Source organism: Streptomyces sp. NPDC104367 (genome assembly GCF_055583825.1).
In genome coordinates, this window is the sequence record NZ_JBVJND010000037.1 from 1 (window position 1) to 57,671 (window position 57,671).

The 57,671-nt window shown below is 72.2% G+C and carries 33 protein-coding genes and 1 pseudogene (1 of these 34 running past the window's edge); 18 read left to right on the forward strand and 16 right to left on the reverse strand.

The genetic code is table 11. The features are described from left to right. Window positions 1-49: 49 nt before the first annotated feature. From ACZ619_RS38320 to ACZ619_RS38330, 3 genes are all read right to left on the reverse strand, one after another. Window positions 50-2,443, reverse strand: a complete 2,394-nt coding sequence (locus tag ACZ619_RS38320) for an AfsR/SARP family transcriptional regulator (RefSeq protein ID WP_469609316.1) — start codon at window positions 2,441-2,443, stop codon at window positions 50-52. A gap of 136 nt (window positions 2,444-2,579) precedes the next feature. Next, window positions 2,580-3,890 (reverse strand): glycosyltransferase, encoded by a 1,311-nt coding sequence (locus ACZ619_RS38325; protein WP_469609319.1) that lies wholly within the window; start codon window positions 3,888-3,890, stop codon window positions 2,580-2,582. Window positions 3,891-4,088: 198 nt separating this feature from the next. Next, window positions 4,089-5,720 carry an MFS transporter gene (locus tag ACZ619_RS38330; protein ID WP_469609321.1) on the reverse strand — a complete coding sequence of 544 codons (1,632 nt, stop codon included), beginning with the start codon at window positions 5,718-5,720 and terminating at the stop codon, window positions 4,089-4,091. Between the two features lie 120 nt (window positions 5,721-5,840). Here ACZ619_RS38330 and ACZ619_RS38335 point away from each other — a divergent pair, with 120 nt between their 5' ends. After that, entirely contained in the window at window positions 5,841-6,170 is a 330-nt protein-coding gene (locus ACZ619_RS38335) for a transcriptional regulator (RefSeq protein ID WP_469609323.1), read from the forward strand. A 158-nt stretch (window positions 6,171-6,328) separates the two neighbouring features. On the opposite strand, the gene ACZ619_RS38340 is transcribed toward ACZ619_RS38335, so the two are convergent. The 5 genes from ACZ619_RS38340 to ACZ619_RS38360 form a co-directional block, all read right to left on the reverse strand. After that, complete coding sequence (locus ACZ619_RS38340; RefSeq protein ID WP_469609325.1) at window positions 6,329-7,597, reverse strand: cytochrome P450 family protein; 1,269 nt, start codon at window positions 7,595-7,597, stop codon at window positions 6,329-6,331. A 42-nt stretch (window positions 7,598-7,639) separates the two neighbouring features. Further along, entirely contained in the window at window positions 7,640-8,935 is a 1,296-nt protein-coding gene (locus ACZ619_RS38345; protein ID WP_469609328.1) for an MFS transporter, read from the reverse strand. Beyond that, window positions 8,935-12,303: a non-ribosomal peptide synthetase gene (locus ACZ619_RS38350; protein WP_469609331.1), complete on the reverse strand. Its 3,369-nt coding sequence runs from the start codon at window positions 12,301-12,303 to the stop codon at window positions 8,935-8,937. The genes ACZ619_RS38345 and ACZ619_RS38350 overlap by 1 nt, the downstream gene beginning before the upstream one ends. 66 nt (window positions 12,304-12,369) lie before the next feature. After that, window positions 12,370-14,139, reverse strand: a complete 1,770-nt coding sequence (locus ACZ619_RS38355; RefSeq protein ID WP_469609334.1) for an acyl-CoA dehydrogenase family protein — start codon at window positions 14,137-14,139, stop codon at window positions 12,370-12,372. A 31-nt stretch (window positions 14,140-14,170) separates the two neighbouring features. Then, window positions 14,171-20,140 carry a type I polyketide synthase gene (locus ACZ619_RS38360; RefSeq protein ID WP_469609336.1) on the reverse strand — a complete coding sequence of 1,990 codons (5,970 nt, stop codon included), beginning with the start codon at window positions 20,138-20,140 and terminating at the stop codon, window positions 14,171-14,173. Window positions 20,141-20,721: 581 nt separating this feature from the next. Between ACZ619_RS38360 and ACZ619_RS38365 the strand changes: the two genes are divergently transcribed. The 3 genes from ACZ619_RS38365 (at window position 20,722) to ACZ619_RS38375 (ending at window position 30,276) form a co-directional block, all read left to right on the forward strand. After that, window positions 20,722-22,443, forward strand: coding sequence for an asparagine synthetase B family protein (locus tag ACZ619_RS38365; protein WP_469609339.1), 1,722 nt, complete (start codon window positions 20,722-20,724; stop codon window positions 22,441-22,443). 431 nt (window positions 22,444-22,874) lie between these two features. Then, on the forward strand, window positions 22,875-28,985 hold the full coding sequence (locus ACZ619_RS38370; protein WP_469609342.1) for an amino acid adenylation domain-containing protein: 6,111 nt from the start codon (window positions 22,875-22,877) through the stop codon (window positions 28,983-28,985). A 139-nt stretch (window positions 28,986-29,124) separates the two neighbouring features. Then, a complete protein-coding gene (locus ACZ619_RS38375; protein WP_469609344.1) occupies window positions 29,125-30,276 on the forward strand; it encodes an LLM class flavin-dependent oxidoreductase in 1,152 nt (383 codons plus the stop codon). Window positions 30,277-30,343: 67 nt separating this feature from the next. Here the strand turns inward: ACZ619_RS38375 and ACZ619_RS38380 are convergent, their stop codons facing one another. Next, window positions 30,344-31,210 (reverse strand): LysR family transcriptional regulator, encoded by an 867-nt coding sequence (locus ACZ619_RS38380; protein WP_469609346.1) that lies wholly within the window; start codon window positions 31,208-31,210, stop codon window positions 30,344-30,346. 72 nt (window positions 31,211-31,282) lie between these two features. Between ACZ619_RS38380 and ACZ619_RS38385 the strand changes: the two genes are divergently transcribed. Further along, window positions 31,283-31,879, forward strand: coding sequence for a short chain dehydrogenase (locus ACZ619_RS38385; RefSeq protein ID WP_469609443.1), 597 nt, complete (start codon window positions 31,283-31,285; stop codon window positions 31,877-31,879). A gap of 189 nt (window positions 31,880-32,068) precedes the next feature. Next, window positions 32,069-32,530: a VOC family protein gene (locus ACZ619_RS38390; protein ID WP_469609349.1), complete on the forward strand. Its 462-nt coding sequence runs from the start codon at window positions 32,069-32,071 to the stop codon at window positions 32,528-32,530. 28 nt (window positions 32,531-32,558) lie between these two features. On the opposite strand, the gene ACZ619_RS38395 is transcribed toward ACZ619_RS38390, so the two are convergent. From ACZ619_RS38395 to ACZ619_RS38425, 7 genes and pseudogenes are all read right to left on the reverse strand, one after another. Further along, window positions 32,559-33,212, reverse strand: coding sequence for a hypothetical protein (locus ACZ619_RS38395; RefSeq protein ID WP_469609351.1), 654 nt, complete (start codon window positions 33,210-33,212; stop codon window positions 32,559-32,561). After that, window positions 33,209-33,523, reverse strand: coding sequence for a hypothetical protein (locus ACZ619_RS38400; RefSeq protein ID WP_469609353.1), 315 nt, complete (start codon window positions 33,521-33,523; stop codon window positions 33,209-33,211). Before ACZ619_RS38400 ends, ACZ619_RS38395 begins: the two co-directional genes overlap by 4 nt. Beyond that, window positions 33,520-36,939, reverse strand: a complete 3,420-nt coding sequence (locus ACZ619_RS38405) for a CHAT domain-containing protein (protein ID WP_469609355.1) — start codon at window positions 36,937-36,939, stop codon at window positions 33,520-33,522. Before ACZ619_RS38405 ends, ACZ619_RS38400 begins: the two co-directional genes overlap by 4 nt. 372 nt (window positions 36,940-37,311) lie before the next feature. Beyond that, on the reverse strand, window positions 37,312-38,031 hold the full coding sequence (locus ACZ619_RS38410; RefSeq protein ID WP_469609357.1) for a phosphotransferase: 720 nt from the start codon (window positions 38,029-38,031) through the stop codon (window positions 37,312-37,314). Between the two features lie 222 nt (window positions 38,032-38,253). Beyond that, window positions 38,254-38,532, reverse strand: a pseudogene (locus ACZ619_RS38415) (class I SAM-dependent methyltransferase); the annotation flags it as partial. A gap of 33 nt (window positions 38,533-38,565) precedes the next feature. Next, window positions 38,566-39,783, reverse strand: coding sequence for an MFS transporter (locus ACZ619_RS38420; RefSeq protein ID WP_469609359.1), 1,218 nt, complete (start codon window positions 39,781-39,783; stop codon window positions 38,566-38,568). 375 nt (window positions 39,784-40,158) lie between these two features. After that, a complete protein-coding gene (locus tag ACZ619_RS38425; protein WP_469609361.1) occupies window positions 40,159-42,093 on the reverse strand; it encodes a BglG family transcription antiterminator in 1,935 nt (644 codons plus the stop codon). Window positions 42,094-42,340: 247 nt separating this feature from the next. On the opposite strand from ACZ619_RS38425, the gene ACZ619_RS38430 reads away from it, so the two are divergent. From ACZ619_RS38430 to ACZ619_RS38485, 12 genes are all read left to right on the forward strand, one after another. Next, window positions 42,341-42,670 (forward strand): PTS sugar transporter subunit IIB, encoded by a 330-nt coding sequence (locus tag ACZ619_RS38430; protein ID WP_469609363.1) that lies wholly within the window; start codon window positions 42,341-42,343, stop codon window positions 42,668-42,670. Then, the gene (locus tag ACZ619_RS38435) at window positions 42,667-43,914 is read left to right on the forward strand and encodes a PTS sugar transporter subunit IIC (RefSeq protein WP_469609365.1); all 1,248 of its coding nucleotides are present in this window, start codon (window positions 42,667-42,669) and stop codon (window positions 43,912-43,914) included. Before ACZ619_RS38430 ends, ACZ619_RS38435 begins: the two co-directional genes overlap by 4 nt. Window positions 43,915-43,951: 37 nt before the next feature. Then, on the forward strand, window positions 43,952-44,350 hold the full coding sequence (locus tag ACZ619_RS38440; protein WP_469609367.1) for a PTS sugar transporter subunit IIA: 399 nt from the start codon (window positions 43,952-43,954) through the stop codon (window positions 44,348-44,350). Beyond that, complete coding sequence (locus tag ACZ619_RS38445; RefSeq protein WP_469609370.1) at window positions 44,347-45,780, forward strand: glycoside hydrolase family 1 protein; 1,434 nt, start codon at window positions 44,347-44,349, stop codon at window positions 45,778-45,780. Before ACZ619_RS38440 ends, ACZ619_RS38445 begins: the two co-directional genes overlap by 4 nt. A gap of 81 nt (window positions 45,781-45,861) precedes the next feature. Beyond that, on the forward strand, window positions 45,862-46,131 hold the full coding sequence (locus ACZ619_RS38450) for an HPr family phosphocarrier protein (protein WP_469609373.1): 270 nt from the start codon (window positions 45,862-45,864) through the stop codon (window positions 46,129-46,131). A 2-nt stretch (window positions 46,132-46,133) separates the two neighbouring features. Continuing rightward, on the forward strand, window positions 46,134-47,825 hold the full coding sequence (ptsP, locus tag ACZ619_RS38455) for a phosphoenolpyruvate--protein phosphotransferase (protein ID WP_469609376.1): 1,692 nt from the start codon (window positions 46,134-46,136) through the stop codon (window positions 47,823-47,825). A gap of 454 nt (window positions 47,826-48,279) precedes the next feature. Further along, window positions 48,280-48,480 carry a hypothetical protein gene (locus ACZ619_RS38460; RefSeq protein ID WP_469609378.1) on the forward strand — a complete coding sequence of 67 codons (201 nt, stop codon included), beginning with the start codon at window positions 48,280-48,282 and terminating at the stop codon, window positions 48,478-48,480. Between the two features lie 1,569 nt (window positions 48,481-50,049). Continuing rightward, complete coding sequence (locus ACZ619_RS38465; RefSeq protein ID WP_469609381.1) at window positions 50,050-52,029, forward strand: AfsR/SARP family transcriptional regulator; 1,980 nt, start codon at window positions 50,050-50,052, stop codon at window positions 52,027-52,029. A 131-nt stretch (window positions 52,030-52,160) separates the two neighbouring features. Further along, on the forward strand, window positions 52,161-53,396 hold the full coding sequence (kynU, locus tag ACZ619_RS38470) for a kynureninase (protein WP_469609384.1): 1,236 nt from the start codon (window positions 52,161-52,163) through the stop codon (window positions 53,394-53,396). Between the two features lie 934 nt (window positions 53,397-54,330). Further along, window positions 54,331-55,866 carry a tryptophan halogenase family protein gene (locus ACZ619_RS38475; RefSeq protein ID WP_469609446.1) on the forward strand — a complete coding sequence of 512 codons (1,536 nt, stop codon included), beginning with the start codon at window positions 54,331-54,333 and terminating at the stop codon, window positions 55,864-55,866. A 40-nt stretch (window positions 55,867-55,906) separates the two neighbouring features. Then, complete coding sequence (locus ACZ619_RS38480; protein ID WP_469609386.1) at window positions 55,907-56,437, forward strand: flavin reductase family protein; 531 nt, start codon at window positions 55,907-55,909, stop codon at window positions 56,435-56,437. Next, window positions 56,425-57,671, forward strand: the 5' portion of a protein-coding gene (locus tag ACZ619_RS38485) for a cation:proton antiporter (protein ID WP_469609389.1). It continues 250 nt past the right edge of the window; the window shows 1,247 of its 1,497 coding nt (coding positions 1-1,247); it begins with the start codon at window positions 56,425-56,427; the stop codon falls past the right edge of the window. The genes ACZ619_RS38480 and ACZ619_RS38485 overlap by 13 nt, the downstream gene beginning before the upstream one ends.

Sequence of the window (57,671 nt, forward strand, 5' to 3'; positions counted from 1 at the left end):
TCGGCGGGGTAATGCTTCATCCCCACAGGGACTCCGTTCTCCTGGACCATCAAGATCCAAGTCTCTCCGGTGTCCAAACTCCAGGGTCAGGGCCCTGGCGTTGGAAGGTGGCGGGAGCGTAGGCAGGGGGCAGTGGACGAAGTGTGCCTGGCTTGTGACCGGCGGCCGTACCCGACGGCGGCCGGTCCTGCGCCGGTGCCTCGGCCGCCCGGACGGGTCCGAGGTCGTGCAGGGCGTCCCACGCCCCCGGCCGGGCGCGGAGGGCCTCGGCGGGATCAGCGGCCTCCCGGAACAGGGGGAGGGCACGTCGACGGCAGTGAACCGGCGTCGCGCGGGTGAGCACATCGCGGACCTCGCCCGCACAGGCCCGCCCCCAGGCCGTCGCCCCCTGCGCATCGGCCTCGCCGCCGCGTCGGCCCGGCGCCTGGCAGAGACCGAGCCCGCACGGCGCCGCCCCGTCGCCGCCGTCGCCTTCGTTGACGTCGGCCGCGACCCGGCCGAGCAGCCGGCGCAGGCTCGCGCGGCGCTCGTCCTCGCTGTCGGTGGCCCGGACCAGCTCGGCGGCGTACGCGCGCAGCAGGTCGTGGCAGGTGTAGCGGCCCGGTGCGGGCTCGGTGACGAGGTGCGCGTCGGCCAGCTCCGCGAGCAGGGCCCGCGCGCCGGAGGCCGACTCGCCCGCGAGGGCGGCCCCGGCGTCCACGGTCAGCTCCGGCCCGGGATGCAGGGAGAGCAGCCGGAACATACGGGCCGCGGAGGCACCGAGCGCGTCGTACGACCACGAGAACACCGCTCGTACGTCGACCGCGGGATCGGTGTCACGGAACGCCTCCAGGCCGCCGTGCGCGGCCCGCAGCTGTTCGGCGAGCGTCGCCAGCGGGAACGCCGGCCGGTCGGCGGCGCGGGCGGCCACCACGGCGAGGGCGACGGGCAGCCGCGCGGTGAACCGGACGATCTCCTCCGTCGCCACGGGTTCGGCGGCCACCCGGGCGGCGCCGATCCGCAGGGCCAGCGCCGAGCGGGCCTCGGCGCTGGAGAGCGGTCCCAGGACGACCGGGTGGGCGCCGTCGGCGGAGGCCAGACCGCCGAGCCGGCTGCGGCTGGTGACGAGCACCAGACAGCCGGGCGTGCCGGGCAGCAGCGGACGGACCTGGGCGGCGTCACGGGCGTTGTCGAGCAGGACGAGCAGTCTCCGGCCCGCCGACAGGCTGCGGTACAGGGCGGCCTGGGCGTCCAGGCCCGCCGGTATGCGGGCGGCCGGTACGCCGAGGGTGTCCAGGAAACCCCGCAGGACGTCCTGCGGCGGCGCGGGCCGCGCGCCGGGGTCGAAGCCCCGCAGGTCGGCGTAGAGCTGCCCGTCCGGGAAGCGGTCGGCCGTCTCGTGCGCGAAACGCACGGCGAGGGCGGTCTTGCCGACGCCCGCCGGGCCGGTGACGGTGCTGATCACGACCGTGGGCGTGGTGTCACCGCCCCCGGTGGCCCCGTCGTCGAGCAGGGCCCGCAGGCGGTCCAGCTGCGGGGCCCGGCCGACGAAGACCGGCAGGGAGGGCGGCAGTTGGGCCGGTACGACGGAGGGGAAGGCCGCGGTCCCGGGGTGACCGGCCGCCGGCTCCGGTCCGGTCGGCGTGCTCCATGAGATGTCCCCGGGGCCCGGACCGGTCTCCGGCCCGACCGGGGCGCTCCACGTGAAGCCCTCCGCAGCCGGTCCGGGGTCCGCCCGCAGCCGCGCGGCGGTCAGCTCGGGCCCCGGATCGGCGCCGAGTTCGTCCGCGAGCCGGGCGGCCGCCGAACGGAACACGTCCAGCGCCTCGGCCCGGCGGCCGGTGGCGGTGAGCACGAGGACGAGCAGTGCCTGGAGTCCCTCGTCCAGCGGGTGCCGAGCCGCGCTCTCGGACAGGGCGGGCCGTACGCGGTCCGCGTGCCCCCGGCGCAGGGCCACCTCGGCCGCCTCGCGCACCACGGCGTCGTACTCCCGGTCCAGCTCGGTGAAGACGGGATGCGCGGGCGCCTCGGCAGGGCATCCGGCGGCCCGGCCGCGACGCAGGGCCAGCGCGTCGGCGTACGGCCCGACGGCCTGCCGTACGTCGCCCTGCTCCCGGGCCCGCGCCACGAGCCGGCGGAACAGGAGCAGGTCCACGGAGTCGGGCGGTGCCAGGATCCGGTAACCGCCACCGCCGCGCAGCAGCAGACTGCCCTCGGCCCGCTGCGGCAGCCCGGGCTCCAGCAGCCGCCGCAGCTCGCCCACATGACGGTGCACCATGTTGACCGCGTGGGCGGGAGGCCGGTCCGCCCACAGCGCGTCCACGATGTCCGGCAAGGGAACCGGCGAGCCCGCCCTGGCCAGCAGCAGGGCGAGCAGGGTGCGGCGCAGCGGCGGCCCCGGTTCCACCTCGGCCCCGTCCCGCCAGACCCGTAACTCCCCGAGCACCGCGAACCGTACCGGCATCGATGTCACCGCCCCGTCCACACCCAGCCCCCTCCTGCCGGATCCTCATGCTAGGCAGCGCAGGGGCGGCACTCACGGGGGCGGACATTCCGGGCGTGGTGAGGGCGGACCGGGCGGGACGGGCCCCGGGGAGCGGCTACGGGGCGGTCGCGGCCACCTCCGCGACCAGCTGCGCGACGGCCTCCAGCGCGTCATGGCGCTCGAACCCGGCCCGCAGGGCCTCGGCCCGCTCGCGGTACCCGGGCTCGGCCAGCACGGTCAGCACGGCGCCGCGGATCTCCCTCGGCGAGGGATCCCCGGTGCGCAGATCGACCCCGGCCCCGCTCCACCGGACGCGGGCCGCCACTTCCGGTTTGTCCTCCCCGTCGCCGCCGACGACGAGCGGTACCCCGTTCCGCAGCGCCTCGTGCACACCGCCGTACCCGCCGTTGGTGACCAGCACGGAGGTGTGGGGCAGCAGCATGTCGAAGGGGACGTACCCGCTGACGCGTGTGTTCGGCGGGACGGCCCCGGCGGCCTCGATCACGGCCGGGCCGTCCGCGCGCCCCGTCGCGGCCACCACGAGGACGTCCTCGCCGGCCAGGGCGTCGACGGCCGGTCGCACCAGCCTGCCGAGATCACGGTTGGCGAACGACCCCTGGGTGACCACGACGACCGGCCGATCCGCGTGCTCCACCTCCGCCCACCAGTCCGGAAGCGGCCGCGGCGGGCGCGGCGCGGCGGGCAGCGGACCCGCGAATCGGAACGACGGCGGCAGGTCGCCGCGCGGATACTCGAACTCCGGGACGGTCAGCTGGAGATAGTGGTCCGGCGCGGTGACCAGGCAGTCGAGCACGAACCCGGGCAACGTGGTGCCGCTCTGTCCGAAGCTCTCCTCGACATGCCGCTGGGCGCCGGAGAGGACCTCCCTGACCCGGTCGTTCATGTCCCGGTGCCGCTTCTTCGCGTCCTGCCCGGCCAGCGGCGGCAGCGCGAGCCCGATGGGCGGCGCGTCCTCGCTCAGCAGGGTCGGCATGGTGATGCCGAGGGCGATGGTGAGCGGGCGGCGGCCGGGGGGAGCGGACAGGCTGAGGGCGGTGGCCCCCAGGAACAGCGGATCGCTGATGACCACGGATGCCGGGAACCGATGGTCCAGCAGGGTTCGCAGCGCACGGTACTGGGCGGGTGTCTGGTCGCCGAAGACGTGCTTCAGGTCGTACTCCAACTGCGCCGGACCCGGCGGGAAGGCGGCCCGGTCGGGGAAGTACAGGTCCAGCCGCCGGCCGTCGAAGTCCGCGGCGGGCGGCAGCGGCACATGGAGGGCACCGGCGTCCCTGACGTCGTCGGCGAACCGGCTCCCGGTCAGTACGACGACCTCGTGCCCGCGCCGCACCAGGTCCGACGCGACGGTGAGGACGGGTTGGAGATGGCCGTGGAACGGCGATGCGGCGGCGACGATCAGTGTCACGGACGGCTCCCTGCGGTCGGTGGGCGATGCCGCGGAGCGTAGGGACCCCTTGTGCAGAAGAAGTGCGGCATCGCCTGCACCCGCGACAGGCCCGCGCGGTCCCTGATCCGGGGCGTCCGCCGGTGGCTGCTCCCGGCCGTCCTCGTGGGCCGTGCCCGCAGGCGGGAACAGCCCGGCGAGGTGTCCTTCGTCCTCCGGTCAGGCCGCCGTCCGTGACCGGCGCGCGGTGGGCGGTGTGTGCCGGTCACGGCCGGCGTGCAGCAGGCCGCCGATGACCGCGAGGAGGACGAGGCAGACGACGGTGAGTGCCCACAGGACGGTGTGGAACGCGGACGTGTAGGCGTGGGTCAGGAAGTCGGTGAAGTCGGCGCGCACGGACGGGTCGACGGCGGCGGCCGGGTCGGTGAGGTCGCCGCCGGCCAGCGCGTTCGCCACGGTCGCCGGAGTTCCGGCGCCGGGGAACGCGCCGATGCCCGCGTGGAGGCGGGACGCCAGCGTGGTGGTGAGCAGCGATCCGTAGGCGGCGACGGCGATCGCCTCGCTGCCCAGCCGGAGGGTGTTGAGGAAACCGGCCGCCATCCCGGCCTTCTCCGGCGCGACGGCGTCCAGCGCCTGGCCGTCGACGAGACCGGCGGACAGCCCCATCCCGGCGCCGGTCACGAGCATCGGTGCCGAGACGACCACGATGGCCACGTGCTCGCTGAAGAGCGTGAGGGTGGCGTCGCCCACCACGAGGCAACCCAGGCTGATGAGGATGAGCGTGAGCGGCGAGACGCCGCGGGCGACGAGCCTGGCCGCGAGTACCGGGCAGGCGAGGACCGGCAGGGTGAGCAGGAGCATGATCAGCCCGGCGGTGCCGGTGCTGTGTCCTCGCACGGTGGTGAGGTAGCCGGGCAGGTAGGTCAGCATCGTCACGAAGCCGAAGGAGGCGGCGACCGGGACGAGGCACAGCGCGAGATAGCGGTGGTCGGCCGGCAGGCTCAGGTCGAGCATGGGGCGGGCGCGGCGCCGTTCGACGGCGGTGAAGACGGCGAGGCTCACCGCCGCCCCGGCGAGCAGGGACAGGACGCCGGCGCTGGTCCAGCCCCACTGGGACGCCTGCGCGATGCCCGTGGTGAGCAGCAGCATCGCGAGGACGAACAGCGCGGTGCCGGGGACGTCGAGGCCGGCGCCCGCGCGCTGCGGCTCGGCCGTCCGGCGGGCCAGGGACGGCACGGCGAGCAGCACCAGGCCCAGGACGACGGCGTGCAGCGCGAAGACCCAGCGCCATCCCGCGGCCTGCGTCAGAGCGCCCGAGAGGGAGGGGCCCATGGCGACGCCCAGGCCCGCGACGGTGCCGAAGAGCGCGAACGCCTTGCCGCGTGCGGGGCCGTGGAAGACGGTCGACAGGATGGCGCTGCCGCACGAGAAGATCGCGGCGCCGCCGAGGCCGGCCAGGGCCCGGGCGGTGTCGAGCACGATCACGTCGCCGGCGAGCGCGCCGGCGAGTGACGCCACGGCGTAGATCCCCGCCCCGAGGCCGAAGGCCCGCACGCGTCCGACGGTGTCGGCGATCGAGCCCCAGGCGAGCGTGCAGCAGGCGAAGGCCACGTTGAACGCGTTGACCACCCACTGCAGAGGTACGAGGCCCGCGTGCGTGTCGGCGCCGATGTCGGGGAGGGCGACTGCGGTGCCCGAGATGGAGGTCGGGACGACGAAGACGGCGAGCAGCACGGTCACCAGCGGCAGCAGCCGCTGCCGGCCGGCGGCCCGTGCCGTCGGGGGCACGGTGGTCCGGACCTCGGCCGGGGGGCCGTCCCCCGTGGTGTCGAGGCCGGTCTGTGTGGACACAGGGTTGCTCCGTATACGCGTGGCCGGACGAATCAAGGTTCGCTTTTTGTCGAACCTTACGCTGCCATGCGCCGGAGGTACGATGCAAATAGAACCATCTGCCGAGAAGGAGTTCACGCGATGCCCGACTCCGAGGGGCACCCCTCGTACGAGGAGATGGACCTGCGGGCCGTCATGCACGCCCTCTCCGACCGCCTGCGGTACGAAGTGATCTCCACTCTGGCCCGGGAGCCGGCGGGGACCGAGCGGCACTGCAGTTCGTTCGGGCTGCCGGTCACCAAGTCCACGCGCAGCCATCACTTCCGCATCCTGCGCGAGGCCGGCCTGATCCGGCAGGTCGACCGGGGCAACAGCCGCATGGCGCAGCTCCGGACGGCCGACCTCGACACCCGTTTCCCCGGCCTCCTCGACCTGGTCAGGGAGAACCCCGGACCTCCCCGCGGGCACTGAAGCCCCGGACGGGCAGCGCAACCCTCGGCGGGCGCGGAGAGACGGACGGCGTGTGACGACCGTCCGGCGGTGACTCCGCTGCTCCATCGGCGGATCGACCCGCGGTTCGCGCCCCTCCGCCGACGGCGCCTTCGGCCGGCCCCGACCCGCATGCCCGCTCAGTCGACCCGCAGGGGGATCTCGCGCAGCCCGCGCACCGAGCCCGGCCTGCGCTCCAGTTCCGCCGCGGGGACGGCGAGCCGCAACCGGGGGTAACGGCGCAGAGCGGTGGCGAGCACTGTCTCCACCTCCAGGGAGGCGAGGCGCGCGCCCACGCAGTAGTGCAGTCCGTGGCCGAACCCGAGCGAACGTGTCGTGAACGGTCGACCGATGTCGAACGCCGCCGGGTCCGCCCAGTGCTCGGGGTCGCGGTTGGCGGAGGCGGTGCCGACGATGACGTAAGAGCCCTTGGGGATGGTCGTCCCGCCGATCTCGACGTCTTCCAGGGCGTAGCGGCTCAGTCCCGGGGTGACCGGGCCGTCGTACCGCATGGTCTCCTCGATCACGGCCGGGATCAGGCTGAAGTCGGCCCGCACGGCCGCGAGTTGCTCCGGGTGCCGGAGCAGCGCGACCAGCGCGTTGCCGATCAGCTGCGCGGAGGGCTCGTAGCCGCCGAACAGGACGATCCCGATCATGCTGACGAGTTCGTCCTCCGTCAGGGGCTCGCCGTCCGCCTCGGTCGTGACGAGGTCGCTGATGAGGTCGGCCCGGGGCGCGGCCCGGCGTTCGCCGATCAGTTCGCGTACGTACGCGTCGAAGGCGTCGAGGGCGGCGACGACCCGCAGGGCGTCCTCGTCGTCGGCGATGTGGCCGCCGACCACGGAGGCGGCGGTGCGGAAGAGCCCCGTGTCGGTGGCCGGGACGCCCAGCAGCTCGCAGATCACCGTGATCGGGAGCCGGTTCGCCACCGCCTCGACGAGGTCGAACCCGGCCGCGTCCCCCAGCGCGTCGAACAGTTCGTCCGTGTTGCGCTGGATACGGTCGCGCAGCCCCTCGACGCGTTTCGCGCTGAACCCCCGGACGACGAGCTTGCGCAGACGGTCGTGGTCCGGCGGGTCGAGGTTGGCCATCGCACGGCCGAGGAGCTGAGTGGTCCGCAGGCCGACCTGGGCGCGCGGGGGCAGCGGCTCGGGCGGCAGGCTCTGCCGCAGGCCCCGCCCGAGTTCGTTGCTCAGCCGCAGATCCTCCAGGGCTCGGAGCACGTCGTCGTGGCGGGTGACGAGCCAGCGCTCGGCGCCGCTGGGCATCGTGACCAGGTGCACCGGTCCTTCGGTCCGCAGCCGGTCGAGGGCCGGGAAGGGGTCCTGGACGAAATCGGCCCCGAGTACGTGGTCGCTGTCGGGGGAGCCGTCGCGGTACGGGCAGCAGCGCTGTGCGAACGAGGTCATCGGCATCCTTCGTAAGTGTTCGTCACTCTTCGTCGGCGTTCGTCAGTCTTCGGTGGTCTTTGTCGGGGTGGACGGGGTGGAGGAGGTGGAAGGGACGGTCGGGGAGGCGGGGGCTCGGGACGCCTCCGCGGCCGTCCGCCGAGCGGGTCGGCGGGCGCCGAGGACGAAGCACACGGCGGCCAGGACCTGGCACAGGGTCAGCAGGGCGAACACGGTCCGCAGCGGCAGGATCTCCGCCGCCGCTCCGGTGCCGACCAGGCCGACGCTGCCGCCGGTCAGCCCGAAGGCGGCGATCAGGGTGAGCGCCGTCGACCGCAGCGGGGCCGGGATGCGCGCGGTGCGCACGGCCGCGATAGGCCCGTTGGACAGGCCGTTGAGCAGCCCGGCGCTGAACAGGACGGCGGCGAGACCGGGCGCGTTCAGCGGCAGCAGCAGGGCGAAGAAGACGGTGGTCTGGCCGATCCTGCCGAGCACCGACAGCCGGGTCGGGGAGAGGCGGCGCAGCGCGCGTCCCACGAGCAGGGTCCCGCTGAGCGCTCCGCCGCCGAAGGCCCCGAGCAGCAGACCGGCCAGGGTGGCCGAGCCGCCGTACTGCTCGCGGGCGAGGACCGGCAGGAGGACGAACAGGGCCTGCCACGCCGTTTCGGTGAGGACCTGACCGACGGTCCAGCAGCTCAGCAGCCGGTCGCGGCGCAGCACGTTCGCCGCCGCCCCGGTGTTCCGCCGGGCGGTGGGCAACGGCGGGGCGAGGCCGCGCGGGAGACGGACACCGAGGATCAGCGCGGAGGCCAGATAGGTGCCGGCGTCCAGGAGCAGGACGGTCGGCGCGCCGAGCCAGCTCACGAGCAGTCCGGAGACGGGAGGGCCGATCAGGATGGCGAGACGGGTCGCGCCCTGGAGGTCGGCGTTGGCCTTGCTGAGCAGTTTCTCGTCCTCGCCGGCGAGGAACGGCAGCAGCGCCTGCTGACTCGCGGTGTAGGGGGCGAAGAAGGAGCCGATGGCGAAGAGCAGGAGCATGATCACCGGGAGCGGCAGCAGACCGGCCTGGTGCAGCAGCGGCACCAGCGTCACCAGCAGGGCACGGCTGTAGTCGGACGTCACCAGTACCCTGCGGGGGCCCAGGCGTCCGCTCAGCGAAGCGCCCAGTACGCCGAAGAGGGCCACGGCGATCATCTGGGCCGCCATCACGAGCCCCATGTCCGCCGCCGAGCCCGTGCTCTCCAGGACGAACCAGGGCATGGCCACGGCGCTCAGCTGCGAGCCGCTCATGGAGAGCACCTCGGCGGCCAGCACCGTGCGCAGCACGCCGCGCGCTGCGCTGTCGTGCGTCGGGGACATCAGCCGTCACTCCCTCGGACGCCTCCCCGGCCGCGCGCACCCCGGTTCGCCATCGCCCGGCGGGCTCGCGCCGCGCGGTCGCGCAGGCCGTCGGCCGGCCCGGCGGGCTCTGCTCCGGACGCGGTGAGGAACCGCGCCAGCGCGGCGACCGTGGTGTGCTCGTAGAGCGCGGTCAGCGTCAGGGCCGCGAACCCGCGCCCGTCGAGCGCGGTGCGCAGCCGGGTGAGCAGGAGGGAGTTGCCTCCCAGGTCGAAGAAGTTGTCGTGCACGCCGATCTCGTCGCGGCCCAGGACCTCGGCCCAGGCTGCCGTGATCCGCCGTTCCGTGTCGTCACGCGGGGCGGTCCGCTCGGCGGCCACCGGCAGGTCCTCGCGGCCCGGCCGCGGCAGCCGCGCGGTGTCGACCTTCCCGCTCGCGTTCAGGGGCAGCCGGTCCAGCCACACGTACGCCTCGGGGACCAGGTGGGCGGGCAGCCGGGACCGCAGATCGTCCAGGAGTTCGGTGCGCTCGGGCCGCTGCTCCGCCGGTGACGCGGCGACGAGGTAGGCGACCAGACCGGGCGTGCGGCCCGGGTCGAAGTGCACGAGGGCGGAGGCCACCGCGGGGTGGCGCAGCAGCGCCGCCTCGATCTCGCCCGGTTCGATCCGGTGTCCCCGGACCTTCAGCTGCCGGTCCACCCGGCCCAGGTACTCGACGGTGCCGTCCGGCAGCCACCGGCCTCGGTCCCCGGTGCGGTAGACCGGGCCGGCCGGGCCGCCGAACCGCTCCGCCGTCAGCTCCGGCCGCCGCCAGTAGCCGGCCGCGACGCCCGCGCCCCGCAGGAAGATCTCGCCGGGCACTCCGACGGAGCAGCGCCGCCCCGCCGGGTCCAGGATCTCGGCCCGGGTTCCGGCGATGGGCCGTCCGATGGTGTTCATCGGCCCGTTGGCACCGCCGGAGAGGTCGTGCGTGAGCGCGATCACGGTCGACTCGGTGGGACCGTAGGCGTTGCGTATCCGGTACGGGGTGCCGGCGGGCGGGGTCCTGGTCAGGGCGGCGGCACCGACGATCAGCTGGCGCAGCCGCGGCAGTTCCGCCCCGGACGCCCACAGAGCTTCGGCGAGCGGCGTGGCGAGCAGGACGACGGAGACGCGCCGCCGGGTGAGCCAGTCCGCGAGGTCGTCGGCGGCCGGTGCTCCCTCGTGGGGGACGACACAGCCGCCGGAGGCGAGGGCCGACCACACGTCCCACTGCGTGGCGTCGAAGGCGACCCCGAGGAGCTGCCCGGTCCGGTCCTCGGGGCCCAGGCCGAACGACTCCCTTCCCCACGAGGCGAGTTGGGCCAGGCCGCGGTGGCGCACGACAACGCCCTTCGGCCTGCCCGTCGTACCGGAGGTGTAGACGATGTACGCCGCCGCCCCCGCCGCCGCCAGGTGCGCGCCGACGGTGTCCGTCGTCGTGCCCGTTCCCGTTCCTGTCCCTGTCCCTGTCCCTGTCCCCTTCTCCGTCCGCGTCTCCGGCGGGTCGTGGACCGGCCGGTCGTCCACGGCAACCGTCACGTCCAGGACCGGGAGGCCGGCCGCGGCGGGGTGGGCGGCGCCGCGGGGGCCGTCGGTGATCACGGCGCACGCGCCCAGGTCGTCGAGCAGCTCGCCCACCCGGGCCGCCGGGGCGTCCGGGTCGAGAGGACAGAAGGCGGCGCCCGCGTACCAGGCGGCGAGCATCGCGACGACGAGATCCTCGCCCCGGCGCAGGAGTACGGCCACCACCGGGTCGTCGGCCGGGCACAGCGGCCGTACGCGCGCGGCGAGGGCCAGCGCGCGCCGGTGCAGCCCGGCGTAGGTGAGGACGCCCCGCGCGGTGTCCACGGCCGGGGCGTCGGGCGTCTCCCGTACCCATCGGCCGAGCAGTTCCGGGACGGTGGTCGGCGGGCCGGCCCCGCCGCCGTTCTCCCAGGCGTCCAGCCGGGAGAGTTCCGCGGTGTCCCCCGCCACCAGGTCGAGGGTGTCGAGGCGGCTGCCGAGGGTGTCCGGGAGCCGGGCCAGCAGCCGCCCGTACACCGACGCCAGCTGGGCGACGTCGGCCCGGTGGGCGTGGTCGCCGCGGTAGGAGAAGGCCGCCTCCAGGGTGTCCCCGGCGAGCGTCAGCACCACGGTCAGCCCGAACTTGGCCCGGTAGTCGGCGTCCTGCGCGGACAGCGGCAGCCTGGCCAGGGTGCTCCCGCCCAGCCGCGGCGGCTCGGCGGGGACGGTCTCCAGGCTCAGGGTCACGTCGGCGTAGGGGACGCGGCCGGCCCGGCGTGGCGGGTTCAGCCGCTCCACCACCTTCTCGAAGGGGATGCCGCCGTGCTGGTACGCGTCGAGGACCGCACCGCGCAGGCCGACGAGCAGGTCCCGCAGCGTCGCGCCCTCGGCGGGGCGCGAGCGCAGCACCACCGTGTTGAGGCACGGCCCGATCAGCCCCGCGAAGCGCGGGTCGTCCCGCTGCGCGAGCGGGGCGCCGAACACGATGTCGTCCCGGCCGGTCCAGCGGTGTAGAGCGGCCGCCAGGGCCGTCGCCGCGAGCTGGTACAGCGTGCAGACCTGCTCTTGCTGGACACGGCGCAGCCGGGCGGCCAGGCCCGCGGGCAGGGGAACCGTCACGGTGCCGTTGCCGTCGGGGTCCGGCCCTGAGGGCGAGAGGGCCAGGTGGGCGGGTGCACCGGCGAGGTGATCGGTCCAGTACGCCAGTTCGGAGGCCCGCTGCCCGGTGTCGCCGCTCTCCTGGGCGGCGACGAAGTCCCGGTACTGCGTACGGCCGTCGCGCGCACCGGCCGCCGCCGCGGGAGGGCGCGGTCCGGGCTCCGGGCCGCCGGAAGCCTCCGCGTAGCAGTCGGCCAGCTCCCGCAGGAAGATCCCGGCGGACTCGCCGTCCCACACCAGGTGGTGCAGACGGACGAAGAGCACCTGTCCCTCGGGGCCGCCCGTCTCCAGCAGCGCGGCGGTCAGCAGCCGGCCCGACGCCGGGTCGAACGGTTCGTCGGCGGCCCGGCCGAGCCACGCGTGCACCCTGTCCTCGGGGGCGCCGTCACCGCGCAGGTCGATCCGGTCCACCCGGGGAACCCAGGGCACGCCGATCCGCTGCCGCAGGACGCCGTCCCGCTCCTCGAACCGGGTGCGCAGGATCTCGAACCGTGCCACCAGCAGCGCGAAGGCCCGCCGCAGGGTGCCGGCGTCGAGCGGCGGGCCGGTCACGCGCCAGGCCAGCGGCACGTTGTACGTGGCGGCCGCGTCCATCCGTTCCGCGATCCAGATCCGCTGCTGGAACGCCGAGGCCGGGACCACCACCTCCTCGCCCGGCTCCCGGCCGCCGGTCGGGGGGTCCTGGTCGGTGCGGTCGGGGACCGTCATGGCAACTGCTCCTTTGTCGGGTACGTGTCGGCACGGCGGGTCGTGCCCTCCTCCGGACCAGGTCCGCTAGACCAGGTCCTCGGAGAGCGGGTGGGGCCCGGCGGCGGAGAGCCAGCCCGTGCTCTGCCCGGCGTAGTCGGCGCGGTCGTCGCCGTCGGCGTCCCGCAGTTCGCGCAGGTGCCCGGCGAGGCGGTGCCGGGCCGCCTCGCAGTACAGGTCGGCCAGGTGCTGGCCGTCCTCGGCCGCGGGAGCGGCGGTCCGGGTCATGCCGGAGGCGCGGGCCAGGACGACGGCCATGGTGAACAGCTCACCGGAGATCTGGGAGAGCAGCACCAGCACCCGCTGGCGCGCGGTGAGTTCGGACCGGTCCGGATGGCGGCCGGCCAGCTCCCGGCAGGTCAGCCCGAACCGGCGGGTCTCCTCGACGACCGCCGCGAGATGCGCCCGGTTGCGGTCGGTCAGGTCGGCGTCGAGGAGGCTCGCGTCCGGGGCGCCCGGGGCTTCGGGGCCGTCGGGCTCGGGGTAGTAGTACGACAGGATGTTGCGGCCCGCCAGCCAGTAGTCGATCATGAAGTCCACGCCGCCGGAGATCCGCATGTTGCGGACGTCGCGGACCGCCTGCTCCACCGGCAGCGCCGGTGCCCCGCGGCGCTTCTTGCTCGCCGCCGTCTCGTAGCCCTCCGCCGCAGTGAGGGACAGGGTCCGGTCGGCCACCCGGCCGGCGAGGACGGAGGCGATGTTCTTCGCGATGTTCTGTTCGAAGGCCGTGTTGCGGCCCAGGTCCTGGTCCTCGTTGAGCAGGGCGGCGCGGGCGACGCTCTCCACGGCGAAGGTCTCCGCGAGCGAGTCGGCGAGCCTGCGCCGGATCTCCTCGTACTCCCCGAGCGGACGCCCGTCCACCACCCTGCGGTTGACGAACTCCCGGGACCACCGGCAGCACAGCTTCGCCACGGCCAGCGACGGCGCCACGATCATGTGCAGCCGGCCCCGGGTGACGAGCCGTGAGACGGCGGGGGTCAGGCGGGCCTGCCCGTTCCCCTCCTCCAGGAGCTGGTGCGAGGCGGGCACCCGGACCCCGTCCAGGGTGATCCAGCCGTTGGGGAAGCCGCGGATGCCGGAGAACTCGTGCCACTGCCCACGCGAGAATCCCGGGGAGTCGGCCTCCACGAAGAAGACCTGGTTGGTGGTGGTGCCGTTCTCCCGGACGGTCGCGGTCACGCTGAACAGCGTGCCGAGGGGCGCGTGCCCCACGAAGACCTTGTGGCCGTCGAGCACGTACGCGCTCCCGCCGTCGACCGGCACGGCGGTGGTGGCCCGGTGCTGGTTCGCGGCGCCGCCGGGTTCGGTGTCCGCGGTCCCGGACAGACCGCCGAGCTTCTGGTGGCGGTGCAGCAGGTCCTTCAGCGGCCCGTCCGGCACCACCGGCCAGAAGGCGGGCGTGCCGACGGAGTTCTCGATGCCCATCACCAGGGCGACCGGGAAGCAGTGGCTCGCGGCGGCCTGCACGACCCGGAACACGTTGAAGTGCGACAGGCCCAGGCCGCCGAGCGACGCTTCGAGTTGCAGGCTCAGGTAGCCGCGGGAGCGCAGCAGCGGGTACAGGCTCTCGGGCAGCCGCCCCGACGCCTCCACCGTCGCCGGGTCGACGTGTTCGCGCAGGAAGGCCGCGAGGTCGGCGACGGCCCGGTCCCCGGCCTCGCGGTCGGCCGGATCCTGCTCGGCGAAGGGATGGACCAGGTCCCAGCGGAAGCGGCCCTGGTACAGCTCCTCCAGGAAGCTGGGGCGGTCCGGGTCGGAGGAGAAGTTGCGTGGCTGGGCAGGACGTCGTTGCACCATGGGCAGGCCAATCCGTGGGTGGGGGAGTGCGTCAGCGGCCGGAGTCCGACGGCCGTGCCAGGGCCTGGTCGATCGCGGCGGCGAGCGCCGGTGCGTGCCGGCTGCCCAGGATGCTGTGGTGGTCTCCCGGCAGGGGGCGCACGGTCACCCCGGCGCCGTACAGCGGGGCGATGCTCCGGCCGAGCCTGGCCCGCCGGTCCTGGTCGGTGCCGGCCTTGAGCAGCAGCAGCGGTGCGCGGACCGGCCGGGGGCGGTGGCGCAGCAGGGCGCTGATGCTGGTGTTGTGCAGCCGTACGTAGTCCGGCACACCGACGGCGAAACGCAGCCCGGCCAGCTCCCGCACCCGGGGCAGCTCGCCCTCGGGCCGTTCCGGCACCAGGCGCCGGGAACGGGCGCCGCGGAAGCGGGCCTCCCACTGCAGGCTCAGGCTGGGCACCAGCCAGTGCGGCAGGGCGCCGACCGGCAGGCCGCCGGTGGCGGGCAGGAAGCCGTCGATGCCCAGGAGAAGCTCCACCGACTCGCCCATCGCCTCCAGCAGGCGGGTCATCTCGTGGGCGACCATCGCTCCGTACGACCAGCCGCCCAGCAGGTACGGCCCCTTGCGCTGCACCTGCCGCAACACCGTGACGTGGTGTGCGGCGATGTCCTCCAGGCGGGCCAGCGGCCGCCGGTGGTCGTTCAGGCCGGGCGCGTCCAGGCCGTAGACCGGCCGGCTGCCGTCGAGATGACCGGCGAGCCGGCGGTAGCACAGGGCGCTGCCCGTGGCCGGTGCCGCGAGGAACAGCGGGCGGCCCGAGTCGGCCGCGCGGAGCAGGGTGAGGTGGTCGGGCAGGTGGGCGGGGGTGGGGTCGGGGTCGGGGTTGGGAGGCGCCGCTGCCGTGACGCCGGGGGCGCGGCTCTGTGCCACGGCGGGGACGAGCCGGCGGACGGTTCCGACCAGGGCGGCGAAGGTGAGGTCGGGCGGCAGGGACGCGACGGGCACGTCGTGTCCCAGACGGCCGGCGATCAGTCCGCTGAGCTGCACGAGCATCAGCGAGTCCCCGCCGAGCCCGTGGAAGTCGGCGTCGTCGCCCACCGCCGGGGTGCCCAGCACCTCGCACCACAGGGCGGCCAGGTCCGACGCGAGGCCGTCCGTGCCGGACGCGCCCGTCACGGCGGACGGTTCGGCCGGGGTCTGCGCGGCCGGCGCTCCCTTCGCGACCGGCGCCGGTGCCGGTGCCGCTGATCCGGCGTGCGGGACCGGGGCCGTCGGGTCCGCCTCCGGTGCGGGTGGGCCGTCGGGCAGCCGTAGACGTCCGGGCGGCGGGTCCAGGGCGAGCAGTCGCGCCAGTCGGCCGGGATCGACGCGGGGGACCTCCAGGTGCCCCCAGGCGTCGCCGTCCGGCGCGGGATCCAGGGCGCGGCGCAGCCGCTCGCCCTCCCAGGAGCCGGGGTCCTCGGTCACCACCCAGGCGGGGGCGCGGCCGGGCAGCCGCTCGCGCGCCTCGCGCCACCGGTCCGCGGAGTCCTGGCCGGTCCGGGGCAGGTAGAGCAACCCGTCGCCGCTCGGCGGCCGTCCGGGGCCGGGGCCGGCCGCGAACACCACCACGTGATCGCTGGCGAGGCTGGCGTCCACCGCCCGCACGTCGGTGAATCCGGCGTCGTCGATCGCCCGCAGCCACGTGGGCGCGTCGAGGTGGATGGAGTCGGTGCGCAGTTCGTCACCGAAGTCCCACCATCCCGGGGCCAGGCCCCACATGACATGGGACCAGCGGGCGATCTCCGTGACCTCGACCAGGCCCAGCTGGCCGCCGGGCCGCAGCAGTCCCGCGAGCCGCCGCAGCGCCGTGGGAACCGACTCGGCGACGTGCACGACGTTGTACCCGAGTACCAAGTCGTAGCTGCCCCGCACCAGTTGCTGCTCGACCGGGTCGGTTCCGATGTCATAGGTGGAGAACCTCAGGTCGGTCAGGCCGAGTTCGGCCGCGTGCGCCTCGGCACGCCGGACGATCAGCGGGCTGACGTCGGTGATGTGGTACTCGACGCCCCGCCGGCCGGGCCACTCGGTCAGCAGGGGCCAGGTGAGCCGGCCGGCTCCCGCGCCGATCTCCAGGACGCGTAACGTCCGGCCGGTCTCCCCGGCTCCCGCGGTCGCGGTGCGTACGACGTCGCGCAGGGCCTCCAGCGCGGCGGCGCAGTCGTCCAGCGGAATCCGGTTGTCGCGCAGGCAGTCGTCGAGGAACCCGGTGCCGGCGTCGGGGTAGAGCACCGACACGGGGGTGCGGCGGCCGGCGAAGACGTCGGGGTAGGCGGCGGTGACATGGCGCAGCATCCTTGTCAGGCCCGGGAGTTCGTCCAGTCCGGACTCGACGGCCAGCGCGTCGGCGAGCGAGGCGGTGAGTGTGCCGGCGGCCTGCCAGTGGTCGCCGTCCCGCGTCAGCCAGCCCTCCTGCTCCAGCACGCGCAGGCAGAAGTCGGCCAGTGCGGGCAGGCGCCGGTCCGGATCGACACGCCGGCGCAGTTCCCGATCGGTCACGCGCATGCCGTCCGTGAGGCCGCTCATCGCCACGATCTGCTGCCCGGTCAGCCCGGCGCAGTACAGGTCCAGCTCCCGGCTCAGCCCGGTCCGCCGGGTGAGCGGGGTGGTCCGCCCGCTCCAGGTCACACCGTCCGCCGCGGTGCGCACCGCGCCGGTGAGATCGGGCAGCGGCGCGGCCTCGGCGTACTCCCGTACCGGCAGGCCGTGTTCGGCGAGATCGGCGGCGAGCGCGGCGGCGCGCGGGTGCCCGTCGCCGACCACGGTCCAGGCCCGGGGCGTGCCGTGTGCCGAGGGGGCGGAGAGGGGCACGGGCCGCGGTTCGAGCTGCCACCAGACCCCCTCGCGCCAGGCGTGCGCGCCGGCTTCGGGGCCGGGCAGCCGGGACGGTCCGGCGCCGTCACCGGGGTCGAGCAGGGCGACGGGCTCGCCGGTCCGGGAGTGGTGCGCGGCCCAGGCGCCCCAGTCGGGGGCGGTGGCCGCCGGGGCCGCGGTCAGGACGTCGGTCAGCCCGCGGCCCGCGACGAACAGGGGGGCGCCGAGCCGCCGTGCGGTCTCCACCGCCTCGGAGAGCACCGGGGCGACGCCCGGCGTGTCCGGACCGGGCTGCGTCGTCCGTTCCGGCGGAACCGCGATCACCAGGGGGCGCCGTCCGGCCCGGACCGCGAACCCGTCGGCCGCCGCGGTGAGGGCGCCGGGCTGCCAGGCGACCGCGGTGACCCCGTGACCGGCCAGGGCGGCGTCGAGCACGGCGGATTCTCCGGCCAGCAGCACGTCGTAGGCGTCGGCACGGGCGGCACCGGCCTGCGTCCACACCGGGGCGACGGCCTGCGGGGCGCGGTCCGAGGCGGACGGGACCGCGGACGGCGCGGCCGCCGGCGGACGAGGGCGGGGCGGTGCCGCGGGCGGGGCCGGCACTGCGCTGCGGGCCAGCGGATGGGGCGCCAGGGAACAGATCCGTGCGGCGCGGACGTGCGGCAGGGACTCCCAGTCCACGGCCACCCCCTGCTCCCACAGCCGCGCGAGACCGCCGAGCAGGTTCCTGCGCTCATCGGCCGGGGAGCGGCCCAGCAGCGGGACCGCGGCGAGGTCCGCCGATTGGCGGATCGCCTCCCGGGTCAGGGAGTCCCCGGGACCCAGCTCCACCAGGACCGACACACCGCCCTCGGTGAGCGTGCGCATGCCGAGGTCCAGCCGGACGGTGCCGGTGAGCTGCCGGGCCCAGTGGCCGGGGTCCCGCGCCTGCTCGGGGGCGGTCCACTCGCCGGTGAGCCCGGAGATCCACGCATGACGCGGCGTCTTCCCGGGCGCGTCCGCCACGGCCTCGCGCAGTTCCTCGGCGGCGGACGCCATCAGCGGGGAGTGGAAGGCGTGCGCGGTCGGCAGGAGCCTGCTCGCGGTGCCGGCGGCCCGCAGGGCGCCGGCGAGCGCCTCGATCCGTTCCGTCGGGCCGGACACGACGACGTAACCGGCCCCCACCGTCGCGAGCGACACACCGTCGTCCAACAGCGGCGCCACCTCGGCGAGCGGTGTGCGCACCACGAGCATCCGGCCGGGCGGGGACCGGTGCATCGCCGTCGCGCGCGCGTGGACGAGGTCCAGGGCGTCCTGCCGGTCCCAGCCACCGGCGACCGCGGCTGCCACGTACTCGCCGACGCTGTGTCCGAGCGAGGACTCCGGAGTGACGCCCCAGGACGACAGCTGCCCGGCCAGCGCGTAGCCGTACACGAACAGGCCGAGCTGCTGGTGGCGGGTGTCGAGGAACCAGTCGGGGGAGGTGCCGGGGTCCAGCGCCGGTGCCAGGTCGATGCCGTGGCGGGCGCGGACCTGTGCCCGGCAGGTCTCGAAGACCTCGCGGAAGACCGGGAGCAGTTCATGGGCGGCCCGTCCGTGACCGGCTCGCAGGGCGCCCTGCCCGGGGAAGAGGAAGGCCACCCTTGGAGCGTCCGCGGCCCGGGCCGTCCGGTCGCCGTCCCGCAGCAGCGCGGTGGCCTCGGCGGCGCTCGCGGCCACCACCGACATGCGGTACGGGAAGCGCCGGCGTGCGGCCAGAGTCCGTGCGGCGTCCGCCGGCCGGGGCGCGTCGGCCGCGCCGAACCGGTCGGCCAGTCGGGCGCGCGCCGTGCGCAGTGCCTCGGGGGAGGCGGCGGACAGGCAGAACGCGTGTGCCCCGTCCGCCTCGTCGGGGCCGGCCGGCCCGGTCCGGGGCGGTTCCTCCAGGACGAGGTGGGCGTTGGTCCCGCCGATACCGAAGGAGCTGACGCCGGCAAGGCGTGAGGCGCTCTGCTCCCAGGGCCGGTACTCGGTGCCGACCCGGAACGGCGACGCGTCGAGGTCCAGGGCCGGGTTGGGGCGGGCGAAGTGCGGGGTCGGGACGAAGGCGCGGTGGTGCAGCATGAGCGAGGTCTTGATCAGGCCGGCGATGCCCGCCGCGGCGCCCGCGTGGCCGATGTTGGCCTTCACCGTGCCCAGGAGGCAGGGGCCGGTCCGCGAACCCTCGCTCTCGGCGGCGAACGCGGCGGTCAGCGCGGCCACCTCGACCGGGTCCCCGACGGGTGTGCCGGTTCCGTGCGCCTCCACGTAGCCGATCTCGTCGGAGGAGACGCCCGCCCGCGCCAGCGCCAGCCTGATCACGTCCCGCTGCCCCGCCACCGAGGGCGCCGTGTAACCGACCTTCTCCCGGCCGTCGTTGTTCACCGCCGATCCCCGGATCACGGCGACGATCCGGTCGCCGTTCTCCAGCGCGTCGGCGAGGCGCCTCAGGACGACGACTCCCACCCCGCCGCTGGTGACGGTGCCGGAGGCGTCGGCGTCGAAGGCCCGGCAGCGGCCGTCCGCGGAGAGGATCGCCCCCTCCTGGTGGAGGTGGCCGCCGGCCTGCGGCAGGTGGAGCGCGGCAGCCCCGGCGAGGGCCACGTCGCACTCGTGGCCGAGCAGTGCCTGGCACGCCTGGTGGACCGCCACCAGCCCGGTCGAGCAGGCCGTCTGCACGGTGATCGCCGGACCGCGCAGGTCGAGCTTGTAGGCGGCCCGGGTGGCCAGGAAGTCCTTCTCACGCCCGATCAGACGCTGGGCGGCCGTGGCGGGGTCGGAGCCCGCCTGCCACACGGGGGTGTGGTCACCGCCCGCGAACAGGCCGGTCCACTTCCCCGACCGGTCGGGGTCGATGCCCGCGTCGTCCAGGGCCTGTGCGGCGCACTCCAGGAAAACGCGGTGCTGCGGGTCCATCGTCGCCGCCTCGGCGGCGCTGTATCCGAAGAACTCCCGGTCGAACAGTTCCCCGTCGGGCACCACTCCGCGTGCCGGAACGAACCTGGTGTCCTCGACGAGCGAGGCGTCGAGTCCGGATTCGACGAGCGCGGACCGGTCGAAGTGGCTGATGCTGTCGATGCCGGCGCTGAGATTCCTCCAATATTCCTCGGTGTTGCGAGCACCGGGAAACCGGCAACTTAACCCGATTACGGCGACAGAGTTTTCCTGCATCATCGGATCTCCGTGAGCTATGTGGCGTATCTGTTCGTCGCCCCGCTCGCCGCCAAGACCTTGCGGCGCACTACGTGTCGCCCCGTTGAGTGATCCAGCATTACAAGAATCGAGCCGGTGTCAACAGGGCATCCCGCCCGTTCGCTTTTACCGCTGGATTCCGGCCGTCACTCCCCGGAGCCTCACGGCAATGTACCCACGTGATCGCCGGGCAATGTTGCGGGATCATGAAATGTGCCAGGCCGGGGAGGTGGCCTGGCGGGCCTGTCGCCATTGTTCGAAATATGGTGACGTAGGTAGAAGAGTGTAGTCTGCAGTGAACTTCTGATTTTCTCCTGCTCATGTCGTGTGCCATCCCGTTTCGCGGCAAGGGTGAAGAAAGTGATTGCCGCCCTTCCATATTTCATGGTGCCGCAACAATTCCGACGGCCGGTCGGGTTAGATTGCTGTGAGTTCGCAAGAGCTTCGAATCTGGTGAATTGTGTGAGGCAGTAGAATCCCGCGAGGTCTCGATGTCTGGTTTTGCCGGATGGTCGGCTTGTTCGGATGAAGCTGAGGTGCGCGAAGCGGACTTCAGTCGTGTGATGACGGATCTCACCGTGCGCGGCAGGGCCGGGCACGGGACATGGCGGCACGAGGGTGTTGCCCTCCTGCAGACGGTCGATCCCACCTGGACCGGGCCGGCAGGGCCGGCGGTGCTGGAGCGCCCCGGTGCCCCGCCCGTGGCCGCGGTCTTCGACGGCAACCTCACCAACGCCACCGGCCTCGCGGCCGCGCTGGCGGTGCGCCCGGGGTACTCGCCTGCGGAACTGGTGGCCCACGCCTACCTGACGTGGGGACGAGCGGCGGTCGAGCGGTTCCAGGGCGACTTCGCGTTCGCCGTCCTGGACGCTGACCGGGTCCTGCTGGGACGCGACCGCCTCGGCATCAAGCCACTCAGTTACGTGGTGACCGGGAACGGCGTGCTGTTCTCCTCCGACCTGGCCACCCTCGCGCGTCACCCCTGGGTCCGGCCCCGGCTCACCGCCGACGGCCTGAGCGCGTTGATCACCCAGCTGCGTCCGCCGGGGCGCGGCGTACTCGACGGCGTGCGAGAGGCGGTCCCGGGAAGCACGGTCGAGTTACGGGCCGACGGCACCGCCTCCGAGGTGCGCTACTGGTCGCTGCAGGATCCACCGGAGGCCGCACCGGGCCACCCCGTCGAGCAGGTCAGGGAACTGCTGGACGATGCGGTGCGCCGTGCCCTCGGCGACGCCGAGCCCGCCGTGCTGCTGTCCGGAGGACTGGACTCGAGCGTGCTGACCGGCCTCACCGCCGGCCTCGGCAGACGCCCCCCGAGGACCTTCACGGTCGTGTTCGACCAGACCGGCGTCCCGGTCCCGGACCGGCCGTACGCGCAGGAGGTCGTCGACTTCCTCGGATGCGAGCACCACGAGGCCGGGATCGACCCCCGCGAGCTCTCCGAACCCGCTCTGCTGGCCGAGGTCGCCGCGGCCAAGGACCACCCGACCCCGTTCGGCGACAAGAACATCACGCCGTACGTCTTCGGACGCCGGGTCGCCGAGGCGGTGCCGGTGGTGCTCAGCGGGGAGGGCGCGGACGCGGTGTTCACCGGGCTCGGCGGGGATCCCGACCCCACCCGTGCCCTGACATCGTTTCCCTGGATCGAGCGTTCCCGGCGCTTCGGTCTGCCCTACGGCATCGGCGCCGGGCTGTTCGACGCCGGTCTGCTCCACTCCGTCGACGTGTCCGGCTGGATCGACTCGCTGTTCCGCGAGGCCGTCGCCGAGGTGCGGCACCCGCCGGGTGCCTCCCGCACCGACCGCCTCGCCCGCGAGATCGATCATCTGACGATCACCCGGCTGCTCGAACAGACGGTGCTCCACTCGGAACGGATCTCCACGGCCGCCGGGCTGCAGGTGCGCTTTCCCTTCGCCGACCCTCAGGTGGTCTCGGCCGTCTACCACTTGCCGGCGCTGGCGAAGTCCTTCGACGGCAGGGAGAAGAGCCTCCTGCGCGCCCTCGGGCAGGACCTGGTCCCGGAGTCGGTCCGCACCCGGCCCAAGGTGCCCTACCCCATCACCTACGACAGCTACTACAAATCCGCTCTCCTGAGCCGCCTCCGTACACTGCTGGACGACTCGGCGGCCCCCGTGCACGCGCTGCTGGACCACCGTGCCGCGGACGCCGTCGTCGACGATCCGAGCCGGCTCGACCGCGGCGGCTGGCTCGGCCGCGCGGACGTCGAGATGGTGTTGCAGCTCGACGCCTGGCTCAGACGGCTGCACGTCCAAATCCAGCTGTGATCCCACGGCGCAACGGCCCGCGCCGGCAGCGGTGGACGCCGCGACCGGTGACCGGCACGGGCCGGCAGCGGGAAACCCCCGGCCGGAGAGACCACCACCCGCGGTTCGCCGGAGCCTGAACACGTCCACGAACCGCTCGCCGACCCGACGCCGCCCAGGTCGCCTGGCGCCGAGTCCGCGACCCGCCCCCTCCCTCCTTCCCCCTCCCTCCCCCCTTCCTCCTCTGCCGACGGCCCCGGCCCGCACCCCAGCGGGGAATGCCACCGATGCCGACGCCCCAGGGCAGGCAGCCGTCTCCCGTCGTTGCGCGCGGCAGCGCGTCAACGCCCCCACCATCCGGCTGTCCGCCACGGACCGACCTGACTCCGCCGCGCCAGCCGGCACCGGGGCGGCCAGGAAGCAGCCGGACACGACGCGGAAATGAGGCACAAGTGAGTGACCCGAAGCAGGTCCCGCTCTCCGTCGGGCAGGAAGCCATCTGGGTCGCGTGGAAACGCGACCAGACCGCCTGGACCAACATCATCCCGACGCCGTTCGAAGTGACCGGCTCGCTCGACGTGGCACGCCTCCGTGAGGCGGTCAGGGAGATCGGCGAACTCTACCCCCAGCTCCGTGGCCGGGTACTGGCCACACCGGGCGGCCTGGTCCTGGACCGCTCGGGCGGCCCGGAGATCCCGGTGACGGAGACCGCGACGGACCTTCCCAGGGACGAGGCCGTACGCCGGGCCTGGCAACGGCCGTTCAACCTGCGCCGCGGACCGCTCGCCCGGGTGGAACTGCTGCGGGGCGCGGACTTCACCGTCCTGGTCCTGGCCGTCCACCACCTGGTGTTCGACGGCGCGTCGATCCTCCTGCTCCTGGAGGCGCTGAGGGAGACGTACGCGGGCAACCACCCGGTCGCCCCCGACCACGGCGCACTGGTGCGGCACGCCGAGCGGTCCCACGCGCTGGCCGACGGCCCGGAGGGCGAACCCGACCGGGAGCACTGGCGGGAGACGCTGGGCGGGCAGGACTTCGGCTTCCGGCTGCCGCCGAGCGTGGACGAGGCGCGGTACACCGTGCTGGAGGAGCTGATCCCCGAAGGGCTCGCCGCCCGGCTGCGGTTACGCGCCACCGAGATCGGTGTCTCCTACACCTCGGTGCTCCTCGGAAGCTACTTCGCGTTGCTGCGCCGCTACGGCGGAGGCTCGGACGTCCTGTCGTTCGTGCCCTACCACGGACGGTCCGCGGCGTCGCTGCGCGAACTCGTCTGGGACTTCGTCAACCCCCTGCCGGTCCTGGACCGGCCCACCGCGGACGACACCTACGCCTCGCTGTCGCGCCGCATCCACGGTCGCGTGAGGGACGCCGTCGCGCACGGGAACCTGCCCCTGCCGGCGATCATCCGGGCGGCCGGCCTGACCGGGCCGGAAGCGGGGGCCCGCACCCACCAGACGGTGTTCCAGGTCTGGAACGCCGGCCTGCGGGCCGGTGTCGACGTGCAGGACCTGCCCCTGGATCACGGCGGGCACCGGGCCTCGCTGCGGCTGCTCGGCATGGAGAGCTCCGCCGGTTTCGTCCTGGCGACGATGGTGCGCGAGGACAGCGCCGGCACCCACGTGCTGTGGAAGGACCCGACCGGAGCCGTCGGACCCACCCGCATCGCCGAACTCGCCCACGACTACCGCGCCATACTCGACTCGGTCGCCGAGAACCCCGAGACGCCCCTGATCGACGTCCGTCACGACCTCGGGACGGACCCCGAACCCGTGGCACAGCCCCGGACACGGCCCGGCCCGCCGCCGGAACGGGCCGCGGACGAGTCGGTGACGGAGATGGCCCGCCTGTGGGCCGCGGTGCTCGGCGTGCGGGAGGTCGGCCCGGAAGACTCGTTCTTCGAACTGGGCGGCCACTCCCTGCTGGCGGAGAAGCTGGTGCTCGCCGTCAACAGGCACTACGACGCCGAGACGGTGTCCATCCGGACCCTGTTCGACCACCCCCGCCTGCACGACTTCACGGCAGCGGTGCGACCGGCCGCCGCCCCGCAGGAGACGGACGCCCCGCCGGCCGCGGACCCCGTGCCGTCCGAGCCGGACCCCGACGCCCCGGGGACGGCGCCCGCGGTCCTCGTCCGGCCGGCCTCCCCGCACCAGCAGCGCATGTGGTTCGTCGACCGGTTCGAGAACGGGGAGATCTACCCGGCGGCACCGACCTACCACAACCTCAGGCTGGTGCTGCGGCTTCCCCACGCCCCCGAGCGGTCCCGGCTGGACGCCGCCGTCGCCACGCTGGTGCGGGCGCACGAGGCACTGCGCACCACCTTCGACCACGTGGACGGCCAGGTGGTGCAGCGCATCCACGAGACCGTCCCGGTGCGCGCCGAGTGGCTGCCCGCCGGCACCGGCCCCGAAGCGCTGCGCGCGGCCGCCACCGCACCGTTCGACCTGGTCGACGGCCCACTGCTGCGCGTCACCGTGCAGCCGCACGAAGACGGCTCGGCCCGGCTGGCGCTGACCGCCCACCAGGCCGTCGCGGACGACCACTCGCTACGGCTCCTCGCCCGGCAGCTCCTCGGCGACACCCCCGGACCCAGCAGCTTCAGCGCCTGGCACGAGCGGACACCGCAGGAGACACGGCGCGCGGCCGTCGAGGCACGCGCCGCGGTGCTCAGCCCCCCGGCCGAACCCCTGCGCCTGCCCGAACGCCGTCAGCGCGACGCCGTCCACGTCTACGAGGAGGCCACGGCCGGCTTCTCGGTCCTGGCGGACACCGCGGTCGGCACGCTCGCCGAAGAGCTCGGCGTGACCCCCTCCGACGTGCTGCTGGCCGCCTTCACCGCCGTCCTCGGCTGGTACACGGGACAGACCGATCTGGTGCTGGGGCTGACCCATCCGGGACGCCACGACGCCGACCACCACGTCGTCGGCCCCCTGTCCAACCTGCTGCCGCTCCGCTTCCAGGCGCCGCCGGACGTCACCTTCGACCGGCTGGCGACCGCGGTCGCCGCCGAGCGCGCACACGCCCAGCGGCACGGGCACGCGCAGTTCGACGAGCTGGTCCGCCGCATCGACCCGGTCAAGGACATGAGCCGCACCGCCCTGTTCGACGTGCTCGTGACGGTCCTCGACGGAACCGGGCCACAGGAGGACACCGGCCTCGCGGGCGGCTACGGCAAGTACGACCTGCACCTCGTGCTGCGCCCGGAGGACGGTGGCCACCGCGGCGTACTCGTCTTCAACGGCCGCTACTTCGACCACGACCAGATCGCCGCCCTCGCCGAGCACTTCACGGCGGTCCTGCGGCAGCTCGCGAAGCGCCCGCACACCGCGCTCGGCGACCTGGACCCGCTGACCGACGACGAACGCCACACCCAGCTCTCGGTCTGGAACGCGACCGACGCCGGGTACCCGGAGACCACCGTCCACGACCTGGTCCGGCAGACCGCCGCGCGCCGGCCCGAGGCCGTGGCGCTGACGCACGAAGGCACGGAGACCACCTACGGACAGCTCCTCGACCGGTCCCGGCGGCTCGCGAACGTCCTCCTCGAACACGGGGTCCGGCCGGGCGAACTCGTCGCCCTGCTGCTGCCGCGAGGGCCGCGGCAGATCGAGGCGATCCTCGCCGTGCTGTTCGCGGGGGCCGCGTACCTGCCGGTCGACCCGGCGGGGCCGCGGGAGCGGGCGGCCTTCATCCTGAACGACTCCGGGACCCGGTTCGCGGTGACCCCGGACGGCGCCGCCGTCCCCGGGTTCCCCGGGACCGCCGTCGCCGCCGACGCCGAACCCGGCACCGACACCGCCGCCGACCTGCCTCAGGTGGCCGCCGACGCGCCCGCCTACTGCATCTACACCTCCGGCACCACCGGAAAGCCCAAGGGCGTGGTCATCACCCACCGCAACCTGGTGCGCCTCCTCACCAACGAGCGCTTCCCCTTCGCCTTCGGACCGGACGACGTGTGGACGATGTTCCACTCCTACGCCTTCGACTTCTCGGTCTGGGAGGTCTTCGGCGCACTCGTGCACGGCGGACGGCTGGTCCTCGTCACCGAGGAGCAGACCCGCGACCCGGAGCGGTTCTGGGCGCTGCTGCAACGCGAACGGGTCACCGTGCTCAACCAGACCCCGAGCGCGTTCGGCCGGATCGCGGACCGCGAACCGGCGACGCCCACCGGACTCGGCAGGCTGCGCTACGTGATCTTCGGAGGCGAGGCCCTGCGCCCGGCGGCACTGGGCGGCTGGCTGGACCGCCATCCCCACGTCCGGCTCGTGAACATGTACGGCATCACCGAGACCACGGTGCATGCCAGCATCCACACCGTCACCCGGGCCGACACCGACGCGGACGCCAGCGTCATCGGCCGCCCGATCCCCACCACCCGGCTGCTGCTCCTGGACCGGCTGACGGGCCGACGGCTGCTGCCGGCCGGCGCGGTCGGCGAGATCCACGTCGGCGGCGACGGGGTCGCGGGCGGCTACGCCGGCCGGCCCGAGCTGACGTCGCAGCGGTTCGTCGAGTCGCCGTTCGGCGACGGGAGACTCTTCCGCAGCGGCGACCTGGCCCGCTACCGACCGGACGGAGCACTGGAGTTCATCGGCCGGGCCGACGACCAGGTGCAGCTGCGCGGATACCGCATCGAACCCGGCGAGGTGCGCGCCGCGCTCCTCGAACACCCGCAGGTCCACGACGCCGCGGTGCTGACCGAGCCGGACCGCCTCATCGGGATCGTGGCCACCACCGCCCCGCTGACCCGGCGCGACCTCTACGACCACCTGCTCGCCAAGGTGCCCGGCTACATGATCCCGGCAGAGTTCCGCACGGTCCCGGAGATCCCGTTGACGCCCAACGGAAAAGTCGACAGGGAAGCGCTGCGCCGCCTGCCGGGAACACCCCCGGCCGAACCGGCGGCCGCGGAACCGGCCGCCACCGGCGGCAGCACGGCGGCGGTGCTCGGACAGCTGTGGTCCGAACTGCTCGGCGTCGCCACGGTGCGGCCCGACGACTCGTTCTTCGCGCTGGGCGGGCACTCGATGAACGCGGTCTCGCTGATCGCCCGGATCCAGCAGCACTTCGACGTGAAACTGCCGATGCGCGCCTTGTTCGAGCACCCTCGCCTGGGTGACCTCGCCGCACTCGTCGACCACGAACTCCCGGGCCACGCGCCCGTCGACCCCGCGTCCGTCGCCCACGCGTCCGCAGACCGTGCGCATGCCGGTCCGGACGCGGCGCCGGCCGTCGAGCAGCTGCCGAAGGCCGGCCCGCTGCAACGACAGCTCTGGCTCGCGGAGCAGGTCGAGGAGCGCTCCCGCAACACGGTCCTGCTCTCCTGGAAGACCGAGGGGCCGCTCGACCTGGCGGTGCTGAACCGGGCACTGACCGAACTGGTCGCCGGGCACGAGATCCTGCGCACCGCGTTCGTGACGGACGGCGGCGCGCTGCGCCAGGCCGTCCGGGAGCCGTGGCGACCCCGCATCGAGATGGTGTTCGTCGCCGATCCCGCCCACCCGGACGAGGAACTGGCCCAATGGCTCGAAGAGACCGCGCAGCAGCCCTTCGACCTGGAGTCCGGGCGGCTGCTGCGGTTCGCCGTCGCGGACCTCGGGACACACACGCACGCGCTGCTGGTCTGCGCACACCATCTCGTCGTCGACGGGGAATCGGTTCCGACGCTCCTGTCGGAGCTGGACCGCTACTACCGTGCCGTCGCCGAAGGCGTACCCGCCGAGCCGCCGCGCACGCAGTACCGCGAGTTCGTGGCAGCCGGCGAAGCGGCCCGCAGAGGCGAACGGCAGCGCCGTGACCTCGACTTCTGGCGTGGACGGCTCGACGGCGCCGGCAGCACCGTCGAGTTCCCCGAGCCGCCGCCGGTGCCCGAGCCGGACGGGGCGGTCACGGTGGAGCTGCCGGCCGACCTGGGACGGCGGCTGCGGCAGTTCCAGACCCGCCACTCGGTGTCCTGGTTCATGGTGGTGGGCGCCGCGCTGGCGACCGCCGTGCACCGCTGGACCGGCCGCAGGGGTCTGACGGTGGGCGTCCCCGCCGTCCAGCCGGACCGGGGTGCCTTCCCGGACCTGCTGGGGCCCTCTCTGAACACCGTCGTGCTGCGGTCCGACGTGACCGCGGGCAGCTCGCTCGGCGAGGTACTGGCCGCACTGCGGACCGAGACACTCGACGCGTTCGCCCACGCCGGCGCCCCGTTCGAGGACGTCCTGGAACTGCTGGCCCCGGTGCGGCGGCCGGGACGCTCGCCCTACACCGATGTCACGCTGAACATGAATCTGCGCAGCGACCGCAAGGCCGAGCTGGGCGGAACGCGGCTGCGGCCGGTCTTCCTCGACCGGCTCGGTGCCAGGGAGGCCAAGACCGGCATCACCCTGACCGTGGCGGAAGAGGACGGTGCGCTGGCCGTCGTGCTGTCCCACCAGGGCACACGGGTCTCGGCGAAGCAGGCCGGCGTCCTGGCCGCGGCGGTCGCCGACGTTCTCGTCGGCCTGGCGGACGACCCGGAACGGACCCTGGCCGGCACCGTCCTCCAGCACCTGCCGCGAAGGCGCGCCGCGAGGTGACGCGGATGCGCCGCGCGACCCCTCGTCCCCCTGTACCGCCTCCCGCACTCCCGCCCGGCACCCTCCTGGCCCGGCGGGACCGGACCGCCGGGCCGGACGCGCCGCTCCGCCCTCCTCCCACCGAAAGCGGGCCGTTCACATGACGACCGACGCCCAGATCCGCCTCCACTGGTACCTGCCGAGCTCCGGCGAGACCCGCCGGTTCCGCCGGGGCGGCACCAACGTCGTGCTGCCCGACCGGGACTCCGCCGGGCCCGGCGGCTTCCGCGCACCGACCCTGTCCTACCTGACGGAGATCGCCCTGGCGGTGGAGGAGGCCGGGTGCACGTCCGTACTCGTCCCGACCGGATCCTCCTGCGAGGACCCCTGGATCGTCTCGTCCGTGCTCCTGGCGCACACCCGCACCCTCCGCTTCCTGGTGGCGCTGCACCCCCGCACCCAGCACCCGCTGCTGACCGCGCAGCACGCGGCGACCTTCCAACGGCTCGCCGGCCAGGGCCGCCTGGCGTTGAACGTGGTGACCGGCGAACCGGGCTGGGAGGCCCGCCGGTACGGCGACCACGGAGACAAGGCCGTGCAGTACGCCCGCACCGAGGAGTTCCTGCGGATCGTCCGGCCGCTGCTGGCGGGCGAGTCGGTCGACCACACCGGGGAGTACTTCGAGGCCCAGGACGCCTCCGTGACGGCCCCGGGGCGCGACCTGCCCGCGCAGCCGCCGGAGATCTGGTTCGGCGGGTCCTCGGAGTACGCCCGGCCGGTCGCCGCCCGCCACGCCGATGTCTATCTGAGCTGGCTCGAACCACTGGACATGATCGTCGAGAAGGCCGCGTGGCTGGCCGACGCGGTGCCCGAGGGCCGGCCGGCGCCGCGGTTCGGCCTGCGCGCCTGGCTGCTCAGCCGGGACACCGCCGAGGAGGCGTTCGCGGACGCCGAACGGCATCTCGCCGGCATCGACCCGGCCCACGCCGCACAGGCCCGCGCGCTGCTGGGCGCCCGTGGTTCGGTCGGTCAGGCCAGGGGCCAGAGCCTGCTCGAAGGAGCCGGCGTCGAGGACCCGGACAGCCTCCACGTGGCGCCCAATCTCTGGGGCGGTTTCGGGCTCCTGGCCGGAGGCTCGGCGCTGGCGTTCGTGGGCAGCCACTCGGAGGTCGCCGACCGGCTGGAGGAGTACCGCGACATCGGCGTGAGCGAGTTCATCCTCTCCGGATTCCCCAACCTGGAGGAGGCCCACTGGCTCTCGGACGGCCTCGCGCCGGAGCTGAGGCGACGGGGCCTGCTGGCCTCGACGTGATCCCTCGGCGTACGGCGACGACGGCCAAAGACCCGGTCGCCCACGCCGCCGCCCCGGTGACGGCCGCTCAGGAAGTGCCGAAGTGGCGGCGTGCCAGGCGGACGAAGTCCGCGGTGGCGGGATGCGCGGGGTCGGCCGGCCGGGCGAGGTAGACGGGGACCGGCGGGGCGTCGGCCAGGGGAACATAGCGGACGCCGGGGTGGGGGTGGTGGTGGCTGGTGCCCTCGGTGGTGACTCCGACCGCCTCCCCGGTGGCGATGGTGGTCAGCCATTCGTCCACGCCGGGCACGTCGATCGTGTCCGGACGCCCCTCCTCGGGCCACAGCTCCGCGCCGGTGGTGGCCGCGGTGGAGCAGAGCGCCACCACCTGGTCGGACAGATCCGCCAGGGCCAGCTCGCGGCGGCCCGCCAGGGGGTGGTCCTCGGGCAGCGCCGCCACACGCTGTTCGCTGGCGAGTTCGACCAGCCTGACGGACCCGGTGTCGCGCGGCCGTACGCGCAGGAAGACGAGGTCGGCCCGGCCGCGCCGCAGAGCGGCCTCGGGGTCGTCCAGGCGGTGGATCTCCACCCGGACCTGCGGACGGGTACGGCGCCAGGCGCGCAGCAGCGGGACGGTGTGGCGGCCCAGCGCGGCCCAGGCGAACGCCAGCCGCAGGGGCCGGGCCGACCCCGCGGGACGGGCTGCCTCGGCCAGGGCGTCGTCGAGCTGACGCAGGATGCGGTGCGCGTGCTCCCACAGCCGGCGTCCCGCGTCCGTCAGTTCCAGCCGACGGGTGGTGCGCTCGACGAGCCGGACCCCGACCTCGGCCTCCAGCTGTTCCAGCGTGCGCGACACGGCGGGCTGGCCGATACCCAGGACACGGGCCGCGTCGGTCACCGTTCCCTCGTCGCCGATCGCCGCGAGCGCTCGCAGATGCCGCACGTTCACATTCATGCCGGCCAAGCATAAGTACCCGCCGGGAGGCATTTCCCGACCCGGCGGTCCTCGTGCCAACGTCGGAGCATGATGAACATTCTGCTGATCGGCGCCGCCGGAACCCTGGGCCGGGCCCTCGACGCCGCGCTGGGCGAGCGCGGTCATCGTGTCCTGACGGTCGGGCGCACCTCCGGTGAGCTGCGCTACGACATGTCCGACCCGGAGCAGGTCGCCGCGCTCTACGAGGCCGCCGGGCCGCTGGACGCCGTGGTCAGCGCCGCGGGCCAAGTCCCCTACAAGCCGCTGTCCGACATGACTCCGGCGGACTGGGGCTCCGCCTTCACCGGCAAGGTCCTCCCGCAGATCGAACTGGTCCGCCAGGGCATCCCGCACGTGGCGGAGCGCGGTTCGTTCACCTTGATCACGGGGATTCCCGTGCGCGAGCCGGTGGTGACCGGTTCCGCTGCCGCGCTGGCCAACGGGGCGGTGGAGGCCTTCGTCCGGGCGGCGGCGATCGAGATCGCTCCACAGCGGGTCAACGCCGTCAGCCCCAACGTCTTCACGGAGTCCCTGGCCGACTTCGGGGACTGCTTCCCCGGTATGGGCTCCGTCGACCTGGCCGACGTGGTCCAGGCGTACGTCCGGTCCGTCGAGGGCGGTCAGACCGGACGCGTCTACGAACTGTGACCGAGGGCCGCCCCGCGGCTCCGGCGACCTCCTCGACGAGCCGCGCGGTGGCCTTCGTCCGCCCGACCGTCACGACGGGACGCCACGGCCAGCCGACGCCGCGAAGCCGCCACGCGGCGACGGCCTCCGCCTCCGGGCCTAGGTCCGCAGCAGGTTCCGGCTCCCGCCGGCCCGTGTCAGCATCGCCCCATGTCTCACACCTGGCCCAGCCATCTCGAGGTAGGGGCGGTCCGCTTCGCGCGGCCGACCGCGAAGTACGACGACGTTCTGACGTTCTACCGCGACGTCCTCGGACTGCCGGTGCTGGCCCAGTGGCGCGGCCACCAGGGATACGACGGCATGGTCCTCGGCCTGCCGGGCACCCCGGTCCACATGGAGCTCCTGCAAGGAGGGGAACAGCCGCGCATCCCCGAGCCCCATCCGGAGAACCAGCTGGTGCTCTACCTGCGCGGTCCCGAAGCCCTCGCGGCCGCCGTCCGACGCCTCGTCGAACACGGACACAGCCCGGTTCCCGCCGTCAACCCCTACTGGACGGAACACGGCGCGGTCCTCTTCGAGGATCCCGACGGCTGGCTGATCGTGCTCGCCCCCTGGGTCTTCGGCGAAGAGCCCCCACCCGCCGGGCGAGCGGACGTACCGCCCGGTTCCTGACCACGATCGCCCAGGAGCACGCCCTGGTCTACCCGTCGCCGGAGGACGCGGCGGGACACGAGGCGACCGGGGTGACGGACTCGGCACGGGACAGGTCGACGGTCGTGGCGACGCCGTCGGCCGAGAGCACGACCGTGCCCCGGCGCACGGAGACCACCTCGCCGCACAGCGTGGTGGCGCCCTGCCGGATCAGCAGCCGCGGAGGGTCCTTGGGCGGGGCGTACCAGGTCACGCCGACCGCCGTGACGAGCAGCACCGTGCACACACAGGTCAGGATGATCCCCGTGCGCAGCGTGCGGGCGCTGGCCAGCGCCTCGTCGTGGTCCTCGACCTCCAGCGGCCGCCCCGTCGCCTCGTCGGGTTCGGACAGCCGGCGGGCGTAGGGGCGGCCGTGGGCCGCGCGCAGCAGACAGAAGGCTCCGACCGCACCCACGGACAGGGCCGCCGCCAGCAGCACCCCGGCAGCGGCGGACCAACCGGGAGCGAGCTGTCCGACATCGCTGCGGCCCCTGACCAGCCCGAACCCGATGAGACCGGCCAGCAGCGCGCCGAGGCCGTTGCGCCAGGCCAGCGCCACCTCGCGCACCCGGCCGAGTTCTCGCTCCAACGCGCGGCGCGTCGACCTGGCCCGGCGGACCTGAGCGGCCGTCGGCGCGGGGCCGGGCAGCAGCGGGCCGCTCATCCTCCGGCCCCGGAGGGCAGCAGCAGGCTCCAGAACGCCCCGCAGCCGGTGTGGCCGTCGGGGGCGCCTTCGTACACGGTCTCGGCGGTGCAGTACATGACGACCGGACGGGCGGGCGAGGGGTCCGGCCCGGTGGCGGCCCGGAAGAGTTCCCCGACGACGGTGAAGTCCATCTGCCGGCCGCAGCGCGGGCAGGGCCCGGAGAGGACCAGCGCCGAGCCGAAGTCCTCCAGGGCGAAGGTGGCCGCGGCCTGCTGGGCGAACCGGTCGTCGGTGCCGTACCGGTAGGGCGGTGACGGTGGCGTGCTCATGCGGGTTCTCCCGTGCGGTCCCGTCGGGGGCGGACGTGCGGCGAGCCGGAACCGGCGTGACCCGTGTAGGTGAACGCGCTCCAGTCGGCGAGCGCCGCGAAGGGGCGCGCGGGCGCCGACGGGCTCGCGGCCGCCGGCGCCCGGGCGGGGGACGGGCCGCGCAGCACCCGCAGCCGCCTGGCCACCTGGCCGTGCTCCAGGTCCCGCAGCCGCGTCTGCGCGGCGCGCATCGCCTCGGCCGCTGGAGTGCCGTCGGCCCACCGGCCGACGAAGTCGGTCATCAGCAGGCAGGCGGCGAGGTCGCTGACCGGCCAGGCCGTCGAGACCACGCCCCGGGCCCCGGCCCCGATGAGGGCGCCCGGCAGGCCCACCACTTCGTCGGGCAGTTCACGGCCGGTCACCGAGGTGGCGCACGCGGAGAGGAGGACCAGGTCGAGTCCGCCGCGCACGTCCAGCAGATCCCGTACGGCGAGACGGGCGCCGCCGCCGAGGACGAGCGCGCAGGAGAGGGGATCGGCGGGGTCGGTCTCGGCATGGCAGGCGAAGTGGGCGAGTCCGCCGCCCTGCCCCAGCCACTCCAGGACCCGCTCGGGCGTGGCCTCCTCGTCCACCAGCAGCAGGGACTGCGGGAACCGGTCGGCGCAGGTTCTCACCTCCCTTTCGGCGAAGGCGAGTTCGCGCAGACCCGTGCCGTGTCCCACGGCCACTCCGAGGTAGCGGGGCGTCGGGGAGGCGGTCCTGGCGGGCAGCACGCGCAGACAGGGCGCGAAGCCGACCGCGTGGTCGTCGAGCAGGAACCGCTGCGCACGGTCCGTGCCGGACGCCCGGCACGCCGTCTGCCAGGGCAGGTGGACCAGTTCGCCCACGGGGACCAGGGTGAACGGCGTGCCCGGCCCTGGCACCGGCTCGCCCAGGACGTTCTCCCACGCCCACCGGGCGAACGGCTCCAGCGGACCGGCCGCGTTCCAGGTCACGTCCTTCCAGCGGGCGAGTGCGCTTGCCCCGAGGCCGTCGAGCGGCGTGGCCTGCACGGTCCGGCCCGTGACGGTGAAGGCCACACCCGTCTCCTCGCCCGGCACCAGATAGACCACGGTGCCCGCGGACGGCCGGCTGCCGGCCGAGGCGCCGGCGGACTCGCCCAGCCGCAGGCGCTCGGCCATCAGCAGCGCGCGGGTGCGTTCCAGACGGCTGACCGCACCGGCCGTGTCACCGGCCCGCCAGGCGGCCACGGCCACCGCGGCGGGCAGCCCGCGCGAGGTCCGCAGCCAGGTCTCCTTGGCCGCGCGCTGCCCCTGCTCGGCCACCAGCCGCCCCACCGCCCGCTCGGCGAGGTCGAAGGCGGCCACCGCCTGCGGGTACCGCTTCAGCCGGGCCTGCCACAGCCCCCATTCCATGGCGCCCTCCGCGGCCGCCGCCGGATACCGCGCGCCGGCCGCCTCGTACCCGCGCCGGTACAACTCCTCCGCCCGGTCCAGGAGTTCGGGCGCGCCGGTCAGCGCGTGGCGCAGACGGCCGAGTCCGGCCAGGGCGAACACGGCCGACACCCACGCCCGCGACGCCGACTCGGCATCGGCCAGTGCCTTCTCCGCGTGGTCCGCCGCCCGCTCGGCCAGGCCGCTCGACGCCAGGTGTTCCGCCTGCGCGCCCAGGGCGAGGGCCAGCCCGATACGGGCGTTGACGGCGGAGCCCGCCTGCGGTCCGCGCAGGGCGAGGGCCTCGCGCTGGGCGGCCACGGCCCGGGCCAGTTCGTCGGGGTCGCCGGTGATCTCGTAGCGGGCCTGGTGGGCATGGCCGAGGTTGGTCAGGACGGCTCGGCGCTCGGCGGGAGCCGTGGGCAGGGCGGCGGCGGCCGTCAGCCGGTTCACGGCCTCGTCCAGATCCGCGGCCGTACCCCGCCGGTCGTACCGCTGGTGCAGGGCCACGGCCAGCCCGTTGCGGGCCATGACACCGTGCGGATCGTCCGGCCGGCGGGAGTCAACGGCCTCCTGCCACAGCGCGACGGCCTCGTCGAGGTCGCCCATCGCACCGCGGGCGAGGAACCGCTCGTACAGACCTGAGGCGAGATTGCCCGCCGTGCGCGGCCGGTCGGGCAGCCCGCCCGGGTCGGCCAGCGCCTGGCGCAGCAGCCCCACAGCCTGGTCCAGGGCCGAGGAAGAAGAGGTCAGACCGGCGACCCGGACCAGGGCGCTGCCCCAGGCGTCGCGGAAGGAGGCGGCCAGCATGCCGCCCTCGGGCGGCAGATGCGGTGCCGCCGCCTCCATGCGACGGCAGGCCCGCTCCAGCTCCGCCGCACTGCCGCCCGCGCCCTGGGCCTGCCGGGCGATCCGTGCCTCGGCCGCGGCGGCGGTCGCCGCGACGGACAGCGGCGAGCGCGGCAGCGCCGTGTCGGCGGCCTCCTCGGCCAGCTCCACGGCGAGGTCGAGCAGCGCGGGCCCGTCCGCCGCGGTGGCGGCCGTCTCCCGCAGGACGACCGCGAGGTTGAGCTGGGCGCCGGCGCGCGCGACCGAACCCCGGGGCAGCACGGCCAGGGCTTCACCGAGGACGGTACGGGCCTGGGCCAGGTCGCCGGGGTCGCCCAGCAGCCGGTAGCGCTCGAAATGGGCGATGCCCAGGTTCACCGCCCGCGCCGCCGGGTTCTCCGCCTGGGCGAGCGGCGCCGAGGGGGCGAGCAGCCGGATCACCTCGTCCAGGTCCGTTCGCGACTTCGTCCACAGCGCCCGGACGAGCAGGGTGCGGGCCAGCCCCTTCTCCGGTGCCGCGCGCAGCCCGGGATCATCGCCGGCGAGGTCGAGCGCCGCGCGGGCCCGGTCCAGCGCACCGGCCAGCAGGACCTCGTCGTGCCCGAGTTCGGCCTGCTCACGCAGGCATTCGCCGAGCACGTCGAGAGCGGAGATCCAGGTCTGGAGCTCCTCGGGGTCGGGGGAGCCGTCCACGGCCGGCGGCCGGCCCGCCACGTCGAGCTCCTCCTCCAGCAGGGTCGTGGCCGCGGTCAGGTCGGCCGGATTCCCGGCGGCCGTGAACCGGTCCGTCAGGCAGCGTCCCAGGTGCGCGGCGGCCATCAGACGCGGCCAGGTGCCCGGGTCGGCCACACCCAGCACGCTGCGGAAGAGCCGGATCGCCTCGTCGGCGTCGCCCGGCCGCCCGCCTGAAACGAAACGGGAGTGCAGCGCCACACCGAGCCGGAACTCCGCGTCGGGCCGGTCGTCGCTGTCGTCGTCGAGTTCGGCCAGCGCGGCACCGAAGTGACCCACGGTGCCGTCCGCGTCGCCCAGCCGCTCGCAGACCGCGCCGGCCATCGCGTACCACCACTGGCGCTCGTGCGGGGCGAGATCCTCCGGCGGCCCCAGCGCGGCCCGCTCCCGGACGGGACCCAGCACCGGGACGGTCAGCTCGGAAGGCGGAACCCGCAGTTCCATCAACTCCGCAAGCGACAAACGCACTTCGCCCCCCCCACGCCGTCGTCGACCGGACCAGGCCCGCGACGAGAGCCTACGGCGCGGAGCCGGGCCCGCACGGGCCGATCACGAAAGAGGACGTACGCCACCATCCGCACCACCCCGCCGCGGACGACAGCCGGCACCCGCACCGCATCGGCCACGCGCCCCTCCCGGACCGGCCGGGAGAGCGTCTCCACCACCACGAGTCCTCCGATCGGAGGAGCGGCACCCACTCGATCAGTCACCATCGGTGCGCCTCGCCGTCCCGGCTCCCTGCGCCCCCTGAGGGCTGCGGAGATGCCGACCGCCTCGGCGAGCCCCGGGAGCGGCAGCGGTTCGGCGGCGCGTGCGTCAGACACCGTGCAGGACACGGTCGAGTGCCGCCCGGCCGAGCGGTCCCCAGTTCGGCTTGCCGCCGGGCAGGCCCCGGTCTCCGTTCTGCCCCATCAGCATGAGGAAGAGGCTCTTCACCGCCGCCAGTCCGCGGGCGCGCCGGATCGCCGCCTCGTCCGCGTGCGCGTACAGGTCGAAGAACCGTGAGGCCGCGCCCGCGGGAAGCAGCACCCACGCGGCGGCGAGGTCCCATGCCGGGTCGCCGGCGAACATGTCGCCGAAGTCGACGATGCCCGCGAGCGTCCCGTCCGAGACGACGACGTTCGCGGGGTGGAGGTCGCCGTGCACCCACACCGGCGGTCCCTGCCACGCGCCGGCCGCGACGGCGTCGTCCCAGACGGCCCGTACGTCGGCGGCGATGTCGGCGGGGGCCACGGCCCGGAAGAGGTTCTCGAAGCCGTCCGTGTGGTTCCGTGGATGGCCACCGCGGTCCGCGGCGGTCGGCGCGTCGGCGGGCGCCTGCGCATGGAGCGCCCGCAGGAAGCCCGCCAGTGCGCCGGCCGCGTGGTCACCGCGGCTGATCAGACTGTGGTCGAGCGGCTCGCCGGGAACCCACGTCATCACGGTCCAGTGCCGACCGGCGCCGGTGTCGTCGCCGCGTCCGGTGTTGGATCCACAGGCGCTGAGCGCTGTGGCGCCCGCCCCCGCGGCGAGCAGTGCCCTGCGGCTGATGGTCATGGTGCGTGCCCCCTGACGATTGTCGTTGCACGGCCCAACGATCAATCATGCGGTCTGATTACGAAGGGGGTGTTGCGGCAGTCTGTCGGCAGCCGGCCCTACGGCTGTTCCGGTCCGCTTCGGCCTGTGACCGCATCTTGAGTCCCTCGGTCCACCTGCGAGAGCAGCGGCCGAATCGGGCGGTGGAGAAACCTACTTGCCGGCGCGGGCCACGAGGAGCGGCTGGAAGGTGACGGTCCGCTCAGCGCCGTCGGCGGCCTGGTGGACCTGCGGAGGCGTCGAGGCCGGTCGATGAAGCAGCAGGGCGTCGTAGGGGCGTGTGCTGATCAGCAGCGTCCCATCGGGGCGCAGCACACGGCGCATCTCGGCGAGAGCCGCGTGCACGTCATGCTCCGTCAGCAGGTGAGGCAGTGAGCTGTCTGCGCAGACGACGGCGTCGAACCGGCCGTCGGCGGACGGGAGGCGTCGCATGCCGGCGGCAGCCGTGCACAGGCCCAGGTCCCGGCAGGCGGGGGAGGCCTTCGCCGTGCGTGATCAGGCGTCTCCGCCCGGGCGTTTCGAGGGGAAGGCGTACCCGCGGGCGGTGATCACGATGACCAGGGCGGGAGTGAGGAGTGCGAGCACGGACCAGGGGAAGGACGCGGGGCCCAGGCTGCCCAGGAGGAGGCCGCCGATGACTCCGCCGGCGGCGATGGCGGTGTTCCACAGGGTGACGAGCATGGCCTGGGCGGTGTCCGCGGAGGCACCGGCGGCGTCGGCCACGGCTGTCTGCAGGAGGGTGGCGGTGCCGCCGAATCCCAGTCCCCACAAGGTCCCCGCGGCGTAGACCGCGATCGAGCTGTCGGCACGTACCGCCAGGACGGTGGCCGCCAGAGCGAACAAAATGGTGCCGGCGATGGTGAGGAGGCGGAGGCGGCGGTCGATGTGGGCACCCACGACCCAGATGCTCACCACCGAGGCCAGGCCGAAGACGAACAGCACCGAGTCGACGGCGTCGGACATGCCGAGCCGGTCGAGGAACGTGGCGATGTACGTGTACAGGATGTTGTGGGCCAGGACGAAGGCCAGAGTGACGAACAGCACCAGTGTCACCCCGGGCAGGCGGAGGGTCTGTACGACGGGGGTGCGGCCCTGCCTCGGCTGCCCCGGAGAGTCCGGAACGGCCACGGTGATCCACACGAGCAGGATGACAGCGAGCACGGTCATGGCCCAGAACGTGATCCGCCAGCCGTGCGCCTGGCCAAGGAGGGTTCCTGCGGGCACCCCGAGCGAGAGGGCGAGTGGTGTGCCCGCCATCGCGACCGCGGTTGCCTTGCCCTGCAAGGTGCTGGGCGCCAGGCGTCGCGCGTAGCCGGCCAGCATCGCCCAGACCAGACCGGCGGCGAGTCCGGCAACGAACCGGGCTGCCATCGTCAGCGCGTAGTCTCCGGAGACGGCCGTCACGGTGTTGGCGAGTGCGAAACCGGCCACGGCGGTCTGCAGCAGCCGCCTGCGCCGCCACCCGGAGGTGGCCGTGGACAGCGGGATCGCCGCGACAGCGGAACCGATTGCGTAGATCGTCACCGACTGCCCCATCGCGGCTTCGCCGACCCCCAGGCTCCTGCTCATCGAGGGCAGCACTCCCGCCGGCAGTGCCTCGGTCAGGATGGTGATGAAGGCGGCAGTGGCCAGCGCGGTCAGAGCGCCCAGGGGCAGACGCTTGTTCCCGGCGTTGTTCGCGGCGCCGGTCCGCCGGACGGTGTGGGTTCGCATGGCGGCAATGCTCGAACCATCACATTGATGAGAAGGTCAAAGCGGGCAAGCGTGAGGTCGGTCACCAACGTGTCGGAGCCCACCAGCCCCACCGGCGAGTCGCTGTCAAGCTCTGTGGATCACCTGGCGCCCGGTCGGCCCTCGACGTGGCGGGGTGTCCGAGAGAGGCTGGCTGTGCCCGGCGGTGAACTCCCCGAAGGGCCCGTTCACCGCTGCGGAGGCGAACTGCCGCCGGAACTCGGCCCGGGCGATCTGCGGCGTAACTCGCCCTCATGGCCGGTGAAGCCGGCGGATCTGCTCATACCGGACTCGGCCGCTCCGCGCCGACGCGCCGAAGCGCGTCGGGCCTGCCCGGCCGCAGGACGACCGGGAACATCAGCTTTCGAGGAGGTCCGTCAGGGTCTGGGTCAGCCCGTGGTGCGTGGCGGAGCGAGCCAGGATGGTCTCCACGGCCGCCCCGTCGGCGAGGAGGCCGATGAGCTGGTCGAGCGCGTCGCGGAACACCCGCCGCTGGGCGCTGCTCACGGCGAAGACGATGACCAGGCGCACCGCGGCGGTGCCCCAGGGGATCGGCCGGTCGGAGACGAGGACCGAGATACCGGTGCGGTCGGCGTCCATGTAGAGGGAGTGGGGCACGGCGAACTGCTCGCCGAACGCGGTCGAGGAGCGGTGCTCGCGGTCGAGGACGTCGTCGAGGAACGTGTCGTCCACGTAGCCGTGCCCCGCCATCGTGCGGCACATGAGTTCGAGGGTCGCCTCGCGGGTGGGCAGCGACTCGACGTGGTGGAACAGCCGGGGATCCATCAGCGACAGCAGGTTGGAGCGGAGCTGCTGCTTGGTGAGGCGCTTGCGTTCGGCCCTGATGATGTCGCGGACGTGGTCCAGGTCGTGCTCCGGCAGGAACGGGCTGACCTGGACCACCGGCGCCACGGTCTCGCCTTCGATGTCGACGACCGAGACGACGAGATCGCTGGTGATCTCACTCCAGTCGTGATCGAGCGAGGTCACCACGGTCTCGACCAGCCCCTGCCCGGCGACCGCGGTGCTCAGGCGGTGGGCGAAGTCGCGGTGGACCTGGTTGTAGGCCGGCACGACGCAGGTGATGGTGATCAGCGGCCCGTTCTCCAGCTGCCGCTGGAACTGCGCGCCCAGGTGCAGGGCGAGGAACTCCACTTCGTTGCCGCCGATCCGTACATCGGCGCCCTCCTCCAGCACCCGGGCGAAGAAGACCGCCAGCTCGTGCACGACGGGATGCATGATCTTGAACGAGACCCCGAGGGCCTGCTGGACGTGACGGCCCTCACGAGCACGCCGCAACAGGGCCTGGACGTGCAGCGCGAGGCCGGTGATGGTGCTCTCGTCACCGAGATCCAGCAGGTAGTGCTCGGAGACCCGGCGGAGCGTCGTCCGCACGAGCCGCATCATGTCCGGGTCGACGGCGCAGACGTCCTCGGGGGCGGTGACGTCGGTGCGCCGGTACCCGCGCGTGCGGAGGATGGCGTCCAGGGCGCACAGCTCGTCGTGCGGCAGCACGACACCGAGAGTCTCCTCCACGGCACCGGCGACGGCGACGGCGGCGCGGTCGCTCCCGTCCTCGCCCGGCGCGGGGTCCTCGTGGCCGGCTTCCGCGTCGATGGTGTGTCCGTGCCGCACCCGGTCCGCGGCGATCACCAGATGGATGAGGGTGTCGTTGAGCGCGTACTCGTTGAGCTCGATCCCCACCCCGTCGAGCGCGGCGGTCACGCCCTGCCGCAGCCGGCGCAGATCGAAGTCCTGGTACTCCTGGGACACCTCCCGCAGCACCGAGGGCCGCAGGCCGTCCGCCGAGTCGAGCAGGACCTGCCGCACCAGGCGCCGCTTGTCCCGCTCGCCCCCCTCGACCGTCAGGACGTCACGGCTGCGGCGCAACCGCAGGTCGTAGGCGCGGAACAGCCCGCGCGCGCGGGCGAGGTCGCCCTCGACGGTCTCCAGGCTCACCGCCAGCAGCAGTGCGAGTTCCATCACACCGAGGCCGGTGGGGTGCGTCACCAGCTGGCGGGCGATGTAGTAGAGCCGCTCGTCGGGTGTCTCGTAGCGGCGGCGGCTGGGCCGGCGCCGGGCGCGCAGCCGCGCGTAGGCGCCCTGGGCGAGCTCGTACCCGCGGTGGCTGGTGCGCACCACGTCCTCGCCGGCGCGTGTGTTGATCTCGCTCACGTACTGGCGCACCGACCGGGTCGACACCTTCAGCCGGCCGGCTATCTCCGCACCGGACATCGCGCCGGAGCCCCGGCTGAGGAGTCTGAGAAGGGCGTCATGCCGGTCCGACCTCAAGGCTGCTGTCCTTCCCACACGCGCGACTGCTCTCCCATACCTAGCACCATTACGGGCACGTGAACGACGGATGGCGCTTCCGCCACGGCGGAAGCACAACCTCCCGCTCTCGGCTTCCGCGGTCGCGGAACCCGCGTGCCTGGCGCCTGGAGGAACCGATTCCGCACTATCTGTCAGGAGCCACCACGGCTCAGTCGCTCACAGCAGTGGACGAGGACAGAGTCGTTCTCGGGATCGGAGATACGTAATGGCGGTACTGCAAGTACTCCTGGTGTGCGGTTCGGGCGCCAGCAGCGGCTTCATGGCCGGCAACCTGCGCAAGGCTGCCGCGGACAAGGGTATCGCGATGAAGGTCACCGCCCGCGGTGAGAGCGACATCGAGAGCTACATCGACGAGATCGACGTCCTCATGGTGGGCCCGCATCTCGCGTACATCGTCGACGAGATCGACGAGTACATCGGCGACGCGGACGTCCGGGTCGTCCTGATGAAGCCGGACTACTACGCGCGGCTGGACGGCCAGGGCGCCCTCGAACACCTTCAGCAGGAGCTCGCGCAGATGGGGCACCCGGCGTGAGGACCGTCATCGGCTGGCTCGAGAACTCGTTCGCCCCGAGACTGAGCAAGGTCAACAACAACGTCTGGATCGTCGCGATCAAGGACGCGGTGATGCAGACCCTGCCGTTCATCTTCCTGGCGTCCGTGTTCTCGATGCTCACCATCGTCGCGGAGTGGGTGTCCTGGTGGCCCGACTTCTGGGTCCCCTACGGCTGGACGATGGGCATCCTGTCGCTGTTCGTCGCCTTCCTGGTCCCGTTCAACCTGATGGAGAAGAAGCGGCTGCGCAAGCAGCGGCTGATCGCGGGGATGAGCGGTCTGGCCCTCTTCCTCATCGTGGTCACCCCGCAGGTGGTCAAGGACGGCGACCCCGGCTTCGGCGATTCGGCGCTGGGCGCCGGCGGCATGTTCGCCGCGATCATCGTCGGCCTCTTCGTCGGCCTGGTGATGACCCTGCTCGGGAAGTTCACGCTGTTCAAGGACGAGTCGGCGGTGCCCGACTTCGTCCGGGCATGGTTCGACGCCATGCTTCCCGTGGGCATCGTCATCGTGACCGGCTGGGTGGTCGTCGACATCTCAGGCTTCGACGTCTACAGCCTCATCACCAAGATCTTCATGCCGCTGCAGAACGTCATCGAGACGCCGTACGGCTTCGCCGCGATGTGTTTCCTCGCCTGTCTGCTGTACTCGATGGGCATCTCGACCTGGGTCATGACACCGGTGGTCCAGCCGGTGCTGCTCTCGGCGATCACGGCGAACGTCGCGGGGACCGCGGAGAACCTGGTCACCGGGGCCACCATCTACTCGGCCTACCTGTGGATCGGCGGCATCGGGGCCACCCTGCCGCTGGTGCTGCTGATGATGCGGTCGAGGTCCCCGCGGCTCAAGGCGCTGGGCCGGGCGACGATCGTGCCCTCGCTGTGCAACATCAACGAACCCACCGTCTTCGCCGTCATCGCCTGGAATCCGATCATGATGATTCCGATGTGGATCCAGGGCCTGGTCCTGCCGCTGGTGGTGTGGCTGTTCACCAAGACCATCCCGTTCGCGCCCATTCCGATTCGTCAGTTCGAGATGTGGTACACCCCGTTCCCGATCTCCACCTGGCTGACCACCGGGGCGGTGAGCGGCCTGGTCCTCGCGGCCGGGATCTTCGTCCTCGCCGGCGCGATCTGGTACCCGTTCTACAAGGCGTACGAGAAGCAGACGCTGGCCGCCGAGGCAGAGGCCGAGTCCCGGTCCCTCGCGACCGCCACCGTCTGACGATCACACGTCCCGCAACACAAGGAGCTGTCTTTTCATGAGTCAGGACCCGGTCGTCGAGACCGCGATGAAGATCCTGCTGGGCTCGGGGGAGTCCCGCAAGCACATCTCGGCGGCCCTGACCGCCGTGGCCGAATGGGACTTCGCACTCGCCACCGAGCAGCTCGACGCCGCTCAGAACGCGATGCGTGACGCCCACGCGCTGCACACCGACATCATCCAGGGCGAGGCCGGCGGTGCCTCCGTCACCTTCCCGGCGCTGTTCAGCCACGCGCAGGACACCATGATGGCGACGGAGTCCGAGATCCGGCTGATCAAGCGGCTGCTGCCGACGTTCCGGTCGGTGGGCGGGCGTCTTGCCGCCCTGGAGGAGGCCACCGGCCTCGTCGCCGCCGCGCCCGCCACCGCCACGGCCGCCGAGGGAGGCAAGCGATGACGCGCGCGGAATTCCCCGACGGGTTCCTCTGGGGCGGCGCCATCGCGGCCAACCAGGCGGAGGGCGCCTGGCGCGAGGGCGGCAAGGGCTGGTCGGTCGCGGACATCAACCTCTACCGCGGCGACATCCCGGCGCACAAGCGCTCCAACAAGGAGCTGACCACCGAGCAGGTCCGCGCGGCGATGGCGGACACCGAGGGCCGCTACCCCAAGCGTGACGGCATCGACTTCTACCACACCTACGACGACGACCTCCGGCTGCTGGCCGGCACCGGGATGAACGCGTTCCGCACCTCGATCAGCTGGGCGCGGATCTTCCCCAACGGCGACGACGCCGAGCCCAACGAGGCCGGTCTGGAGTACTACGACCGGCTGATCGACTCCATCCTCGCCCACGGCATGGAACCGGTCATCACGCTGTCGCACTACGAGATGCCGCTCGAACTGACGCTCAAGTACGACGGCTGGCACTCGCGCGAGCTGATCGACCTGTTCGTCCGCTACAGCGAGGTCGTGCTGCGGCGCTTCTCCGACCGGGTGAAGTGGTGGATCACGATCAACCAGATCAACCTGATCACCCACGAGTCGTTCAACCACCTCGGCGTGGCCGCCGACCGCGTGGACGACCTGTGGTCGGCGAAGTACCAGGCCATCCACCACGAGATGGTCGCCGCCGCCCGGGTGACCCGGCTCGCCCACGAGATCGACCCGGGCAACCAGGTCGGCGTCATGCTCTGCCACGGCAACGGAGACCCCGCGTCCTCACGGCCGCAGGACGTGCTCGCCGCGCTCCAGCAGAACCAGATGGAGTACTTCTTCGCCGACATCGCCCTGCGCGGGCGCTACCCGGGCTACGCCTGGCGCTTCTTCGACGACCGCGGCATCAAGGTGCGCGTCGAACCCGAGGACGAGCAGGACCTCGCCGCCGGCACCGCCGACTACCTGTCGTTCTCGTACTACTACACGGCCGTGGTGGACCCGGAGTCCTTCGCCGAGCGCGACGCGAAGCCCAACCCGCATCTGGAGAAGAGCGAGTGGGGCTGGGCGATCAACCCGACGGGTCTGCGGGTGGCGCTGAACCAGTACTGGGACCGCTACCAGGTGCCGCTGATGATCGCGGAGAGCGGCATCGGCGCCCGTGACGTCCTCGAGGCCGACGGCACCGTCCATGACGACTACCGGATCGACTACTTCCGCCGGCACGTCGACGCCATGCGCGAGGCGGTGGCCGACGGGGTCGAGGTCTTCGGGTACTTCCCGTGGGGCCCGATCGACATCGTCAGCTGCTCGTCGAGCGAGATGAGCAAGCGGTACGGCTTCGTGTATGTCGATCTTGACGACTACGGCAAGGGCACCGGTAGGCGTTTCCGTAAGGACAGTTACGACTGGTATCGCAGGGTCGTGGCGTCCAACGGCTCCGACCTCGCCTGAACCAGCACCCCCCTCATCACCGGGGCCGGCTCCGTGTCATGCCGGACCGGCCCCGTGCACCGCTCCCGATTGGATCAGATCATGTCTGTGCGTACCGTGAAGGTCGCCTCCCAGGTCGGCCTCCACGCCCGGCCCGCCGCCCAGTTCACCCAGGCCGTGCTCCGGCACGGCGTCCCCGTGCGCATCGGCCGCCAGGACGGCGCCCCGGTCGACGCGTCCAGCATCCTCCAGGTCATGGGGCTGGCGGTGAAGCACGACGAGGCCGTCGTCCTCTCCTGTGAGGCGCCCGGCGCCGACCGGGTGCTGGACGACCTCGTCACGCTGCTGGCGACCGACCTCGACGCGGAGTGACGGTGCCGCCCACCGCGCTCATCGAAGGCCTCGGCGTGGGACGCGGGGCGGCCGTCGGCCCCGTGGTCCGCGCGCACCCGGCGCCCGTCGTCCCCGCCGACCTGCCGGCCACCCACGACGCCGAGGCCTCGGCCGAGCGGATCCGTACGGCGTTCACGCAGGTGGCCGACGAGCTGGAGCGGCACGCGCGGAACGCCGGGGGCTCCCTGGCCGAGATCCTCTCGGCCACCGTGCTCATGGCCCGGGACGGGGCGCTCGTCGGCGGGGCCGTCGAACGCGCCCGGCAGGGGACACCCGCCGCGCACGCGGTGCAGCAGGTGACCGACGAGTTCGTCGGACTGTTCCGCGCCGGCGGCGGCTACCTCGCCGAGCGGGTGACCGACCTGGTGTCCGTCCGTGACCGGGTGCTCGCCCGCCTGCTCGATCTCCCCGCCCCCGGACTCCCGCCGCTGACCGGCCCCTCGGTCGTCGTCGCCCGCGATCTGTCGCCCGCCGACACCGCCGCGGTCGACCTCCGCCATGTCAGGGCCATCGTCACCGAGGAGGGCGGGCCGACCGGACACACCGCGATCGTCGCCGGTCAGCTGGGCCTGCCGTGCGTCGTACGGGCGACGGGCGCCTTCGCCCTCGAAGAGGGCACCCTCGTCGCCGTCGACGCCGCCGCGGGCACCGTGCTCGCCGATCCGGACGCGACCGTCCAGGAGGCGATCGCCGCGCGTGCCCGCACCTGGCGGGCGCTCGCGGCCTCGACGGGGCCGGGACGCACCGCCGACGGGCACGCCGTGCAGCTGCTGGCCAACATCGGGACGACCGCCGACGCCGAGCGGCTCGCCGACGGCGCCTGCGAAGGGGTCGGCCTGCTGCGCACCGAGGTCCTCTACCTCGACCGCGAGGCCGCCCCGGGCCTCGACGAGCAGAGCCGGACCTACCAGTCGGTCATCAAGGCGCTCGACGGCCGCAAGCTCGTCGTCCGCACCCTCGACGCGGGCGCCGACAAACCCCTGAGGTTCGTCGACCACCGCGCGGAGGAGAACCCGGCCCTGGGCGTCCGCGGCTTCCGACTGGAGCGCACCCATGACCACCTGCTGCGCACCCAGCTGGAGGCGATCGCCGCCGCGGGGACGGCGGCCGGGTCCCGCCTCTGGGTCATGGCACCGATGATCGCCACCGCCGACGAGGCGCGCCGCTTCGCCGAACGGGCCCGCGCGGAGGGCATCGAGAACGTCGGTGTCATGATCGAGGTCCCCGCGGCGGCGCTGCGTGCCCGGCAGATCCTCGCCGAGGTCGACTTCGTGTCCCTGGGCACCAACGACCTCGCCCAGTACACGATGGCCGCCGACCGCCTCCTCGGCGACCTCGGGGACCTCCTCGACCCCTGGCAGCCCGCGGTCCTCGACCTGGTCGCGACCACCGCCGCCGCAGGCCGGGAGCTGGGCAAGCCGGTCGGCGTGTGCGGGGAGTCGGCGGCCGACCCGGTCATGGCGCTGGTGCTGACCGGCCTGGGAGTGACGAGCCTGTCCATGGCGCCACCGGCCCTTCCCGCGGTCCGGTTCGCGCTTGGCAGACACACCGTCGAACAGTGCCGGCGGATCGCCCGGCACGCCCTGGCCGCCTCCGGCGCGCCGGAGGCTCGCCGCGGTGCGGCCGCACTCGTGGACGAAGAGGTGCGCTCCGTCCTGGACATCACTCCCTGACCCCACGACCCGGGCCCTGCCCGGAGGAGACGCCCCCGAAGCCGAGGCGGACACCGGCGTCCGACCCGCCATCCGGGCAACCTACTTGGACACCGTCCGTGCCCTGCGCGGCCAGTGCTCTTGCAGGCTCGGGTCGTGAACCTGGGGCCTCTTGAGCCTCGAGTCGACCAAGTCGCCGTCGCCGTCGTCTGCTTCGGCATCGTCTTCGGTGTTTTCGCTCTGGTCCTGGTTCCCCGGCTCCGGAGCGTCCTCGCGGCCCGTGAGGACGCCATCACCGGGACCGGCGACCGCGCTGCGGCGATCCGGCTCGAAGCCGACGGCATCCACGCCGATACAGGGACCGGCTCGCCGAGGCCTACGGGGAGCTTGCCGCCGCTCGCCAGGAGGCGTGTGAGCAGGGGCCGAGATCATCGCCGCCGCCCGGGAGGAGGGCCGGCGGCAGAAGGCCGCCCCGGTGGCCGACGCGCACGCCCAGCCGGAGGTGGACCGGACCCTGGCCGCGGCCGCGCTGAACGGGAGCGTCCGGCCCCTCGCCGTGAACCTCGCCGGCCGGATCGCCGGTGAGCGCCTGGTCGGTTTCGCCGGGAGCAGCGACGTCATCGATCGCTTCTTCGACGAACTCGACGCGGAAGCCTCCGAGGGCAGCGCGACCTGACCTCAGCCGCACGTGCCGGCACGCACGTGGTCCCTGAGCGCCGCTTTCGGAGACGTCGCCGAACAACGGGCGCTCCCTGTCCATGGGCAGCGCTGGACCCCGGCCGCCGGCCGAGAATGCCGTCATGGCTTCTCCGTCCCCCGCGTCGCGGCTGGTGGCCGCGGCAGCCAAGAACCGGCTCCGTCCCCCAGGCCTCCGTCAGCGTGGCCAGTCCCGCCTCCGGTTGGACGATCACGGCTGGTGGCTCGGGCTCGTCGAATTCCCTTCGCCCGGGTGGAGCCAGGGCAGTGGTCCACAGGCGGGAGCCGTGTGGCTGTGGCAGGATCTTGATCACTTCGCGTTCGGCGTCAGTGAGCGGTTGAGCGGATCCGAGGCCTGTCGCGGCGATGAGCAGTTCTCGCCGGTGGCAGAAGAACTCGCACATCGTGCGCAACGTACCCGGGCAGGACCCCCAGCAGCTGTAGTGCAACCGAGGCACGTGCGCAGCATCGACGACGTGCTCTTGAGCGGAGCCACCGGGCAGAACATTCCACCTCGGACAGACCGAGCCCCGGGCCGGACTCGTGGCCTGGCAGCGGCCCGCACCCCACCGCGTCATCCGTATTCGCGAGTGCCGGGGCGGCCTCGTGCCGGCAGGTCCTGGCTACCAAGGCGGCGGCCGTCCGGGCGACCAGAGGCGTGGCGCCGAGTGGCTCGGAGCCTGGTGAATCCTCCGCAGATCCCGGTGCAGTTCAAACCCCCGTGACGTCAGTCGTCAAAGCCGTCCCAGCCTAGGAACGGTCGTGCTGCAGAAGCGCACGGCGTCGGCAGCGCGACCGTGTCGAGTGCGGCGCCTCGTTCCATGGCCGGGACGACAGGGGCACGATGCCTGCCGGGGGTCTTTTCGATCAAGGCCGGCAGTTCGGCGGTCTGGAGGGAACGGAACATTCGGCCGAGGCAACCCCGCACCGAAGGGAGGATCACAGGGAGGATCACGCCTCGGATACACGGATGCGCGTTTTGGGCTATTTGGGAACTGTATCTTCCTTTACGGGGCGCTACTTTGCGATTCATTTATTATGGGTCGGGTTTGAAGATCATGCGAATCCTCGCCTCGGGCCCATCTCGTCACGGTCTCCATGCCGCGAGAGCGAGAAGAACCGGACGATTCCCTTCGGCGGCGCCAACTGCCGTACCTCGTGTGGGAAACCTGTACCGGAGTGGGGCCGACAGGTACTCGCGTGCGTTTGAACAGCAAAAACGCCGGTACGTCATGGTGTCAACCGGTGCTGTCCCAGGTGAGTGGAATCGGTTTCATAGGGTCGGGGTGGTGCATGGATTGCGCCATACCTCAGTCATATGACCGTGCGGGCATGTCGAAATCCGTCATTTTCCTGGCCGCGGGTAGTGGCTCTATCTGGCGCTACCGCATGATGCCCCAGAGGTGGATGGGCGATGGATAAGCGGTGTGCGGCGAGTGTGGGGCATGATTCCCGCCCCGCTATGCGGAAGCGGAGCTGCCGCATCCGAATTGAACGGCGCAGAAATACACCGAGCCGGGGGGCTCACTACACCAGAGGTGGGTATCGGGTGGAATTTCGCATTCTTGGGTCGGTTGAGATGTTCCATGAAGGTGAAACCATTCCCCTGGACGGGGAGAAGCCGAAAACGATACTGGCCGCACTGCTCCTTGCCAACGAACGTGTCGTATCGGATGCGCGATTGCGTGATGTCACTTGGGGAGCTGAGCCGCCTCATACGGTCGACCAGCAGCTCTACACCTACATCTCGAGAATTCGTAAGCGAATCTCTCCCGGTGCCGGGATTCTCCGTCGCCGGCCTGGCTACAACCTCATTCTGGCAAAATCCACGTTCGACTATGCCGAGTTCGACCGTCTGGCCAGCCATGGTTACGCCGAGCTGAAAGCGCGCCGCTATGAGCTGGCGGCCGGTCATCTTACTGCGGCACTTGAACTGTGGCGCGGGCCCGCTTTGGAAGACGTGACCGAGTTCCTCGCGCGCGAGGAACTCCCGCGGCTCGAAGAGGCAAATATGGCTGCGCTGGAAGGTCGTATCGAAGCTGACCTCGCACTCGGGCGGCATGACGCTCTCGTCACTGAACTCGCCGGCCTGGTCGAATCCCATCCTGTACGTGAAAGACTGCGTGCTCAGCTCATGACGGCGCTGTACCGGGTCGGTCGACAGGCTGATGCCCTGGCTGAGTACCAACGAGGACGCAAAGTTCTGGCCGAGGAACTCGGGGTCGACCCCAGCTCCGCGCTCAACGACGTCTTTCAGGCCATTCTCTCCAGTGATCCGTCGCTCACGCGGTCTCCCGCTCCTCCTCAGCGGATAAATGTGCATGCCCGTACCCGGGTCCGTCCGATGATGCTGCCTCCGGACATCGCCGACTTCACCGGACGAGAGGGAGAACTGGGAAAACTACGCTGTCTGATGTGCCGTGAGAGCGCCGGTTCCGCACCGATCGTGGTGACAGGCATGGCGGGTGTGGGAAAGAGCGCGCTGGCCGTCAGAGCGGCGTGGCTGTGCCGGGACAGCTTCCCCGACGGCCTGCTCTACGCGGATCTGGGAGGGCTGGAGGAAAGTCCCAAGAATCCGTATGACGTACTCGGACTGTTCCTTCAGGCACTCTGCGAGCCGGGTACGGTCATTCCCGTCTCCTTGGACGAGCGCACACAGCTGTACCGCAGCGTGCTCGCCGGCCACAGGTTGGCCGTGGTCCTGGACAACGCCGCCAACGAACAGCAGGTCCGACCGCTGTTGCCGACCACGGTCGGTAACCGGGTGGTGCTGACCAGCCGTTCGAGTCTCAACGCCCTCGAGGGTGTGCGCGTCATCGACGTGGGCATCCTCGGGCGAGAGGAGGCTTTGCGTCTGCTCGGCCGGGTGGCCGGACACGGTCGAGTGGCGGCGGAGCAGGAGGCGGCTGATCGGCTGGCCGCCTTCTGCGCGGGACTGCCGCTTGCCCTTCGAGCGATCGCAGGGCGGCTGGCGGGCCGGCCGCACAGGTCGTTGGCCGAGCTGGCCTGCAGGCTGGCGGACAGGCGGCGACGGCCGATGGACGAACTGAGACTTGCAGACATCGATGTCCGCGCCAGCATCCGAGCGAGTTACGCACCCCTGGCTGAGTCCGCGAAGGCCGCGCTGCGCAGGCTGTCGCTGCTGAGGGACGTGGACATCTCCGCCTGGGCGGCGGCGTTCGCCCTGGGGCTCAGCGAACCGAAGGCGGAGGACGCTCTTGAAGAGCTGGTGGACGCCCGGCTGATGGAAGCGCAGGCGAGCGATCGCATCGGGCAGCTGGCTTATCGCATGCACCCGTTGGTACGGACGTTCGCCGTTGAGTGCGCGGTGGAGGAGGACAGCGCCGACGAACAACGCTCCGCCGCCGACCGGGCGCTGATGGTGCGGCTGCTGCGGCATCGGTTTCGCCAGCAGGCGACGGCAGGAAGCCGGCAGACCGACGCCGACGCCGCGACGGCCACGGGAGGCATCTCGCTGGTTCGAACCCGGGATGAGTGTGGTCGGCGGACTGTTCCGCCATGTGCATGAACACGAGCGAGAACGACGCCGTCCGTCCTCGCCCTGTCTGAGGCTTCTGCGCTGCCGCCGGGTTCGACGGGGCGGCGATACGGCAAGACTTCCGCATCCTTTCGGTCGAACACCCTGACGACGGAGATGACATGACTTCAGTCCGCTCATGGGCCGAAGAGCTCGATTCCGAGGACCCGTTGGCGCCTATCAGAGAACAATTCCTTCTCGCGGACGAGGTGATTTACCTCGACGGCAACTCCCTCGGACCTGTGCCGGCAGGGGTTCCTTCGGTTGTGGAAGACGCCGTCCGGCGGCAGTGGGGCCAAGGACTCGTGCGGTCCTGGATCGACTGGATGCGCCTGCCGCTGTCACTCGGCGACCGTATCGGCAGGCTCATGGGGGCTCAGACGGGCACGACAGCTGTCGGTGACTCTGCCTCGGTGCAGATCTTCAACGCCCTCACGGCGGCGGGTCGCCTACGGCCTGGCCGACGGCTGCTGCTCACCGATCCTGACCACTTTCCCACGGACCAGTATCTGGCCGACTCGGTCGGCCGGATACTCGGCCTTGAGGTACGGCGTGTGCCGGTCCGTGACCTGTCGGGGTTCCTGAGCGCCGAGGGTGCCGAAGTCGCGGTGGCAGCCTATCCCGCGGTGGACTACCGCACGGGGGAACTCTGGGACGTCTCCGAGATCACTGCCGCGGTGCATCGTGCTGGAGCGGTAGTTGTCTGGGACGTGTCTCACGCGGTGGGCGCCGTCCCGCTCACCCTTGACCGGGACGACGTGGACCTGGCCGTGGGATGTACTTACAAGTACCTCAACGGTGGTCCGGGAGCGCCGGCGTTCATCTACGTCAACCCTGCGCACCATGATGTGCTGGACCAGCCCCTGACCGGCTGGCTGGGCCATGCCGAACCATTCTCCACCACCGGGGTGTACAAGCCCGCTCCCGGCATCGGACGAGCTGTCATCGGCACTCCACCGGTGCTGTCCGCTTTGGCGCTGGAGGCCGCTCTCGACGTCTACGACGGTGTGCGCATGGTTGACGTCCGCGCCAAGAGCCTGTCGCTCACGTCGTTCTTTGTCGAGTGCGTGAACGAAATGCTGGAGGGGTACGGCTTCACGGTGGTGACGCCGCGTGAGGATGCCCGGCGTGGGAGTCAGGTGGCGCTGCGCCATCCGGACGCCTACGCGTTGGTGCAGGCGCTCATTCGCCGCGGTGTCATCGGGGACATGCGATCCCCTGATCTTCTGCGTTTCGGATTCAATGCGCTGTATGTGTCGCATCGCGATGTGTGCAGGGCTGTCGAGGAACTGCGTGCCGCGGTCCTGGCGGGGGAACAACACGATCAGCGGTTCGTCCGTCGTAGTCCGTTCGGCTGACCCGGCCCTCGCCACCCCTCAGCGGTCCCTGTCGTGTTCGCGATCCCGTGGAAGGACGACATGTGTCCGCGGACGGCCCGCGGGCAGGCTCGTGACCCTATGGACGCGCTCGGTCGTCCTCTTTCCGTTGTGCAAGAGGAATGGTCGGCCGATGGTTCTGGAGTGCTGTGCCGGGGGCGACATCGGTAGTGTGGGCACGAGGAGGCGCTCGCTTTGAGCTTGCGATTCCCGACACGTCCGTGAGCTGCCGGGCGCCCTCGGCCCGGAGTCGAAAGCCACTCTCCCGAACTGACTTCCTGGCGCGGGAAGTCCCCGACGGCTGCGATTCGTGCGTTCGGTAGATCACCGACGCTTCGAGTTCGGACGCTCAACACGATGCCGTCGTCGTACAGGGCCGCCGGCAGGGGGTTCGGTGGGCATCCGTGGGCATCGCTGCCCACGGATGTCACGTTCCGCTGCATCCGTCATCGCCGGGGCCTACGCCTTCCTACGGCAAGGGGCCGTTGAGAATGGCAGGGGCAGGACGTCCGTGCCCTTCTTGCCGGTCCTGACGGTGGCGTTGTCTGTTCGGCCCGAGCGGGACGGGTGATGACGGTGGAGGCGGCGCAGCCTTCCGTTGTGATGGCCGGCCGAACTCTGTGCCGGTGATTCCCGCCGGCCATGCCCGCATGGGTATTCGGTCCGGTCACGAAACGCTCACCGCCGCCGACTTGGTGTATGGGGCCCATATCGGCAGTCGTGGTCCGGTGGCGAGAACGGCGGAGCTCTGATCATCCCGGAGCGGGAGTGTAGAAAAAATATAGCTTCCCGCGTCACCGTGTTTTGTGCGGGCGAGTAGCGCCCGGACGTGGATCCGAAGTGTTCTGGAAGGGGCACCGTGAGCGATCACCGCATCAAGGAACTCGTCATTCTCGGTGGCGGTACGGCGGGCTGGATGACCGCCTCCTATCTCGGCAAGGCGCTCCAGGGGGTGGTCAACATCACTCTCCTGGAAGCGCCCACGATCCCTCGGATAGGTGTCGGAGAGGCCACGGTCCCGAACTTGCAGACCGCGTTCTTCGACTACCTCGGGATACCCGAGCAGGAGTGGATGCGAGAGTGCAACGCCAGCTTCAAGGCCGGCATCAAGTTCGTGAACTGGCGCACTCCTGGAAGGGGTGAGTCCGAGCCCCGGCCCTTGCGTGACGCGACCGACTACTTCTATCACCATTTCGCCAATCTTCCCGAACACGACCACATTCCACTGTCGCACTACTGGTTCCTCAAGCGTCAACGTGGCGAGAAGGTCGCCTCGTTCGACCGTGAGTGCTTCGGGGAGGCGGCCGCCCTCGACGCGAAGAAGGGGCCCTGGTACGTCGACGGCTCGCAGGCCACCGGGTACGCCTGGCACTTCGATGCCCAGTTGGTCGCCGACTACCTCCGCCGCTTCGCGACGGAGAAGCAAGGCGCTCGGCATGTTCAGGACGAGTTCGTCGACGCGGTGTTCGACGAGCGTGGTTTCATCAAGGCGTTGCGGACCAAGAGCGGACGCGTGCTGGAGGGGGACCTGTTCATCGACTGCTCCGGCTTCCGCGGGCTGCTGATCAACAAGGCGCTTGAGGAACCCTTCCTCGATATGGGGCACCAGTTGCTGTGCGACAGCGCCGTTGCCACGGCCGTACCGCACGACGACCAGGCGAACGGTGTCGAACCGTTCACATCGGCGATAGCCATGTCCTCCGGCTGGACCTGGAAAATCCCGATGCTGACTCGTTTCGGGACCGGGTACGTCTATTCCAGCAAGTTCACGGAGAAGGACGATGCCACCCGGGAGTTCTGCGACCTGTGGGGACTCGACCCGGAGAACACGCCGTTGAACCATGTCAAGTTCAGGGTCGGTCGGAACCGTCGGGCCTGGGTCAAGAACTGTGTGAGCATCGGCCTCTCCTCGGCCTTCGTGGAGCCGCTCGAATCGACCGGGATCTATTTCATCTACTCGGCGGTCTACCAGCTCGCCAAGAACTTCCCCGACAAGCGTTTCGACCCGGTTCTCGTCAACCGTTTCAACCATGAGATCGAGAGCATGTTCGATTTCACTCGGGACTTCATTCAGACACACTTCTACTTCTCGCCCAGGACGGACACCGAGTTCTGGCAGGCCAACAAGGAACTGCCGCTCGGGGACGACATCCGCGAGAAGATCGAGCTCTACCGGTCCGGGCTTCCCGTGAACTCGTCGGTGACCGGTGAGCGGGTCTACTACGGAAACTCCGAGGTCGAGAACAAGAACTTCTGGAACAACACCAACTACTGGTGCATCTTCGCGGGTCTCGGCTTCCTTCCCGAACGTATCCTGCCTGCCCTGCTCTACAAACCCGCTTCTCAGAACAGCGTGGAGTCACTGTTCAACGACGTCCGGCGGCGCGAGCGCCTCCTTCTCGAGGAGTTGCCGGCCACGTACGACGTCCTGCGGTCGCTCCACGGAAAGTGAGTCCGGCAAGGACCGTGTCATTCACGATTGCGGGGACTTGATGACCCAGCCCATCCAGACCGCCCCTTCCACGCAACCGACCGATCTACGCGCGCTGATGGCAGGATTCCCCACCGGTGTCTGCGTGATCACCGCGCTCGACACCGAAGACCGCCCCTGGGGAATGACCTGCACGTCCGTCGCGAGCGTTGCCCTCGATCCCCCCACGCTGCTGGTGTGCCTGCGGCTGGGAAGCCCGACCCTGCACGCCGTGCACACCGGTCGGCGCTTCACTCTCAACCTGTTGCACGACGCGGCACGGTCCACCGCCGAACTGTTCGCGTCCGGCGCGGCGGATCGTTTCACGCGCACACCCTGGAGTCTTCCTGCCGACTGCGGAGGTCCGCACCTGCTCGCCGACGCACACACCGTTGCCGACTGCGCGGTCACCCGTGAGGAATCGGTCGGCGACCACGCTGTCGTCTTCGGCGAGGTACGCCATGTCGTCCAGGCCGCCGAGCCGGCAGCCCCTCTGCTGTACGGGCTTCGCCAGTACGCTTCCTGGCCGGGGGAGCGCCGATGGCGGCCGTAGACACTCAGGGTGCGCTCCAGGCGAACCGGCGGGCGAGGTCCCTCATTGTCTACGGGACGCTCGTCATGCTTCCCGCCCTGGTCGTCGTTCTTCTCCTGGCCGTCGGCGGCAACGTCATCGGCGGCGGGGACAAGGGCGGGGCCGCCACCCCGCAGAGTTCGGTGCCTGACGTCTACGGAAAACTGCTGCTCGCGCTTCCCGTGATTCTGCTGGTGTGCCACGGCTGCGCACGGTTGTTCAGACGGATGTCTCAGCCCGAGGTGATGGGCGAGATCTTCGCCGGCGTCCTTCTGGGACCCTCGTTGTTGGGACTGGTGTGGCCCTCAGCCCACCACTGGCTGCTGCCCGACTACCTGACCACCCCGATCAATGTGCTCGCCCAGCTCGGCCTGGTGTTCTTCATGTTCCTGGTAGGCCATGAACTCAACCCAGAGCATGTGCGGGGCCGGGGACACACGCTCCTGGTGGTCAGCCACGTCGGGGTGGCAGTGCCGCTGCTGTCCGGCATCGTGCTGGCGCTCGGTATGTACGGCCCCTACGCCCCTTCGCGCATAGGGTTCCCCGCGTTCGCACTGTTCCTGGCCGTATCACTGAGCATCACGGCGTTCCCCGTGCTGGCCCGCATCCTCGCCGACCGCGGAATGGACGCCACCCCCCTCGGCTCCATGGCACTGGTCAGCGCGGCGATCGGGGACGTGACCGCATGGTGCCTGCTCGCCGTCGTCGTGGCCACCGCCCGGAACACCTCGTTCCTGTCCGTCGGCTGGACACTCCTGCTCACGGTCTGCTTCTGCGCCCTTCTCTGGCTGGTGCTGCGCCCCGCGCTGAACCGGCTGCTGGGCGCCCGGGAGCACCCGGTCACAACGGGCGCGCGGCAGGAAAACGGTCGGATGCCGGAGGCGGTGGTGCTGCCCGCCCTGCTCTCCGCGATCTTGCTGAGCGCGCTGGCGACCGAACGCATCGGCATTCATGCCATCTTCGGAGCCTTCCTGCTCGGCGCCGTCATCCCCCGTGGAGTCGTCCCGGTCCAGCAGGCGGCGACGCGTCTGCGTTCGGTCACCGAGACGCTGCTGCTTCCGTTGTTCTTCGTCTACTCGGGTCTGCGGACCAAGATCGGCCTGCTGGGCGGTGACTGGCGGCTGTGGCTGTGGTGCCTGCTGATCGTGGTGATCGCCGTGGTAGGCAAATGGGGCAGTACCACGGTCGCGGCACGGGCGGTCGGTCTGCCCTGGCA

Bases quoted from the DNA above. Each gene is read 5' to 3' on its own strand.
- ACZ619_RS38340 (WP_469609325.1), bottom strand. From the start codon at position 7,597: ATGACCTCGTTCGCACAGCGCTGCTGCCCGTACCGCGACGGCTCCCCC.
- ACZ619_RS38410 (WP_469609357.1), bottom strand. From the start codon at position 38,031: ATGACCATCAGCCGCAGGGCACTGCTCGCCGCGGGGGCGGGCGCCACA.
- ACZ619_RS38390 (WP_469609349.1), top strand. From the start codon at position 32,069: ATGTCTCACACCTGGCCCAGCCATCTCGAGGTAGGGGCGGTCCGCTTC.
- ACZ619_RS38475 (WP_469609446.1), top strand. From the start codon at position 54,331: ATGACCGCCTCCTATCTCGGCAAGGCGCTCCAGGGGGTGGTCAACATC.
- ACZ619_RS38440 (WP_469609367.1), top strand. From the start codon at position 43,952: ATGAGTCAGGACCCGGTCGTCGAGACCGCGATGAAGATCCTGCTGGGC.
- ACZ619_RS38345 (WP_469609328.1), bottom strand. From the start codon at position 8,935: ATGTCCCCGACGCACGACAGCGCAGCGCGCGGCGTGCTGCGCACGGTG.
- ACZ619_RS38385 (WP_469609443.1), top strand. From the start codon at position 31,283: ATGAACATTCTGCTGATCGGCGCCGCCGGAACCCTGGGCCGGGCCCTC.
- ACZ619_RS38375 (WP_469609344.1), top strand. From the start codon at position 29,125: ATGACGACCGACGCCCAGATCCGCCTCCACTGGTACCTGCCGAGCTCC.
- ACZ619_RS38360 (WP_469609336.1), bottom strand. From the start codon at position 20,140: ATGATGCAGGAAAACTCTGTCGCCGTAATCGGGTTAAGTTGCCGGTTT.
- ACZ619_RS38350 (WP_469609331.1), bottom strand. From the start codon at position 12,303: ATGACGGTCCCCGACCGCACCGACCAGGACCCCCCGACCGGCGGCCGG.
- ACZ619_RS38430 (WP_469609363.1), top strand. From the start codon at position 42,341: ATGGCGGTACTGCAAGTACTCCTGGTGTGCGGTTCGGGCGCCAGCAGC.
- ACZ619_RS38420 (WP_469609359.1), bottom strand. From the start codon at position 39,783: ATGCGAACCCACACCGTCCGGCGGACCGGCGCCGCGAACAACGCCGGG.
- ACZ619_RS38355 (WP_469609334.1), bottom strand. From the start codon at position 14,139: ATGGTGCAACGACGTCCTGCCCAGCCACGCAACTTCTCCTCCGACCCG.
- ACZ619_RS38320 (WP_469609316.1), bottom strand. From the start codon at position 2,443: ATGCCGGTACGGTTCGCGGTGCTCGGGGAGTTACGGGTCTGGCGGGAC.
- ACZ619_RS38380 (WP_469609346.1), bottom strand. From the start codon at position 31,210: ATGAATGTGAACGTGCGGCATCTGCGAGCGCTCGCGGCGATCGGCGAC.
- ACZ619_RS38365 (WP_469609339.1), top strand. From the start codon at position 20,722: ATGACGGATCTCACCGTGCGCGGCAGGGCCGGGCACGGGACATGGCGG.
- ACZ619_RS38450 (WP_469609373.1), top strand. From the start codon at position 45,862: ATGTCTGTGCGTACCGTGAAGGTCGCCTCCCAGGTCGGCCTCCACGCC.
- ACZ619_RS38400 (WP_469609353.1), bottom strand. From the start codon at position 33,523: ATGAGCACGCCACCGTCACCGCCCTACCGGTACGGCACCGACGACCGG.
- ACZ619_RS38405 (WP_469609355.1), bottom strand. From the start codon at position 36,939: ATGGAACTGCGGGTTCCGCCTTCCGAGCTGACCGTCCCGGTGCTGGGT.
- kynU (WP_469609384.1), top strand. From the start codon at position 52,161: ATGACTTCAGTCCGCTCATGGGCCGAAGAGCTCGATTCCGAGGACCCG.
- ACZ619_RS38395 (WP_469609351.1), bottom strand. From the start codon at position 33,212: ATGAGCGGCCCGCTGCTGCCCGGCCCCGCGCCGACGGCCGCTCAGGTC.
- ACZ619_RS38480 (WP_469609386.1), top strand. From the start codon at position 55,907: ATGACCCAGCCCATCCAGACCGCCCCTTCCACGCAACCGACCGATCTA.
- ACZ619_RS38445 (WP_469609370.1), top strand. From the start codon at position 44,347: ATGACGCGCGCGGAATTCCCCGACGGGTTCCTCTGGGGCGGCGCCATC.
- ACZ619_RS38335 (WP_469609323.1), top strand. From the start codon at position 5,841: ATGCCCGACTCCGAGGGGCACCCCTCGTACGAGGAGATGGACCTGCGG.